General features: G+C 58.1%; 51 protein-coding genes and 1 tRNA gene (1 of these 52 running past the window's edge). 28 read left to right on the top strand and 24 right to left on the bottom strand.

Features of this window, described 5'->3' with window-relative positions; genetic code table 11:
- Window positions 1-58, top strand: the final stretch of a protein-coding gene (locus AUC61_RS20215; protein ID WP_243247926.1) for a SlyX family protein. Its footprint begins 149 nt before the window's first position; 58 of the gene's 207 nt are visible here — the last part of the coding sequence; its start codon lies beyond the left edge, outside the window; it ends in the stop codon at window positions 56-58.
- A gap of 69 nt (window positions 59-127) precedes the next feature.
- On the opposite strand, the gene AUC61_RS26445 is transcribed toward AUC61_RS20215, so the two are convergent.
- Window positions 128-730 (bottom strand): cold-shock protein, encoded by a 603-nt coding sequence (locus AUC61_RS26445; protein WP_279291102.1) that lies wholly within the window; start codon window positions 728-730, stop codon window positions 128-130.
- A 375-nt stretch (window positions 731-1,105) separates the two neighbouring features.
- Here AUC61_RS26445 and AUC61_RS20205 point away from each other — a divergent pair, with 375 nt between their 5' ends.
- From AUC61_RS20205 to AUC61_RS20115, 19 genes are all read left to right on the top strand, one after another.
- Complete coding sequence (locus tag AUC61_RS20205; protein WP_027898221.1) at window positions 1,106-1,579, top strand: Dps family protein; 474 nt, start codon at window positions 1,106-1,108, stop codon at window positions 1,577-1,579.
- Window positions 1,580-1,914: 335 nt separating this feature from the next.
- On the top strand, window positions 1,915-2,256 hold the full coding sequence (locus tag AUC61_RS20200; RefSeq protein WP_243247924.1) for a ribbon-helix-helix domain-containing protein: 342 nt from the start codon (window positions 1,915-1,917) through the stop codon (window positions 2,254-2,256).
- 315 nt (window positions 2,257-2,571) lie between these two features.
- Window positions 2,572-4,347 carry an aspartate--tRNA ligase gene (gene aspS / locus AUC61_RS20195; RefSeq protein WP_243247923.1) on the top strand — a complete coding sequence of 592 codons (1,776 nt, stop codon included), beginning with the start codon at window positions 2,572-2,574 and terminating at the stop codon, window positions 4,345-4,347.
- Between the two features lie 134 nt (window positions 4,348-4,481).
- Entirely contained in the window at window positions 4,482-5,228 is a 747-nt protein-coding gene (locus tag AUC61_RS20190; protein ID WP_122665121.1) for a YebC/PmpR family DNA-binding transcriptional regulator, read from the top strand.
- 125 nt (window positions 5,229-5,353) lie between these two features.
- Complete coding sequence (gene ruvC / locus AUC61_RS20185; RefSeq protein ID WP_027898225.1) at window positions 5,354-5,878, top strand: crossover junction endodeoxyribonuclease RuvC; 525 nt, start codon at window positions 5,354-5,356, stop codon at window positions 5,876-5,878.
- A gap of 144 nt (window positions 5,879-6,022) precedes the next feature.
- Window positions 6,023-6,631 carry a Holliday junction branch migration protein RuvA gene (ruvA, locus tag AUC61_RS20180; protein ID WP_243247922.1) on the top strand — a complete coding sequence of 203 codons (609 nt, stop codon included), beginning with the start codon at window positions 6,023-6,025 and terminating at the stop codon, window positions 6,629-6,631.
- On the top strand, window positions 6,632-7,690 hold the full coding sequence (gene ruvB / locus AUC61_RS20175) for a Holliday junction branch migration DNA helicase RuvB (RefSeq protein ID WP_122665119.1): 1,059 nt from the start codon (window positions 6,632-6,634) through the stop codon (window positions 7,688-7,690).
- Between the two features lie 138 nt (window positions 7,691-7,828).
- Window positions 7,829-8,296, top strand: coding sequence for a tol-pal system-associated acyl-CoA thioesterase (gene ybgC / locus AUC61_RS20170; RefSeq protein ID WP_243247921.1), 468 nt, complete (start codon window positions 7,829-7,831; stop codon window positions 8,294-8,296).
- Window positions 8,286-8,981: a protein TolQ gene (tolQ, locus tag AUC61_RS20165; protein ID WP_087274354.1), complete on the top strand. Its 696-nt coding sequence runs from the start codon at window positions 8,286-8,288 to the stop codon at window positions 8,979-8,981. Before ybgC ends, tolQ begins: the two co-directional genes overlap by 11 nt.
- Window positions 8,982-8,995: 14 nt before the next feature.
- Window positions 8,996-9,460: a protein TolR gene (gene tolR / locus AUC61_RS20160; RefSeq protein ID WP_032630699.1), complete on the top strand. Its 465-nt coding sequence runs from the start codon at window positions 8,996-8,998 to the stop codon at window positions 9,458-9,460.
- Entirely contained in the window at window positions 9,460-10,539 is a 1,080-nt protein-coding gene (gene tolA, locus AUC61_RS20155) for a cell envelope integrity protein TolA (protein ID WP_243247920.1), read from the top strand. Before tolR ends, tolA begins: the two co-directional genes overlap by 1 nt.
- A gap of 50 nt (window positions 10,540-10,589) precedes the next feature.
- Complete coding sequence (gene tolB, locus AUC61_RS20150) at window positions 10,590-11,840, top strand: Tol-Pal system beta propeller repeat protein TolB (RefSeq protein WP_240350591.1); 1,251 nt, start codon at window positions 10,590-10,592, stop codon at window positions 11,838-11,840.
- A gap of 57 nt (window positions 11,841-11,897) precedes the next feature.
- Window positions 11,898-12,395: a peptidoglycan-associated lipoprotein Pal gene (pal, locus tag AUC61_RS20145; protein ID WP_087274349.1), complete on the top strand. Its 498-nt coding sequence runs from the start codon at window positions 11,898-11,900 to the stop codon at window positions 12,393-12,395.
- Window positions 12,396-12,401: 6 nt separating this feature from the next.
- Window positions 12,402-13,220 carry a tol-pal system protein YbgF gene (gene ybgF / locus AUC61_RS20140; RefSeq protein ID WP_243247919.1) on the top strand — a complete coding sequence of 273 codons (819 nt, stop codon included), beginning with the start codon at window positions 12,402-12,404 and terminating at the stop codon, window positions 13,218-13,220.
- A 174-nt stretch (window positions 13,221-13,394) separates the two neighbouring features.
- On the top strand, window positions 13,395-14,042 hold the full coding sequence (queE, locus tag AUC61_RS20135; protein ID WP_027899121.1) for a 7-carboxy-7-deazaguanine synthase QueE: 648 nt from the start codon (window positions 13,395-13,397) through the stop codon (window positions 14,040-14,042).
- A gap of 16 nt (window positions 14,043-14,058) precedes the next feature.
- Window positions 14,059-14,733, top strand: coding sequence for a 7-cyano-7-deazaguanine synthase QueC (gene queC, locus AUC61_RS20130; protein WP_243247918.1), 675 nt, complete (start codon window positions 14,059-14,061; stop codon window positions 14,731-14,733).
- 63 nt (window positions 14,734-14,796) lie between these two features.
- A tRNA-Lys gene (locus tag AUC61_RS20125) sits at window positions 14,797-14,872 on the top strand.
- Between the two features lie 160 nt (window positions 14,873-15,032).
- Window positions 15,033-16,160 (top strand): saccharopine dehydrogenase family protein, encoded by a 1,128-nt coding sequence (locus AUC61_RS20120; protein WP_243247917.1) that lies wholly within the window; start codon window positions 15,033-15,035, stop codon window positions 16,158-16,160.
- A gap of 3 nt (window positions 16,161-16,163) precedes the next feature.
- Window positions 16,164-16,646: a DUF2269 family protein gene (locus tag AUC61_RS20115; RefSeq protein ID WP_243247916.1), complete on the top strand. Its 483-nt coding sequence runs from the start codon at window positions 16,164-16,166 to the stop codon at window positions 16,644-16,646.
- A gap of 162 nt (window positions 16,647-16,808) precedes the next feature.
- Here AUC61_RS20115 and AUC61_RS20110 read toward each other — a convergent pair whose 3' ends face one another.
- From AUC61_RS20110 to AUC61_RS20000, 23 genes are all read right to left on the bottom strand, one after another.
- Window positions 16,809-17,396, bottom strand: coding sequence for a biliverdin-producing heme oxygenase (locus tag AUC61_RS20110; protein ID WP_243247915.1), 588 nt, complete (start codon window positions 17,394-17,396; stop codon window positions 16,809-16,811).
- A gap of 95 nt (window positions 17,397-17,491) precedes the next feature.
- Window positions 17,492-19,636 carry an HlyD family efflux transporter periplasmic adaptor subunit gene (locus AUC61_RS20105; protein ID WP_243247914.1) on the bottom strand — a complete coding sequence of 715 codons (2,145 nt, stop codon included), beginning with the start codon at window positions 19,634-19,636 and terminating at the stop codon, window positions 17,492-17,494.
- Window positions 19,637-19,676: 40 nt separating this feature from the next.
- Window positions 19,677-21,020 carry an efflux RND transporter periplasmic adaptor subunit gene (locus tag AUC61_RS20100; protein WP_243247913.1) on the bottom strand — a complete coding sequence of 448 codons (1,344 nt, stop codon included), beginning with the start codon at window positions 21,018-21,020 and terminating at the stop codon, window positions 19,677-19,679.
- Window positions 21,017-21,811 carry an efflux RND transporter periplasmic adaptor subunit gene (locus tag AUC61_RS20095; protein ID WP_243247912.1) on the bottom strand — a complete coding sequence of 265 codons (795 nt, stop codon included), beginning with the start codon at window positions 21,809-21,811 and terminating at the stop codon, window positions 21,017-21,019. Before AUC61_RS20095 ends, AUC61_RS20100 begins: the two co-directional genes overlap by 4 nt.
- A 57-nt stretch (window positions 21,812-21,868) precedes the next feature.
- Window positions 21,869-23,551: a TolC family protein gene (locus AUC61_RS20090; protein WP_243247911.1), complete on the bottom strand. Its 1,683-nt coding sequence runs from the start codon at window positions 23,549-23,551 to the stop codon at window positions 21,869-21,871.
- 152 nt (window positions 23,552-23,703) lie between these two features.
- Window positions 23,704-33,210, bottom strand: a complete 9,507-nt coding sequence (locus AUC61_RS20085) for a beta-propeller fold lactonase family protein (protein ID WP_243247910.1) — start codon at window positions 33,208-33,210, stop codon at window positions 23,704-23,706.
- Between the two features lie 43 nt (window positions 33,211-33,253).
- Entirely contained in the window at window positions 33,254-34,840 is a 1,587-nt protein-coding gene (locus tag AUC61_RS20080) for a TadE/TadG family type IV pilus assembly protein (RefSeq protein WP_243247909.1), read from the bottom strand.
- A gap of 327 nt (window positions 34,841-35,167) precedes the next feature.
- Entirely contained in the window at window positions 35,168-35,581 is a 414-nt protein-coding gene (locus AUC61_RS20075; protein WP_243247971.1) for a YbaN family protein, read from the bottom strand.
- 219 nt (window positions 35,582-35,800) lie between these two features.
- Window positions 35,801-36,391 carry a TadE/TadG family type IV pilus assembly protein gene (locus AUC61_RS20070; RefSeq protein WP_243247908.1) on the bottom strand — a complete coding sequence of 197 codons (591 nt, stop codon included), beginning with the start codon at window positions 36,389-36,391 and terminating at the stop codon, window positions 35,801-35,803.
- Window positions 36,388-36,891: a TadE/TadG family type IV pilus assembly protein gene (locus tag AUC61_RS20065; RefSeq protein ID WP_243247907.1), complete on the bottom strand. Its 504-nt coding sequence runs from the start codon at window positions 36,889-36,891 to the stop codon at window positions 36,388-36,390. The genes AUC61_RS20070 and AUC61_RS20065 overlap by 4 nt, the downstream gene beginning before the upstream one ends.
- 8 nt (window positions 36,892-36,899) lie before the next feature.
- Window positions 36,900-37,748, bottom strand: coding sequence for a tetratricopeptide repeat protein (locus AUC61_RS20060; protein ID WP_243247906.1), 849 nt, complete (start codon window positions 37,746-37,748; stop codon window positions 36,900-36,902).
- Between the two features lie 28 nt (window positions 37,749-37,776).
- On the bottom strand, window positions 37,777-38,739 hold the full coding sequence (locus AUC61_RS20055) for a type II secretion system F family protein (RefSeq protein WP_243247905.1): 963 nt from the start codon (window positions 38,737-38,739) through the stop codon (window positions 37,777-37,779).
- Window positions 38,736-39,737, bottom strand: coding sequence for a type II secretion system F family protein (locus AUC61_RS20050; protein ID WP_243247904.1), 1,002 nt, complete (start codon window positions 39,735-39,737; stop codon window positions 38,736-38,738). The genes AUC61_RS20055 and AUC61_RS20050 overlap by 4 nt, the downstream gene beginning before the upstream one ends.
- Complete coding sequence (locus AUC61_RS20045; protein WP_243247903.1) at window positions 39,737-41,104, bottom strand: TadA family conjugal transfer-associated ATPase; 1,368 nt, start codon at window positions 41,102-41,104, stop codon at window positions 39,737-39,739. Before AUC61_RS20045 ends, AUC61_RS20050 begins: the two co-directional genes overlap by 1 nt.
- Window positions 41,105-41,135: 31 nt before the next feature.
- Window positions 41,136-42,374 carry a CpaE/TadZ family protein gene (locus tag AUC61_RS20040; protein ID WP_243247902.1) on the bottom strand — a complete coding sequence of 413 codons (1,239 nt, stop codon included), beginning with the start codon at window positions 42,372-42,374 and terminating at the stop codon, window positions 41,136-41,138.
- An 85-nt stretch (window positions 42,375-42,459) separates the two neighbouring features.
- Window positions 42,460-43,122, bottom strand: coding sequence for a CpaD family pilus assembly lipoprotein (locus tag AUC61_RS20035; protein ID WP_243247901.1), 663 nt, complete (start codon window positions 43,120-43,122; stop codon window positions 42,460-42,462).
- 15 nt (window positions 43,123-43,137) lie between these two features.
- Window positions 43,138-44,643, bottom strand: a complete 1,506-nt coding sequence (locus tag AUC61_RS20030; RefSeq protein ID WP_243247900.1) for a type II and III secretion system protein family protein — start codon at window positions 44,641-44,643, stop codon at window positions 43,138-43,140.
- Window positions 44,644-44,709: 66 nt separating this feature from the next.
- A complete protein-coding gene (gene cpaB, locus AUC61_RS20025; protein ID WP_243247899.1) occupies window positions 44,710-45,615 on the bottom strand; it encodes a Flp pilus assembly protein CpaB in 906 nt (301 codons plus the stop codon).
- A gap of 15 nt (window positions 45,616-45,630) precedes the next feature.
- Window positions 45,631-46,188 (bottom strand): A24 family peptidase, encoded by a 558-nt coding sequence (locus AUC61_RS20020; RefSeq protein ID WP_243247898.1) that lies wholly within the window; start codon window positions 46,186-46,188, stop codon window positions 45,631-45,633.
- Window positions 46,189-46,209: 21 nt separating this feature from the next.
- Window positions 46,210-46,410, bottom strand: coding sequence for a Flp family type IVb pilin (locus AUC61_RS20015; RefSeq protein ID WP_243247897.1), 201 nt, complete (start codon window positions 46,408-46,410; stop codon window positions 46,210-46,212).
- A gap of 136 nt (window positions 46,411-46,546) precedes the next feature.
- The gene (locus AUC61_RS20010) at window positions 46,547-47,938 is read right to left on the bottom strand and encodes a sensor histidine kinase (protein WP_243247896.1); all 1,392 of its coding nucleotides are present in this window, start codon (window positions 47,936-47,938) and stop codon (window positions 46,547-46,549) included.
- Window positions 47,931-48,596 carry a response regulator transcription factor gene (locus AUC61_RS20005; RefSeq protein WP_243247895.1) on the bottom strand — a complete coding sequence of 222 codons (666 nt, stop codon included), beginning with the start codon at window positions 48,594-48,596 and terminating at the stop codon, window positions 47,931-47,933. Before AUC61_RS20005 ends, AUC61_RS20010 begins: the two co-directional genes overlap by 8 nt.
- Window positions 48,597-48,979: 383 nt before the next feature.
- A complete protein-coding gene (locus AUC61_RS20000) occupies window positions 48,980-49,879 on the bottom strand; it encodes a LysR family transcriptional regulator (protein ID WP_243247894.1) in 900 nt (299 codons plus the stop codon).
- 132 nt (window positions 49,880-50,011) lie between these two features.
- Between AUC61_RS20000 and AUC61_RS19995 the strand changes: the two genes are divergently transcribed.
- The 8 genes from AUC61_RS19995 (at window position 50,012) to nadA (ending at window position 57,584) form a co-directional block, all read left to right on the top strand.
- On the top strand, window positions 50,012-51,217 hold the full coding sequence (locus AUC61_RS19995; RefSeq protein ID WP_243247893.1) for an aminotransferase class I/II-fold pyridoxal phosphate-dependent enzyme: 1,206 nt from the start codon (window positions 50,012-50,014) through the stop codon (window positions 51,215-51,217).
- A gap of 87 nt (window positions 51,218-51,304) precedes the next feature.
- Window positions 51,305-52,111 (top strand): ABC transporter substrate-binding protein, encoded by an 807-nt coding sequence (locus AUC61_RS19990; protein WP_243247892.1) that lies wholly within the window; start codon window positions 51,305-51,307, stop codon window positions 52,109-52,111.
- Window positions 52,112-52,151: 40 nt separating this feature from the next.
- Window positions 52,152-52,853, top strand: a complete 702-nt coding sequence (locus AUC61_RS19985; protein WP_243247891.1) for an amino acid ABC transporter permease — start codon at window positions 52,152-52,154, stop codon at window positions 52,851-52,853.
- 2 nt (window positions 52,854-52,855) lie between these two features.
- Entirely contained in the window at window positions 52,856-53,602 is a 747-nt protein-coding gene (locus tag AUC61_RS19980; protein WP_243247890.1) for an amino acid ABC transporter permease, read from the top strand.
- Window positions 53,599-54,327 carry an amino acid ABC transporter ATP-binding protein gene (locus AUC61_RS19975; protein ID WP_243247889.1) on the top strand — a complete coding sequence of 243 codons (729 nt, stop codon included), beginning with the start codon at window positions 53,599-53,601 and terminating at the stop codon, window positions 54,325-54,327. The genes AUC61_RS19980 and AUC61_RS19975 overlap by 4 nt, the downstream gene beginning before the upstream one ends.
- Window positions 54,327-55,364, top strand: a complete 1,038-nt coding sequence (locus tag AUC61_RS19970; protein ID WP_243247888.1) for an amidohydrolase family protein — start codon at window positions 54,327-54,329, stop codon at window positions 55,362-55,364. Before AUC61_RS19975 ends, AUC61_RS19970 begins: the two co-directional genes overlap by 1 nt.
- 199 nt (window positions 55,365-55,563) lie before the next feature.
- Complete coding sequence (locus AUC61_RS19965; protein WP_243247887.1) at window positions 55,564-56,241, top strand: RraA family protein; 678 nt, start codon at window positions 55,564-55,566, stop codon at window positions 56,239-56,241.
- Window positions 56,242-56,525: 284 nt separating this feature from the next.
- Window positions 56,526-57,584, top strand: a complete 1,059-nt coding sequence (gene nadA, locus AUC61_RS19960) for a quinolinate synthase NadA (RefSeq protein ID WP_243247886.1) — start codon at window positions 56,526-56,528, stop codon at window positions 57,582-57,584.
- Window positions 57,585-57,671 lie beyond the last annotated feature (87 nt).

Genomic DNA, 57,671 nt, shown 5'->3' with positions numbered 1-57,671 from the left:
AGAGATGGGCAGTCAATTCGAAATCTTCGGCGAGGACGCGCCGCCGCCACATTATTGAGTTCCATGTGGCATAAAAAAAACGGCCTTCTATTTATATAGAAGGCCGTTTTTTGTACTGCGGTAAAAATCAGCGGCGTGGCAAGGCGGCAATCACATCCTCAGCCTGAAGTCCCTTGTCGCGATTCATGACCGAGAATTCTACGCGTTGACCTTCGACCAACACTCGGTGGCCTTCGCCACGAATGGCCCGGAAATGCACGAATATATCGTCGCCGGAGTCACGCGAAATAAAGCCGAAGCCTTTGGACGTGTTAAACCACTTTACGGTACCTGTATCGCGGTTGGTCATGTCGTGGCTTTGCGCAACGGGTGAAGGAGAGGACCGGTAAAAACTGACGGCCAGGTGCAGGGCAACCGCTATGAGGGCGGCGCTGAGCGCTGCGATGATGGCTGGCTGACCAGCAATGGTTTCCAGCGGTACAAGCAAGGTCAGGATTTGAAGAACAACAGCAAGGATAAGTAGTGCGCTGACCAGATTTTGCAGGTGATGACGTGGTCCTCTGTTCCAGTAGGGGATCACGGGTGCCAGGACAAGATTCAGCAAGCCGAAGAATGCCAGATAAAGCGCATCGGGTTGCAATAGAGAAGACAATGCTTCGCTACGCAGGCTGGGGATAAAGGAAAGCAGCAGGGCTGCGGCTCCCGTTAGCAGGTGGACTATTTTCAACATTTCGATAACTCACATTAAGATGGATCACAAGGAAATAGCTGAAGGCACCCGGTACGCTTCTAGAAAAGTGAAGGCGTGAGGCACGAGTGATCTTTCAGCCTATGCACAGCAGCCCGATCAGTCAGATGCCGAGACACGCGGTGTATTTAACAGCAAAGCTCAGGGCTACTCAAATCAACAGCTTGCGTTACATCGCACACAGACAGCCCTGAGCGACACAAAGCGACGGGCGGTGTCAGTCGTTCTCATTTGGTGCCCCGGCCTTCCCGGCCGGAGCGCAGGTATTTGCACTACAGGGCTGCGTCTCGTCTCCTGTCTTGGTACAGTGGCTGCTGTACCTGCTGGATTTAAATCACCAATTGAAAGGGGAAATACATGGCAATCGATATCGGTATCAGCGAAGAGAATCGCAAGTCAATCGTCGATGGTCTTTCTCATTTGCTCGCAGATACCTACGTTCTTTATCTGAAGACTCATAACTTTCACTGGAACGTCAGTGGGCCGATGTTTCGTACGCTGCATCTGATGTTCGAAGAGCAGTACAACGAGTTGGCCCTGGCGGTTGATTCCATTGCCGAACGTATTCGTGCGCTGGGCTTCCCGGCTCCGGGCACTTATACAACATATGCCCGTCTTTCTTCGATCAAAGAAGAAGAGGGGGTGCCGGGTGCTGAAGATATGATCAGAAGCCTGGTGCAAGGACAAGAGGCCGTAGTACGCACTGCGCGTAGTCTTTTTCCTCTTCTGGATAAGGTTAGTGATGAGCCGACTGCAGATCTGCTGACTCAGAGAATGCAGGTTCATGAAAAAACGGCGTGGATGCTTCGCTCTATGCTTGAAACAAAGTAATAGATCAGGCGAGTGGCGCATGGCGCCGCTCGCCTGCCTCACCCTCGCAGGCTGATGTTCCCGTTTTTACTGCTCCGTTAACGGTTGTGATGCGTTTGTCATCCGAAATGCCTGAATTCTTGAAAGTGCCATAACTATTTATTGCCCTTGCGTAAAGTTAGTGTCTTCTCGTCGGAGTTATTCATTATTCCTCTGTGGTTTGTAGTGATGTCCTACATGCTTTAAGTATTAATGCGGCTGGTTATCAACACATAAATCGGGCCTGATAGGCAGGCATTTATTTATATTTAAATGTTTCTCAAGGGACCCGAATTTATTGTTTAGAAGAAGCCGTTATGGTTCGAGAGGTCGAATGCGACGTAAAAGACCTGAAGCGTCACGCGAAAATTTGTAATGATCCGTTTGTCGAAGATTTCAACATGTCTCTGGCTCAGCCGCACTCCAAGTCGGTACGGCTTAATGGCCTGGCAACCTGTTTGCGACTTGAAAATGTTTACTGGAATATCCTCTCAACCATAGCCAGATCCAACAACTGTTCTGTCAATGCGGTGCTTTCTTATATCGACAGAGAAGTGCATTTGCGCTACGGCGGGGTGAAAAACTTCAGCGGTCTCATCAGGGTCGTCTGTGTTGCCCATCTGCTAAAAGGTGACAGCATGGATCTGAAGCAGGCATAACGCCGTAGGTATCTCCAATTTTCTGCGGGCTCGCTTTTTTTTGGCGGGCCTGCCTTGAAGCTTGCTCTGGTGGTTGCGGTGCCCGGTGCTGCCAGTCGTAGCGAAGTTATCTTGATCTGTTCGGTTTACGCGGCTGCACGGTCGTGATTAACGCTATATAATCCTCGGCCTTGCTAAAAACGGGCACGTCTGCGCCTGCAGTGCGCAGCGACGGGCCGATGGCTTGAACGCGTGCCTGGGCTCTTGCACTATTGAGCGCAAGCCAAGAGCGAAAGCTCCACCGAATTTCGAATTACGAGAAGTGAACAGACCATCATGATGCGCAGCCATTATTGCGGCCAATTGAACGAGAGCCTGGAAGGTCAGGAAATTACACTTTGCGGATGGGTCCACCGCCGTCGCGACCACGGGGGTGTGATTTTCCTCGATATTCGTGATCGTGAAGGTATGGCTCAGGTGGTGTTTGACCCTGATCGTGCGGACCCCTTTGCTGCTGCAGACCGCGTTCGTAGCGAATACGTCGTCAAGCTCACCGGTAAGGTGCGTGCTCGTCCGGCGGGTGCCGTAAACACCAACATGGCATCCGGCGCCATCGAAGTGCTCGGTTATGAACTGGAAGTACTGAACGAGTCGGAAACTCCGCCGTTCCCGCTCAACGAATATTCCGATGTGGGCGAAGAAACCCGCCTGCGCTATCGCTTCATTGACCTGCGTCGTCCGGAAATGGCCGAGAAGCTGCGTCTGCGTTCGCGCATCACTACCAGTATTCGTCGCTATCTGGATGACAATGGCTTTCTCGACGTTGAGACGCCAATCCTGACGCGTGCTACCCCGGAAGGCGCTCGCGACTATCTGGTACCTAGCCGCACACACCCAGGCAGCTTCTTTGCCTTGCCGCAATCCCCGCAGTTGTTCAAGCAACTGCTGATGGTTGCCGGTTTTGACCGTTACTACCAGATCGCCAAATGCTTCCGCGACGAAGACCTGCGAGCCGACCGTCAGCCTGAATTCACCCAGATCGACATCGAAACCAGCTTCCTCAATGAAGAAGACATCATCGGCCTGACCGAGAAGATGATTCGTCAGTTGTTCAAGGAAGTACTGGACCTGGAGTTCGGTGATTTCCCGCACATGACTTTCGAGGAAGCCATGCGTCGCTACGGTTCAGACAAGCCAGACCTGCGTAACCCGCTGGAACTGGTTGACGTTGCCGACCAACTCAAAGAAGTTGATTTCAAGGTGTTCAGCGGTCCGGCCAACGATCCGAAATGCCGTATTGCCGCGTTGAGAGTTCCGGGCGGGGCGAGCATTCCGCGCAAGCAGATCGACGATTACACCAAGTTCGTCAGCATCTACGGTGCCAAAGGCCTGGCGTATATCAAGGTCAACGAGCGCGCTGCGGGTGTTGAAGGCTTGCAGTCGCCAATCGTGAAGAACATCCCGGAAGCCAACCTCAACGTGATCCTGGATCGTGTTGGCGCGGTGGATGGCGATATCGTGTTCTTCGGCGCAGACAAAGCCAAGATCGTCAGCGAGGCCCTGGGCGCGCTGCGCATCAAAGTCGGCAACGACTTCAAGCTGCACACCTGCGAGTGGGCGCCGATGTGGGTTGTTGACTTCCCGATGTTCGAAGAGAACGACGACGGCAGCTTCACTGCATTGCACCACCCGTTCACCGCGCCGAAGTGCACACCGGAAGAACTGGAGGCCAACCCGGCAACCGCTCTGTCCCGTGCCTACGACATGGTACTCAACGGCACCGAGCTGGGTGGCGGTTCGATCCGTATCCATCGCAAGGAAATGCAACAGGCGGTGTTCCGTCTGCTGGGTATCGCTGAGGACGAGCAGCAGGAGAAGTTCGGCTTCCTGCTCGACGCCCTGAAGTACGGCGCACCACCGCACGGTGGTCTGGCGTTCGGTCTGGATCGTCTGGTCATGCTGATGACCGGCGCCCAGTCTATTCGTGAAGTGATCGCGTTCCCGAAAACCCAGAGCGCTGCTGACGTCATGACCCAGGCACCTGGCGTTGTGGATGCCAAGGCCTTGCGTGAACTGCACATCCGCTTGCGTGAACAGCCAAAGGCTGAGTAACGCTAGCAGGGGCGCGTTCCTCCATCTGGTGGGAGCGCGTTCCGCATGGCTGTACCCCTGATCAAGTAAATCCTTTTGCCTCTTTATCGATGGGCGAAAGGCGAAGGTGTTTGAAAAAGAATCTGGAGCGAGATATGGCAGGTCATTCTAAGTGGGCGAACATCAAGCACCGCAAAGAGCGTCAGGATGCCAAGAAGGGCAAGATTTTTACCAAGTGGATCCGTGAACTGACTGTTGCGGCCCGTCAGGGCGGTGGCGATCCCGGCTCCAACCCACGTCTGCGTCTGGCGCTGGACAAGGCTCTTGGTGCAAACATGACCCGTGACACCATTGACCGCGCGGTGGCTCGAGGCACCGGTGCAGCAGATGGTGATGATGTCGAAGAGCTCGGCTACGAAGGCTACGGCCCGGGTGGCGTTGCGATTATGGTTGAAACCATGACTGACAACCGTAATCGCACTGCGGCAGCCGTGCGTCATGCGTTCACCAAGTGTGGCGGCAACCTGGGTACAGATGGTTCTGTCGCGTACCTGTTCGATCGTAAAGGTCAGATCTCGTTTGCGGCCGGTGTTGATGAAGACTCTCTGACCGAAGCTGCAATGGAAGCTGACGCCGATGATATCGTCACCAATGACGACGGTAGCATTGATGTCTTTACCTCGTTTTCCAGTTTTTACGCGGTTCGCAATGTTATTGAAGCTGCTGGCTTCAACGCTACGGACGCTGAAATCGTGATGTTGCCGACGACCAGCGCGGTACTTGATCTGGAAACAGCAGAAAAGGTGCTCAAGCTGATCGACATGCTCGAAGACCTGGATGACGTACAGAACGTCTATTCCAATGCTGAAATTCCGGACGAAGTCATGGAACAGTTGGGCTGACAGATTTCTGCAGGACAAAAAGGGGCCGGAGGCCGGTGGCGATGTGCTGACATCGCTATCGGCCTTCGGCTTCTGCCTTTATGCTGCGATCTTCGCTGAGTATCACTTCTCAAGCTGCAGGCTTTATGACTCTTATTCTTGGTATAGACCCCGGCTCCCGAATCACTGGTTATGGCGTGGTAAGAGATACCGGGCGTGGCTGTGTTTACGTGGCGTCGGGCTGTATTCGCACCGGCAGTGGCGAGCTGCATGAGCGCTTGCAGATTGTGTTTCGCGGGGTGAGGGAAGTCATTCAGACCTACGGTCCCGTGACCATGGGCATTGAAAAGGTTTTTATGGCGCGTAACGCTGACTCGGCCTTGAAGCTGGGCCAGGCACGAGGCGCTGCGATTGTTGCGGGGGCCGAAGAGGGGCTGGAGATTGCCGAATATTCGGCGACTCAGGTCAAGCAAGCTGTCGCTGGCACCGGGGGGGCGAATAAAGAGCAAGTGATGATGATGGTCATGCATTTGCTCAAGTTGACCCAGAAGCCGCAAATCGACGCTTCGGATGCCCTGGCGATCGCCCTGTGCCATGCGCACACGCGTTCAAGCCTGATTCCTCACGGCTTGAACACGGCTCGCAGTCGCGGTGGTCGCCTGCGTCTCTAATGCTTGCGATAGTGGGGCTGTGTCTCTGTTAGCATCATCTGCTTTAACATTTCTGCTTGCAGGCTGTGTCATGCCTGCAATGATTGCGAACACTGTTTCGCGTTGGTCACGTGGTCTGGCCGACAATACGAAAGGATTTGATACGTGATTGGACGCTTACGCGGCTTTTTGGCTGAGAAACAGCCGCCGCATCTGGTGCTTGATGTGAACGGTGTCGGTTATGAGATCGAGGTCCCCATGACCACGCTCTACCGCTTGCCGCATGTCGGCGAGCCGGTGACGCTGCATACTCACCTTGTGGTCCGCGAGGATGCACACCTGCTGTATGGTTTTTATGAAAAGCGTGAGCGCGAGCTGTTTCGGGAGTTGATACGCCTGAATGGTGTAGGTCCGAAACTGGCGCTGGCCTTGATGTCTGGTCTGGAAGTGGATGAGTTGGTACGTTGCGTTCAGGCTCAGGACACTTCTGCTTTGACCCGTATTCCAGGCGTAGGTAAAAAGACTGCCGAGCGCCTGCTCGTTGAGCTGAAGGACCGCTTCAAGGCCTGGGAAACCTTGCCTGGGACTTTTGCGCTGGTGTCCAGCGGGCCAAATGCGCCGGAGCCTGTCGCGACAGCTGAGAACGATGCGGTCAGCGCGCTTATTTCCCTGGGCTACAAGCCTCAGGAAGCGAGCAAAGCGGTTTCCGCTATCAAGGAAAAAGACTTGAGCAGCGCAGATTTGATTCGACGTGCCTTGAAGGGAATGGCTTAAGTGATTGATGCTGACCGCCTGATAACCGCCAGTGGCGGCCGTGATCGTGATGAACAGATTGATCGCGCGATTCGTCCACTAAGCCTTGCCGACTATATTGGTCAGCCGACGGTGCGCGAGCAGATGGAGTTGTTTATCCAGGCCGCGCGCGGACGTAACGAAGCGCTCGACCACACGCTGATCTTCGGCCCGCCCGGTTTGGGCAAGACCACATTGGCCAATATCATTGCCCAGGAAATGTCGGTTTCAATCAAGAGCACGTCCGGCCCTGTACTGGAGCGGCCGGGCGATCTTGCGGCGATTCTAACCAATCTTGAACCTAACGATGTTCTCTTTATCGACGAGATTCACCGGCTGTCGCCTATCGTTGAAGAAGTCCTTTACCCGGCGATGGAGGACTTCCAGCTAGACATCATGATCGGCGAAGGGCCTGCGGCTCGCTCGATCAAGCTTGATCTGCCGCCGTTTACCCTGGTTGGTGCAACCACCCGGGCAGGTATGCTGACGAATCCGTTGCGTGACCGTTTCGGTATTGTGCAGCGTCTGGAGTTCTACAGCATCGCGGATCTGGCAACTATCGTGTCCCGCTCCGCAGGTATTCTGGGGCTGCCCATTGAACCGGAGGGTGCATTTGAGATTGCTCGCCGGGCGCGTGGCACGCCGCGGATCGCCAATCGCCTGTTGCGCCGGGTGAGGGATTTTGCCGAAGTACGCGGTAAAGGCGAGATTACCAAGCCTATCGCTGATCTGGCGCTCAATCTGCTCGATGTCGACGAGCGCGGCTTCGATCATCAAGACCGGCGTTTGCTGTTGACCATGATCGAAAAGTTTGACGGCGGTCCTGTGGGTGTCGACAGTCTGGCTGCTGCGATCAGCGAAGAACGCCATACCATTGAAGACGTGCTGGAACCCTATTTGATCCAGCAAGGCTATATCATGCGCACACCACGTGGACGGGTCGTGACCCGGCATGCCTATTTGCACTTCGGTCTGAACATTCCTTCCCGAATGGGGGAGATGCCAGGTGCCGAACAATTTGTTGCAGATGAAGACATTTAAAAAAGCGCAAAACACTGATTTATTCGGAGTTTGCGCGGTCAGACTGGCAGCTGCGTCAGGTCGACACGAAATAACCGGTAAAACGTTGAAAAACAGTTGCCGTGGCGGATTGGCAACCTGAGGAGTAAGCACTAGAGTATGCGCGCGCAAAACGGGGTTCAGTCGTTCGCACATCGCTGTCGCGTTTATTACGAGGACACCGATGCAGGCGGCATCGTCTACTACGTCAATTATCTGAAATTCATGGAGCGGGCTCGTACCGAGCGGCTGCGGGATTTGGGGTTCGCCCAATCCTCAATGGCGAAGGAAGGTCTGTTGTTTGTTGTGCATTCCAGCGAGGCGCGTTATCACAAGCCGGCGCGACTGGATGACGAACTGCTGGTCAGCGCTGAAGTAATCGAATTGAACCGTGTCAGCCTGCGCTTCAAACAGGAAGTCAGGCGGGCTGCGGATGCAACGCTGCTCTGTGAGGGGCAGTTCTTGGTGGCGTGTGTAAACGCCGATAGTTTGAAACCCCGGGCCATTCCCGAAGCTTTGCGTACGGCCTTTGCCGACCAGAGCGGCGCGGGTACACATACAGAGCAGGAGAGCAAGCGTGGAAGCTAACGTCGTCGACCATTCCTCCATGTGGAGTTTGGTCAGTAATGCCAGCATTGTCGTTCAGTTGGTCATGCTGATCCTGGTGGCTGCTTCAGTCACTTCATGGATCATGATTTTTCAGCGCAGCAACATGCTGCGTGCTGGGCGCCGGGCATTGGACAGCTTCGAGGAGCGTTTCTGGTCCGGTATCGATCTGTCCAAACTGTACCGTCAGGCGGGCAGCAATCCAGACCCTGATTCGGGTGTGGAGCAGATCTTCCGTGCCGGCTTCAAAGAGTTCTCGCGTCTGCGTCAGCAGGCAGGTGTCGATCCAGAGGCCGTGATGGAAGGCGTGGCTCGTGCCATGCGTGTTGCCATCTCGCGTGAGGAAGAGAAACTCGAATCGGGTCTGCCTTATCTGGCCACCGTTGGCTCCGTCAGCCCGTACATCGGCTTGTTCGGTACCGTCTGGGGGATCATGAACTCCTTCCGCGGTCTGGCCACGGCGCAACAGGCGACACTCGCCACCGTTGCACCCGGCATTGCCGAAGCACTGATCGCAACAGCCATTGGCCTGTTCGCGGCGATCCCTGCAGTAATCGCCTACAACCGTTTTGCCGCTCGCAGCGAAACCTTGATTAGTCGTTACTACACCTTCGCCGAGGAATTCCAGGCCATCCTGCACCGTAAAGTGCACACCAGCGAAGAGTGAGCAGGTAATTCCCAATGGCTTTAATCGCTCGAGATCGCCGCAGAAAACGCAAGCCGGTCGCCGAAATGAACGTAGTGCCTTACATCGACGTGATGTTGGTGCTGCTGGTCATTTTTATGGTCACCGCTCCCATGATCAATCAGGGCGTGAAAGTGGATTTGCCCAAAGTCTCCAGCGAGGCTTTGCCGCAAGACAACAACAATCAGGTCCTGACTATTTCGATCAAGGCTGACAAGACCTACTACTGGAATCTTGGCAGCGAAGTCGACACCGACAAGCAGATGGACAAGGCAATGACCTTGCCGCAGTTGACCTCTGCCGTGACCAAAATCGTTGCCGCTGGCCGTGAAGCTGGCAAGCAGACGCAGGTTTTCATTCGTGGCGACAAAACCGTTGATTACGGTTCGGTCATGGGCACCATGGGTGGGCTGCAGAAAGCCGGGGTCGGGAATGTCGGCTTGATTACTGAGGCCCCCTGATGCAGCCAATTCGAGAGCCGTCCGCCTCGGAGAATTATTTCTGGCCTAGTGTCTGGGCCGTGGCGTTGCACGTCCTGATTTTTGGTTTGCTGTTTGTCAGCTTTGCCATGACTCCGGAATTGCCCGAATCCAAGCCTATCGTGCAGGCCACCCTGTACCAGCTCAAATCCAAGAGTCAGGCGACGACCCAGACCAACCAGAAAATTGCTGGCGAGGCGAAGAAGACCGCTGCTCGACAAACCGAAGTCGAGCAGTTGGAACAGAAGAAAGTCGAGCAGGAAAAGCAGGAAGCTGTAAAAGCTGCGGAACAAAAGAAAGAAGAGGCTGCTCAAAAAGCGGAAGAACAGAAGGCTGAAGAAGCAGCGCAGAAAGCGGCCGAGGCAAAAAAGGCCGACGAAGCGAAGAAAGCTGATGAAGCCAAGAAGGCTGATGCCAAAAAAGCTGAAGAAAAACAGCTGGCCGACATAGCCAAGAAAAAAGCTGAAGACGACGCCAAGAAAAAGGCCGAGGAAGACGCCAAGAAAGCTGCAGCCGAGGAAGCCAAGAAGCAGGCTGCCGACGATGCGAAGAAAAAAGCGGCTGAGGATGCCAAGAAAAAGGCTGCCGAAGACGCTAAAAAGAAAGCAGCTGACGACGCGAAGAAGAAAGCCACTGCCGATGCTGCCAAGAAGGCGCAGGAAGCAGCTCGCAAATCTGCTGAAGACAAAAAGGCTCAGGCCTTGGCTGACCTGCTTTCCGATAAACCGGAACGGCAACAGGCGTTGGCGGATGAGCAGGGTGATGAAGTCGCGGGTAGTTTCGACGATCTGATTCGTGTTCGTGCCTCCGAGGGCTGGAGTCGACCACCATCAGCACGTAACAACATGTCCGTTACGCTGCAGATTGGTATGTTGCCGGACGGCACTATTGCCTCGGTATCGGTTGCCAAATCCAGCGGAGACGGGCCGTTTGACAGTTCAGCAGTCGCAGCAGTCAAGAACATTGGCCGCTTGACAGAAATGCAGGGTATGAAGGCCGCGGACTTCGCTCCCTATCGTTCATTCAAGATGACATTTACACCTGGAGATCTAGCCTTGTGATCAAGCTTTTTCGAGGACTACTAGTAGTCGTTCTCTGTTGTGCGGCCGGCATGGTCAGTGCAGAAGAGAAGAACATTCTGGTCACCAGCGGCAGTGACCGTGCAACGCCTATTGCTGTTGTGCCTTTTGGCTGGCAGGGCGGCAACGTGTTGCCAGAGGACATGTCGGAAATCATCGGCAATGACCTGCGCAATTCGGGCTACTACGCCCCGATCGCGCGTCAGAACATGATCAGCCAGCCAAGCCAGGCCAGCGAAGTCATCTTCCGTGACTGGAAAGCACTGGGTGCGCAATACGTGATGGTCGGTAATATCGTTCCTGCAGGCGGTCGTCTGCAGGTGCAATATGCACTGTTCAACGTGGCGACCGAGCAGCAGGTACTGACCGGCAACGTGTCGGGTACTACTGATCAATTGCGCGACATGTCGCACTATATTGCGGATCAGTCGTTCGAGAAACTGACCGGCATCAAGGGCGCTTTCTCCACTCGTATGCTGTACGTGACTGCTGAGCGCTTCTCCGAGAACAACACCCGTTTCACGTTGCAGCGTTCGGACTACGACGGTGCTCGTGCAGTGACCCTGTTGCAATCTCGTGAGCCGATCCTGTCGCCGCGCTTCGCACCCGATGGCAAGCGTATTGCCTATGTATCGTTTGAGCAGAAGCGTCCGCGCATCTTCGTTCAGCACATCGATACCGGTCGCCGCGAGCAGATCACCAACTTTGAAGGCCTGAACGGCGCGCCTGCCTGGTCACCTGATGGCACCAAGCTGGCTTTCGTGTTGTCGAAGGACGGTAACCCGGAGGTTTATGTGATGAATCTGGCTTCGCGTCAGTTGAGTCGCGTAACCAACGATTCGTCTATTGATACCGAACCGTTCTTCGGTAAAGATGGCTCGACGCTGTACTTCACGTCGGACCGTGGCGGCAAACCGCAGATTTACAAAACAAATATCAATGGTGGTGGTGCTGAACGTGTAACTTTCGTCGGCAACTACAACGCCAACCCGAAATTGTCAGCCGATGAAAAGACGCTGGTAATGATTCACCGGCAGGACGGCTTCACTAATTTCAAGGTTGCTGTTCAGGATTTGGCGCGCGGAAGTGTAAAAATCCTCACAGATAGCAACCTTGATGAGTCGCCTACTGTTGCGCCCAACGGCACCATGGTAATCTACGCCACCCGCCAGCAGGGCCGGGGAGTCTTGATGCTCGTGTCCATTAATGGACGCGTAAGGCTCCCGCTTCCTACCGCTCAAGGCGAAGTCAGAGAACCGTCCTGGTCCCCTTACCTGAACTGACGCGGCGCTACACAAAAAGATTTGCTTAACACACTGGGGTTCATTAGGAGTTTCACGATGGAAATGCTGAAGTTTGGTAAATTTGCTGCGCTGGCTCTGGCCATGGCTGTAGCTGTAGGTTGCTCTTCCAAAGGCGGCGACAACGCTGGCGAAGGCGCTGTTGATCCTAACGCTGGTTACGGCGCAAACACTGGTGCCGTTGATGGCAGCCTGAGCGAAGAAGCTGCTCTGCGCGCAATCACCACCTTCTACTTCGAATACGACAGTTCGGACCTGAAACCAGAAGCCCTGCGCGCTCTGGACGTACACGCCAAGGACCTGAAAGCCAACGGCGCTCGCGTAGTTCTGGAAGGCAACACCGACGAACGTGGTACTCGTGAGTACAACATGGCACTGGGCGAGCGTCGTGCGAAAGCCGTTCAACGCTACCTGGTTCTGCAAGGTGTTTCCCCAGCTCAGCTGGAACTGGTTTCCTACGGCGAAGAGCGTCCAGTTGCTACCGGCAACGACGAGCAGTCCTGGGCTCAAAACCGTCGCGTCGAACTGCGTAAGTAATTTGACATGCGAACGTGCCGACGTGCTCTAACCGTTTTGGCCCTCACCCTTCCACTAGTTGCGTGGGGTGCGGTTCCTGTGGTCGATAACAATTCTGGCTCTGGCAGCAGCAGTTATCCGCCAGCTGGTTATGGCACGTCTGGCGCCTATGCCGGGGGAGGGGTTACGGCCCAACCCTCGGCACAAGGTCAGCTGTTCATGCAGTTGCAACAGATGCAGGACGAAATCGCGCGGTTGCGCGGTATGGTCGAGGTCCAGCAAAACGATATCCAGCGCATGAAGCAAGAAGCGCTTGAGCGATATCAGGATCTGGATTCACGCATAGGAGCAGGCGGCGCAGCCGCAGCGGCTTCCAATAATTCTCAACCGGCTGGCGGCGATATCAACGCCAGCGGGACACCAGCAGCACCGGCCGCGCAAGCGCCGTCTGCTGGTACTGAACCACCGGATCCTGCGAAGGAGAAGCTTTATTACGAAGCAGCCTTCGACCTGATCAAAGCCAAGGATTTCGACAAAGCCAGCCAGGCTTTCGGCGCTTTCCTTCGCAAATACCCAAACAGCACCTACGCGGGCAACGCCCAGTACTGGTTGGGTGAGGTGAACCTGGCCAAAGGTGATCTGCAAGGCGCGGGTCAGGCTTTTGCCAAGGTCAGCCAGCTTTATCCAAAGCACGCCAAAGTGCCTGATTCGCTTTACAAGCTTGCTGACGTCGAGCGCCGCCTCGGTAATACCGACAAGGTGAAAGGCATTTTGCAGCAGGTTGTAGCGCAATATCCGGGCACCTCAGCCGCTCAGCTGGCGCAACGGGATCTTCAGCGCCTTTAAGGTTCTGACCCGAAATTCAAGAAAGCCGCGCTTGTCGCGGCTTTTTTCGTTAGAATTCGGCACCCGATTTTTCGGTACTTTTAAATACGCTTCTCTGGATTCTGCGATTGCAGGGTGCTTTGAAGTGCCTGACGGAGGCGGACGGCCTGTTTAGCTGTTACGCCCGTGGCCCATATGCAAGAAACGTTACGCATCACCGAAGTCTTTTACTCGTTGCAGGGTGAGACTCGCACAGCGGGCTTGCCCACTGTTTTTGTCCGGTTGACGGGCTGTCCGCTTCGTTGCCAGTATTGCGACAGCGCCTACGCGTTCACTGGCGGCACGATTCAGACCCTGGACGACATCCTCGGCCAAGTGGCTGATTATCGCCCGCGCTACGTCTGTGTGACTGGCGGCGAGCCGCTGGCTCAGCCCAATGCCATCCCGTTGCTCAAGCGTCTCTGTGATGCGGGCTATGAGGTGTCGCTGGAGACCAGCGGTGCGCTGGATATTTCGGCGGTCGATCCGCGCGTCAGCCGCGTTGTGGACCTGAAAACGCCAGGTTCCATGGAAGTCACCCGCAACCGCTACGAGAATATCGAGCTGTTGACGCCTAACGATCAGGTCAAGTTTGTGCTTTGCTCCCGCGAAGACTACGACTGGGCGGTCTCCAAGCTCATTCAGTACGGTCTGGAGCGTCGTGCCGGTGAGGTGTTGTTTTCGCCTAGCCACCACCAACTGAATGCCCGAGACCTGGCGGACTGGATCGTCGCCGACAACCTGCCTGTACGCCTGCAAATGCAGCTGCATAAATTTCTCTGGAACGATGAGCCGGGGCGCTGAGATGAGTGAAGCAACCATGACTGAAAAAAGAGCGGTAATTCTCCTGTCCGGCGGCCTCGACTCGGCCACTGTCGTTGCGATGGCACGTGAGCAGGGCTACACCTGCTACGCCATGAGTTTCGATTACGGCCAGCGTCATCGCGCCGAGCTGGACGCAGCAGCGCGCGTTGCTCGCGATCTGGGTGTGGCCGAACACAAGGTCATTGGCCTGAATCTTAATGGTATCGGTGGCTCGGCGCTGACCGATGATTCCATCGCTGTTCCTGAAACTCCCGGTGAAGGCATTCCGGTCACTTATGTGCCGGCGCGCAACACTGTCTTTCTGTCCCTCGCGCTGGGCTGGGCAGAAGTGCTCGGCGCACGCGACATTTTCATCGGCGTCAACGCGGTGGATTACTCCGGCTATCCGGACTGCCGACCTGAGTTCATCGAATCATTCGAGCGCATGGCCAACCTCGCTACCAAAGCAGGTGTAGAAGGCCAGGGCTTCACTATTCAGGCGCCGCTGCAGAATCTGAGCAAGGCCGATATCGTCAAGGCCGGGGTGCGTTTGGGCGTTGATTACGGCCTGACGGTTTCCTGCTATCAAGCTGATGATCAAGGCCGTGCATGCCGCAAATGCGACAGCTGCCGCCTGCGCGCAGAAGGCTTCGCAGTCGCCGGAATCAGTGACCCAACACGATATTTTTAAAATAATTGAAATTAGGTGTTGAATTACTCATATAAATCAGTAATATACGCGCCACGCAACAGAGGGTCGTTAGCTCAGTTGGTAGAGCAGTTGGCTTTTAACCAATTGGTCGTAGGTTCGAATCCCACACGACCCACCATTTTTTGCAGTTTTAAAAATCCGAAAGGCCCACGAAAGTGAGGATTTTCGGGTTTTTTTTTGCCTGTAAGAAAGCTCTGATCCTGACACGATGGACCTGTCAGATATCAGTCGAGCAAAATCGTACTGGCCTATGCAGCATTGAAAACAGGGAAGCTCAAATGTCGCTCAGAGTCATGGTTGTCGGCGGATACGGGAATTTTGGCAGCATTGTCTGCCGTCACTTGATCTCCATGTCAGGCGTGGACCTCGTCGTCGCCGGCCGCAATGCCGATAAGCTGGCCAACAAAGTTGACGAACTTCAGTGTGAATCGGCCATTGTTTGCGAGAGTTGGTGCGGTGATGCCATGGGAGCCACTTTCGGTTCGGTGTTGCGCACGCTGGATATTCAGTGGGTGATCCATACCGGTGGGCCTTTTCAGGGCCAGTCCTATGCGGTTGCTCAAGCGTGCATAGAGGCCGGAGTGCACTACTGCGATCTGGCCGACTGCCGCACCTTCGTCAACGGCATTGGCATTCTCGACGCTGCTGCGAGGCAAGCGAACGTTACGATTTTGAGCGGATGCAGTTCGGTTCCCACGCTTTCGTCAGCCATTATTGACCAGTACCGTCATCGCTTCAGTCGCATTGATGCTATCGAGCATGGCATATCCTCCTCCGCAAAAATGCCAGGTTTGTCGACTGTCGAAGGAGTGCTTGCCTACGCTGGCAAGCCGATCAAGCAGCTCAGGAATGGCCAGGTCCATGAGGTCTCCGGTTGGCAGGACCTGACGCTACGCAACATGCCGCACCTGGGGCGTCGGGTTCTGGCTAATGTCGACGTTCCGGATATCGACATATTTGGCAGTCGTTATGGTGCGCACACGCTCAGTTTCAAAGCAGGGTCAGGGCTCAAGCTTGGGGGCGTGGCCAATTATCTTCTGGCGGCCACACTGCGCGCCGGAGTGGTTAAGGACCGTCTTGGCTGGGCCGCACGGCTGCATCGCTGGGGCACTTTGTTCGAGCGCTTCGGTGACGGCCGCAGCGCGATGTACATCGATGTCCAGGGCATCGGTGTGGAGGGTAAGCCGCTAACGATGAACGTTCAGCTCACCGCCTACCGCGACAAAGGTCCGGAAATTCCCAGTTGCGCTGCTGTCGCACTGATTGCGAAGGCCGCACAGGATTACCGTCCCGAGCCTGGCGCACGGCCGTGTGTAGGGGAAGTTAGCGTTGATGAGTATCTGACCGCCATTGGTGATCCGCAGAATGTTCGGCTGTCGGTGTGCTTCTCCGGTGAGCAGGGCTGACTGATGCTCTATTTGGGGCTGAAGTATTTGCATGTTATCGCCGCGATTTTCCTGTTCGGATTCGGCATGGGTTCTTTCCTTTATCTGATTGCCGCCAACCGCACGCGAAATCCGCAGGTCATTGCGCCCGTCTGCGCAATGGTTGTACGTTTCGATACCTGGATCACGACCCCGGCAGGTTTTCTGCAAGTCGCCACAGGCTATGCGCTGGTCAGGCTTGCCGGGCTGCCTTTGACGTCGCCATGGCTGCTGACCTCGTTGCTGATCTTCTTCACGGTGGGCGCGCTCTGGCTGCCTGTGCTGGTGCTGCAAAAGCGCTTGCACAGGTTGGCGTTCAGCGCTGCTGAGCAAGGTTTGTCGCTGGATGAGCGATATCACAGCGCCTATCGCAAATGGTTCTGGATGGGGATCTGCGGTTTCGCGGGGATGTTTGTCATCGTGCTGATGATGGTGACAAAGATGACGCCATGGCAGTGGTTAAATTGACCCTGGTCCGTCGGAGGCCATCGAGCTGAAGAGGCCAGTGATAGCGGTATGTCAGACAAACCGCCATCGCTGGCCTCGTAACCTCGGTGAGCTCCTACAGAGTCCGGTGCTTGCCAGCGACAGCGCGTTATCAAAGAGGGCGGGGGCCGGGCGAGCGCTCACTCAGTGAAAGCACTCACGCAGGGCACTGCGATAGAAATCGAAAGCGTCAATGGCGCCCTGAATCGCTTCGGCTTTTTGCGCTTCGTCCAGGTTCAAACCATCCAGCAATGTCACGAACTGACGCCAGTGCAGCGCACGGCCGTCGGGGTGGGCGGCAAGGTGGCGCGCACCGTGTTCAGCGTTGAAACCCATCTGCTGGGTTTCCTTGAAGAGAAACGCTGCACCCAGATTCGAGCCCTCCGCACAGTACAGCCAGCCGATTGCAGCGTGCATGGAATGCGGTTTCACTGTGGTCGGGGCTGCAGGAACCGACAGGCCGAGGTCTTTCATATCGGCGCACACGGCGTCAAAACGAGGCAGATCCCTAAGACCGGGCAGCAACTGATTCAGATCTGCATCGCCGTACAGGTCATGAATGGCACCATGAAAGCGATGCTGAAGGCGCAAGAAGCAACCGTAGCGTTGATTGTCTTCGAACGGGCGTGATTGCATGACCAGCGTGTCGACGCTGTCATGGTCGCGGGTGCTTCCTGCTTTCAGGCGTTTGCTCAGCGGAAGTTCTGGTGTCTGTTGGGCGTTGGCGAGCATTGGCGAGGGTCCTGTGTGTGCTGCGACAAGTTACCAAATGATGGCCATGACATGTAAGCGGGGCAACGAGCGGAGCATTAAGAATGCTTAACCGTTCAGAACGAGGATTCGCGAATTAACACGGTCATCGCGCTGCGCCAGACACGCATGGCCAGGCTCTGCGCCTGAGCCTCAATGACCACTGTTCCGCGCAGTCCCATTCTTGGTGTGGCTGAAGCTTGAGAGGGCGTGAGCAAGGCTCGATAGATGGCCTGCTCGGGCTGCGGAATGCGTTCGCTGTCCAGGGTTGCCGCCAGACCACCTGCATAAGTAGACGCCAGCTCTGGCGTTGATGAGAGGCGACGCACGGCGGTGTGCTCGACATTGTCCAGCTTCAGTTCCACGGGTGATCTGGAGAATACCTCGGGGTAGAAGCGAGCGCTGCTGCCTGGTTCCAGGCGCGCTAGGTCATGCTCTTCCACAAATGCTTCCACGACCCCTGAGTCGCTTCCGGTCAGGGTACCAAGCCATTCTCCTGCGGGTAGCCATTCACCTTGTTCCAAGGGATCGGCAATATCGGCCATGACCCCGTTGAAGGGCGCGCGAACCGTCAAATAGCTCGATTGTTGGCGCAGTACAACCTGACGCTCAAGGGCGGCGAGTAGCTCCTGGCGGATCACCATCAGGTTGGCTGCCGCTTGCGGATTGAACTGCTGAAAGCTGCTCTGCCATTGCAACGTGACGATCTGCCGGTCCAGGATTGCCAGCTCCTGCTTCAGGTGGGGGGCGTCCAGCTCGAACAACGGCTGACCCGCCTCAACCTTTGCGCCGGGCTTTATCAGGATACGTTGCAATTGTGCCCCGACCGGAACGTAAAGCCCCGCCTGTTGCTGTGTACGCAGCAATGCCGGAGCGTGAATACTTCCGCGCCAGGGTACGCAGGCCAGCAATAGCAGGGACAGGCAGACCAGCAATGTGGTCAGTGAGTTGCGGTTCATGCGGTAGTCCTTGCGTCGAGAGAACCACTCGCGCAGTTCACTGAAGATGGGGCGCAGCAGGAAATAGACGATTTCAACGACGAACAGAAGGATGCCCAACAGCTTGAAAGCGAAGTGGTAGACCAGTAGTGCGATCCCCAGAAACAGAAAGAAGCGATAGATCCAGGTACCCAGTGAATAACCAATAAGAGTGCGTTCCAGCCAGGGCTCGAAATGCTCGGGGCGTTCTTCGCCGAAACGGAACAGCCATTCGCGCAAACGCCAGCGGGTCAGACGGAATGCGCGGGTTTGCAGGTTGGGTACGTCGAGTAGATCGGAAAGCAGAAAATAGCCGTCGAAACGCATGAACGGACTCAGGTTGACTGTCAGGGTCAGAATCCAGGTGGTGGCGGCCAGCATGAATGCGGCGCTGCGCAGCATCCCGTCAGGCAAAAAGCTCCACAGCAATGTTGCCCATGCGGCGAGTGCCAGTTCCACCAGCATTCCTGCCGCGCCAATAGCCATGCGTTGGCGACGCTGTTTGAGACGCCAGGCGCCGGATGTATCGGTATAGAGCACTGGCCACAGCACGAGCAGCGCGACACCCATAGTGGCGACCTTGCCGCCATAGCGCTTGCAGGTATAGGCATGACCGAGTTCATGCAGCACCTTGGAAAAAATCAGCGTCGCGCCCGCCAGTGCAGCACCTTCAAGGGTGAAGAAGTGCAGGAAGGTATGAATGAAGGTTTCCCATTGCCGCGCCGCCAGAAACAGACCAAGTCCTGCTGCAATCAGTGTCAGGTAAAGAAACGTGCGGCTGTAGAACGGCTCCACCCAGTGGCCGGTTCTGCCGAGGAAACGGTCTGGGCGCAGCATCGGGATGCGCACAAACAGATAGTTCTTCAGCAGCCAACTGGCCCAGCCGACGCTTTGGGCATCGGCGATACGTAGCAGGCGAGCGTTGTCTTCGGCGCCGCAGGCCTGGAGCAACTGGTTGGTCTGCAGGAAGTTCTTGAACGCTGAAAGATCGTCGTTATCCAGCTCCAGCGTGCTGTCCTGACTGATCGAGCTAACAATGGCTGCTGAATCGCCCAGATGCCAACGCGAGAGAATTTCCACCTCCGCCCAGCCCAGTCGAAAAAACTGGCCTCGTGCCGGATCTTCAAGCGTCCAGGTGGGCGAACCATCACGATTGCGCGGGCCTTCGTGCAGCAACAGTTCATCACGCAGCCTGGGCAACGATGCTGGTGGATTGGCCATGCCTGGCAACGTGGCGCTGTTCATCGGCGCTGTGCCAATAGGTGACCACGTGACTGTACAGTGCTCACCATGCCAGCCAGATACGCAGTGCAGACAGCGGGCGACGCAGCAAGTAATACAGCACGCTGGTGCTTTCGCCGTAGAGCTTCGCCGTGCCTTTGAGACCGACCCGAATGCGTGGATCTGCATCGGCGAACTCAGCCTTCAAGCGATAAGCCATGTTGCCGTCTGCTGTCGGGCTGGCACGGTAAGCCAGACGCTGCAGGCTTGCGGTCAGCGGTGACGTCGGGTCGGTATTCAGGAACATCAGGATTTGCGCGCCCGGCTGCAAGTCGATGGCATCGGCGATGGGTAACTGGATGTCCAGTTGTGCCTCACTCGGTTCTGCTACCAGCATAATGCGTTCACCCAATGACACTGGGCGGCCCACCCAGTCACTTGGGTCATCGAATACCGCCACGCCAGCTCGCGGGGATTGAATGTTCATGCGCTTGAGGCTTTCCTGCAGGTAGTAAACCTCGGTCTGCGCCTGTTCACGGCGGCCCTGCAATACGGCGAGAGTCGCTTTGCTGCGCTCATCATTGAGGGCTTGCTGTTGGGCCTGACGAAATTCGGCGTCGGCGATAGCCATGGCCTGGCGTGAAGACTCAAGCCTGCTTTGCAGTTCTCTGGCGTCGAGTTGCACCAATGCTTGTCCGACCTGTACCAGCTCGTTGGGTTGCACCAGGATTTTTTCCACCACACCTTGCAGCGGGGCACGCATCACACTCGGGTGGCGGGCGACAATTTCGGCAGGCGCCAACACCGATTGTCGCACCGGCAGACTCAGTAATACCGCGCTGGCAAACAGCGCGGCCAGCCACCAGCGTTTGCGCGACTGGCCGGGTTTACGTCGGGCGGCCTTGCCCAGCAGCGCCGACCACGCGTGGCCGTAGGCGTTGAGCAGCAAGGTGGCCAGCGGTTCTTGACCGTCAGGCAGAGGCGTTTCTCTGGCCAGCAGCAGTGCGCCGAGGAGCTTGCCGTCGGCATGCAGCAATGGCATCCAGATCAACTGCGAAGGAAAATGCTCGGCCCAAAGTGGCAGGTCATCGGTAGCCAGTTCAGCTGTATTGATGGCATGAAGGTGACGGGCGTGGGGCTGTTGTTGCCAGCGCTTGCACAAGCCGCTCAGCCACAGGATGAAGGGTGCATCCTGCTCGACCACTGCCAGGCCCGAAATTGCATCGAGCCGGCCACGGTCGTGGTTCCACAGCAGCGCCTGGCGATAGTCGAGCAGCAGTCGGCTGTCGTTGACCATGACAAATGCCAACTCTTGAGCGGTCAGCGCGCTGCGCGCCTGTTGTTCGAGTTGCAGCAGTTGGCTGAGGCTTTGCAGTGCTTGCTGGTCGCTCGTTTCGGCCATCTTCATTTGGCGCTGACGGTGGGCGGAGTCAGTTGTGCGGTACCGCTCATGCCGGGTAACAAACTCCCGTCGCCAGTGGCGATTCGACCGAATACCTTGACTGATTGACTGAGAGGATCAATGACAGACCCCATACGCACGACTTCGGCAGGATAGCTTTTGCCCGTCTCATCCAGGCTCACTTCAAAACGACTGCCGGGTTTGAGCCATGTCAGCCAGCGCGAAGGGGCGATCAGCTCCACATCGAAAGCACTGTTGTCGTAGATCGCCAGCAGTTCCTTGCCTTCAGCGACGTATTCACCCGGCTGGACCTTGCGCTCGGCAACCCGACCGGAGAACGGCGCGTTGATGTTGCAACGCTGCAGCATGACCCGACCTACGCCACTTTCTGCGCGTGCCATGGTCAACGCCGCCTCAGCCTGGGCGACATCCGAGACACTGATGGACTGCAACTGGTCCAGGCGTTTGGCAATGCTCAGCTTCTTGCTGGCGGCGGACTCGGCAGCCGCAGAATGGTTGAGTCTGGCCTGGTGAATGGCGCAGTCGAACGCCACCAGACGCTCACCTTTCTTAAAGCTTTCGCCTTCTTTGATATCCAGGCTGATGATTTTGCCCGCGAGCTCACTGGACAGCACCGTACGCTGGCTGGCGCTCAGCTGCACACGGATATCGGTGCTTGAAGACCCGGGTGTCGAGTTGGCCGAAGGCGGCTGCAGCGGCGGGGGCTCGCTGGCATTGACGCTGGCGCAAGCCATTGCCAGCAACAGAGAACAGGGCAGAGGGAACGAAGTACGCATGATGGCTTGGGAGTCTCGGCAGGTAAGCGCCACCCCGTGCGGAGTGGCGTTAATGGATCAGCGCAGGGTCGGAGTGTTCACCGGAACCAGCTCGGCATCTTGCAGAGAGCCGAGGCTGCTCCAGGTATTGATTCGCGCTGGAGCAGGCGGGGCTTTCGGCGCTGGCAGCGGCTGGGCTACGGTACTGGCCATCAGCGACGGAGCGGCATGCAGGCGTGGCACCGGCGTTTCACCTTTGGCCAGAGCAATCGCGTTGTGGGCGATGGCCTGGCTCAGGGTGGCGACGCTTTTGTCGGCCAGTTGTTCGGGCAGCGGATCAAGCCCGGCAGACTGGTAAACCGCGCCATAAGCGTTCTGCAACTCGGCATAACTGCGATCGCGAGTACGCGTTGCCAGGACCGTTTCGGTGCTGGTGCGTACACGCTCGACCAGCGTTTGCGCATCGCTTTGGACGGCGCTTTCGGTCTGGGTGAGAATGCCGCGCTGAATACGCTGCAGTTCGTTGGAGCGCTCGAACAGGCGTGATGCGCGTTGGTATTGTTGCCAGGCCACGTTGACCTGAGTCAGAACGGCCATACGCAGTGCCTGGCGGCGAACATCGGCGACGGCTTCGCGCGCTTCGCCAGCCCGGCTGATCGCAGGGTAGGAGAGCACGCTGAGCAGGTTCCAGCTGACTTGCACACCGGCATCGGCCCAGTTGTTATTGGCCATGTAACTGGTGCTGTCGTAATTACCACCTATGAACAGCGAAGCGCCTGGCAGCAGGCGCAACATGGCGCTGCGGGTTTCCAGCACCGCATTGCGCGCCAGATAGCCCTCTTCGCGGACTTCCGGACGCTTGACCATGGCCATGATTTCCAGGTCTTCGAGGCTGTAAGCCAGCGGCGGGCGGGTCAATTGTTGCTCGCTGGGAATGACCAGGCTGTATTGGGTGGCCGGTGGCAGGTTCATCAACGCCGCCAGGCGAGACTTGGCAGTGGCCAGTTCGCTGTCTACCGATTCCAGCTGGCGGACCATTTCCAGCAGCCCTTTCTGGAAGCGCAGGGCATCCAGCGGCGCGAGCAGACGTTGTTTCTCGGTCTGTTGCGCGCGCTCCAGCGCACTGCGGGCTTCCACCAGTGTGCGTTGCACCTCAGGTTTCAGGCGCTCGGCCGTGGCGGCTTCCCAGTAGGCGGCACGTACCTGCTGAATGATGTCGGCCACCACTCGCCTGCGGCGTTCCTCGGCCCCCAGGGTTTTGTTGGCCTGAGCTTTGGCGCTGAAGTAACCGAGGCCGAAATCAAGGGTGTTCCACGACATTTGTAGGTCGGCGTTACGGTTGGAGCGGTCCTGACTGGTGGACGGCTCCAGGGACTGGCTGCCGGTGCGAATAGATTCGCTGGACGACGCCGACACGTTGTCACGTCCACGCCAACCCGCCCGCGCCGCCAGTTTGGGCAGCATGTCGAGGTTCTGTGCGTCCAGCAGGTTGTCTTCCAGCGCTCGCTCCATCAGCGTCAGACGTTGCTGCAGGTTATATTTCACGGCCCGGGCCATGGCTTCATCCAGGCTGATTGGCCGGGTGACGGGCTCTTGGGCGTCGAACATCTTGACCCGGTCGGAGCTCGCCTCAGCGATTTGCTGGTCGAGGGTGATCGCTTCGGGTTTCACGGCGCAGGCAGACAGGCTGAGCGTGGCCAGGCCGATGGCCAGACGCAGCGACAGGCGACCAGTGAGGCTTGGAAGTTTGGTGTTGATCACGAGTGTTCCTCTGAAAAGTGCTGTCCGTACCGCGATCGGGTGAGGCCGGGGTGCGGGCCAGTTTGGGGCGGCGACAAGATAAGAATTATTCTTGATAGCAGGCAATTGCGGGTTCATTAAGAATGCTTAATGAACCCGCGTCGTTGTTGCGATCAGGCCGCGTCGCGGTCGGATTTTTCCTCGGGCGTGGCGTCTTTTGGCAGCAGTGCGGCGAGCAGTGCCTGAGCCCGGGCCAGCAGTCCGCCCTGGCTGGCGGCCTGCAGTTGCTCGCTGACGCCTCTCTGTGCCGACGCCTGTGAGCGAGGCTCTGCGGTTTGAAGCGCGGGCGTCTGTTCAGGCGTTACGCTGAGCGTCCGGTTGCCATCGGTTTGAAGCTCTACGGGAATGCGCGCCTCTTTACCGCTCGCGTCCTGGGCAATCAGCACCAGCCGCAACCGTTCTGCCTGCTTCATACGATCGCGGTCAACCACGATCTTGCCGGTACGACTGTCGAAGCTGACCCAGTCCGGTAGCGGTAGCCCGTTACTCAGGCGCAGACTGACGGTCAACTGGCTATCGCGGCTGCTGAAAATCCCGTCCGGTAGCTGGAAGTCGATCCGTGACGATGTCCCGCTCATGTCCAGCAAGGCACCGATCCGCTCGCGGTTGGTTGATAACGTCGTGCCATCGGGGGATGTCTGGCTAACCCACAGGGCGCTCTGCCCATTGGCTGTCCGCAACGGTGTGTCGAACACCGTAAAGCCGGAATCAGGCTGGGTGAAATCCAGAGGTTGGCCGAAGCTGTCGAGTCCGATGTTGTCGGTGAAACGTAAGGGCCTGTTGCCCGCGACCTCACCGATAAGGCTCGGCGATGACGCGCTTTCCGGTCGTCCTGAAAAGTCAAAAACAGGGTCGCGGGAAGCCGGCGGCGCTGCATGCCAGGCGACCGGATCGACGGGAATCACCGGGCTTACGCTGTCGATCACCGGCGTCGGATTGCCTGCACCGGGTTCGCTTGCGACCTGTACTGTGAAGTTGATCGTGCGCGTGGCGGTCAGTCCGGAAGTGTCGCTGACCACCAGCGTCAACACTCCGCTGCTGGTCGGGATGCCGGACAGAATGCGAGTAGTGGGGTCGAAACTCATACCGTCAGGCAAGACGTCGGCTTGCCATGTCAGGGTGTCACCGTCGGGGTCGTTGAACAGGTTGGCGGGGAGGGTGACGCTGTAGTTCTGGCCGACGCTGCCTGGTGTCAGGTTGTACGGCGCAGTGCCCGCGATGGGCGACTGGTTGGCCCCCGGGTCGCGCAAGGTGATCTGCACCACGCGGGTCTGGCTGGTCAGTGCGGCATCACTGAAACTCATATTGAGATTCACTGAACTGTTACTGACGCCGGTAGCGTCTGTGGCGTAGGTCAGCTTGCTTAGGATGGCATTGGCGTCAGCGCTGCTGACCGCTGTTGTAAACGTCAGGGTCAGGGTGCCGTTGAGGTCGGCCAGGGTCGCAATGGTCGTGCCGCCCTTGAGTATCTGGCCGTTCAACAGACTCAGGCCATCACCGTCGGCAAAACCGAAGTGGTCGCGGCTGTCGGCCGACGGAGCGCGGGAAATACTCACGCTTGCGCCTTGGTAGTTGCCCGCTCCACCGTTGGCGGCATCCAGCTCTGCGTCGCTGAGGCTCAGCCCCGGCGCGAGTGGTACCGGGTCTGCACCAATCACGTAGATCGGCGCAGGTGTGGCGATGACGGTTAACGAGGTCAGGCCCTGACCCACGACAATCGCTTTGCCGTTACCGTCCAGCACGATCTGTTTCGCGCCGCCCAGCGTGCTGCTGTCGCTGCTTTGCAGGGTGTCGGCGAGGATCAGTGTCTGGCCGACCACTGCATAACGACTCAAGGTGCCGTTTGCCGCCGAGACGAACAGTGCAGCGCCGTCGTCGGAAAGCGCCAGATCGCTAATATCACTCAGGCCACTGGCGACAACGCCGATGAAGGTAAAGCTGCCACTACTGGTGTCGAAATTCAGCAGGCGCACGCTGTCGCCGCCAGCGATGTAAACGTATCGGCCGTCGTTTGACACGGCGACGTGTTGCAGGCTGCCCAGATCGACCGGGTTGTCGATTACAGACTCTTGTGGGGTATTTCGGATAAATCCCAACAAGGTGATTTGCCCGTCGCTGCCCTGACGGTAGGCGATCAGACTGTTGCTGTGGTCAGTGCTGACGAATACCAGATCGCCTGCCACATCAATGGCAGAGGGTTGCCACAGGTACGGATCACTTTGCGAGTTCGCCAAAGCCTGGGTCTGAGTCAGTTGCCCCGTGGTTGCATCGCGGCTGTACACCAACAGGCTCGTGCTGCCAAGGATGTACAACGAGCGGCCGTCAGGCGATTGGACGATATCCTTGATCTCATAGAATTCGAAGTCGCTGTTGGAGCTGAGAGTTTGCACAAGGCGCAGCACGCCAGAGTTGTCGCGGCTATAAACCGCCAGGCCGTTGCCGTCACCGCCAGTGGCATACAGCGCTTGGCCATCGGCACTGATCAGTAGACGGTTGATCGAGGTGAGTTCGCTGCCTCCCGGCAGGGTGCTGAGGTAGGTCAGTTCGCCCGTCGTCGCGTTGCGGCTGAACAGGGCGATGACGCCTCTGTTATCAGCGGCATACAGCGTCGTACCATCCAGAGAGAGGCTGATTGCGGTCACACTCGACAGCCCGCTGAGCGTACTGATACTTCTTGTGACCTGAATATCACCCAGCGCGATGACCGGATCCTTGACGATCACCGGCGTGTCATTGACCGCCGTGATGTCGATGCTCAGCGCCATTGCGCTGGACGTCAGGAAACGGTCAGACAGGGTCGCACTGATCGCGATGCTGTTGGCGGGGGCATGATCAGCACTGACGTAGGTGATCTGGCGCAGGGTGTTCTGAACATCAGCGCTGGTCGGAATGCTGCCTGCGTCGCCATTGAAACGAATGGTCAGCACGCCATCCCGGTTGGTCACCTGGCCGATCGCTACGCCATCCTTGAGCAAAATGGTGCCGCTCAGGCTCAGGCCGTTAGCGGCATTGAAGCCCAGCGTGTCGAGGCTGGTTGCTCCGTTGCCCAACGTCAGGGTCAGTGTGGCACCGCTGTAGTTACCGGCGCCGCCGTTCAGCGCGTCCATTTGCGCATCGGCAACCGTCGCGCCCGGGGCAACCACAATTGCACTGTCGCCTTCGGTGTAGGGTTGCGCTGGCACCGGGCCGCCCAGCCCGGGGGCTGTGTTGGTTGTGGTGGCGGGTTTGAGGGTAACAGTGACTTTGTCTGCCAGCACTGTGGTCGGGGAACTGCCGTTTGCAAAGTTTTCGGTAATGCTAAGTCCGATGCTGCGGGTGCCGCTCAAACCGCTGCCGGTGTTGTTGTAGGTAATGCCGTCGATAAGCGCGGCGGTGCTGGCCGGGTCACGAACCAGAAAAAGCGTCAGCGTCGCGACACCATTCTCGACGAGAACGCTGTACTGAATGCCGCTGGCAGTCTTGGGTGTACCGTCGCTCGTCTGCAGCACGATGTTGCTGCCATCGACCCTCAGCACCTCGTCAGGGCCACTGGCACTGACCGTGATGATGACTTTCCAGATGGCCTGATCGGCTTCGATGGTGTCGATTTGCGTGCCGTCGAACAGCTTCACTCCTTCGCCGTTTTCGGCAAGATCGGGGTTGAGCGGGGTGCTGATCAGCACGGACGGGTCGTTCACGCCATGCAGATCGACGCCTACATCAAGCACCGTGCTGTTACCCGCGCCGTCGTCAAAGGTGACACTGAAGTCAGGCTCTGATCCGGCCAGTTCCGGGTCATTACTGGTGTTGGCGTAAGCAATCTGGCGCAATACGTTCTGCGCGTCCGCCTGGCTGCTGCCCGCCAGGAAGGTCACCGTCAGTTCGCCATTGACCTGCACGAACGTGGCGATCGCCACGCCGCCTTTCATGATCTGGTTGCCATCCAGGGTCAGGCCATTGCCATCCAGGAACGTGAACAGATCGTCGGCCAGTGCGCCGCCATTGCGGACGATGCTGATGCTGGCGTCCTGATAGTTGCCCGTCACATCCAGTGTCGGGCTGGACAGATGAGCACCGGGCAACAGCGCGCCAGCGGAACCGCCTTCGGTGTAATCAAGGCGTGGCAGGTCGACGTTCATGATGAAGAGTGTTGAGGTGAAGTCGACGGTGCCGCTGATGTATAGCTGTTTACCGTCGTTACTCAGGCTGATGCTGGTCAGATTTTTGAACGAAACGCCGAATTCGACCCCGTCATCCTTCACGTCCGCATAGTGGGTGAGGGTGCCGTCGGCAGCGCGAGTGAATACTTTGATGGTGTTTTCACCGACCAGAAACACTGCCGAACCATCGGCGGAAACCACCAGATCGCTGCCGGCCAGATTCACTGCGCTGCTGCCAATCAGCGTCAGGCGGCCATCGCTGCCGATGCTGATGGCTTCGAGGCTGCCAGGTGTGCCGTTGTTGATGGCGTAAAGGGTTTTGCCATCGGCGGAGACGGTCAGCCCGCCAATGTAGTTTTCTCCGGTGCCGACGCTGTTGAGGTAGGTCAACGCACCGTCGGCGCCGATGCGCAGTGCGCTGGCAACGACGGTGCTACCCGTACCGCCGACGAACAGGAACTGGCCGTCAACCGAGAGCTGCAGGCGGTTGATGCTCGCCAGACCCTGCATGCCATCGGCACCGTCGCTGTAGGTGTTGTCCAGGGTCAGCGAGCCATTGGCTTGCTGGCTGAACACCGACAGGCTGTCACCGGCGGCGATGTACACATGGCCGCCAACGCTGACGATATCGCGGATGGCGTCGACACCACCGGCAATGGCACTGCCGTTCAATGTCCCGGCCAGGGTCAGTTCGCCGCTGCTGGTGTCGCGGCTGAAAACCACTACCGCGTTGTCAGTGCTGCCAATCACATACAGCGACTGCTGATCGGCCGACAGCACCACTTTGATTGCGCCGCCCAACCCGGCGATGCCATCGGCCAGGCTGGCGTCGAACAGGCTTCGTACCAGTGTCAGGCTGCCGTCTGCAGCGCGGCTGAACTGGCTCAGGTACGACGTGCCGCTTTCCGAGATGCTGACCACATACAGGTACTTGCCGTCGCTGGACAGAACAGTGTCCTGGGCACCTGTGAGCACATCGGCAGATACATCGGAGTTCCAGCCATCGGTCTGGCCCGCGTACTTCGTATCGGTGGTATCGCCGCTCAGCACCGGTGCCAGGGCAGGGTCGGCAGCGACGGTCAGGGTCACCTGCAGATCACGACTATTGCCGAGGGTATCGTTCACGGTGAGGGTAATGGTGTAGCTGCCTTTGCTGTCAGGCGTACCGGAAACGGTTCGGGTGGCCGGGTCGAAGCTGAGGGTGGAAGGCAGGCCAGCAACTTGCCACGTCAGCACATCGCCCTCGGTATCTTTGAACAGATCCTCAGGCAATACGACGCTGTACGAATGATTAACCGTTGCGGTGACGGGCACATAGCTGTCGTTGCTGACCACGGGCGCATGGTTGACCAGCAAGACGACCACGGTGCTGTCGGATTTGCCGCCATCGCCGATGCTGACGCTCAGGTTGATTCTGGCTGGCGCGGTGCTGTCGCCGTTCTGATAGGTGACTTGCTTGAGCACCTGATTGGCCAGGGTTTTGTCCACGCTGTCGGTGAATGTCACGGTCAGCTTGCCTGCATCGATCACGAAGTTGGCGATGGCCTGGTCTTGATAGAGAATCTTGCCGTTTTCCAGGCGCAGGTCGTTACCGTCGGCGAATGCGAACAGATCACTGGCAGATGCCGTGCCGGAGCGGACGATGGTCAGCACCGTGCCCTTGTAGTCGCTCAAGGTGTCGAAGTCGGCGTCAGCGAAGCTCACGCCGTCGGCAAAGGTGGTGGGGTGCTGATCGCTGTAAACGGTATTGGCGCGGGCCGACAGAATGGCGACGCCCGTGCTGACCTGCGAGGAGCCTGTGTAGATATTCAGGCCGTCCGCGCTGACGGCCAGGTGGTTGATGCTCTTGCCAACGTTGACGCTTTCGGAAAAGGTCAGTTTGCCTGTCGTGGCATCCCGGGCGAATACCAGTACTGACTGGCCACCGAACGTGGTGACGTACAGCGCTGAGCCGTCCGCCGACAAGGCCATCTCGCGCATGGTCAACGCAGTGGTGTACTTGCTGTTGTAGGTATCGACGGTGCCGACGTAGGTCAGCCCGCCATCGACGTCGCGCTGGAAGATGCTGATGGTGCCGATGGCATTAGAGCCGACATACAGGAACTGATCGTCCGGTGAAATGACGATGTCCTGCAGGTTTTGCAGGAAGCGGTTGTCAGTCGGTTGCACACCACTGTCCGGGTCGGCGCTGATACTGGCCTGATTGACGGCCGCCACATAGGTCAGGATGCCGGTGCTGATGTCACGCTTGAGGATCGTGATCATCGCGTTGCCGTTGTTACTGACGTACACCGACGTGCCGTCGGCAGACACGACCAGCCCGGTAGGCTGATTCAACCCCTTGTCGGCGGTACCTCCCAGATAGGAACCGATAAACGTCAGGTCGCCGGTGGCTGGGTCGCGGGAGAAAAAGGCGATTTCGCTTTTGTTTGTGGAGCCGTCGTTCGCGCGCACACCGTTGATGGTGTACAGCGACTTGCCGTCAGCCGAGAGCACGATTTCGCTGACCACAGTATCCAGGCCCGAGGCGGTCAGGCTGCCATTCACTTCGCCCTGGGTGGCAACGATGCCGCTGTAGGTCAGCGCGCCGTTGGCTGCGTCGCGGGTGAACAACACCAACGAATAGGCAGTGGCGCTGCCCGTGCTGGAGTACCCGGCCACATACACTGAAGTGCCGTCCGGGGAGACGGTCAGGGTGTTAGCGCCATTGAGACCGTTGACTTCGATGGCGGTGGTGTTCGGGTCGTCGCCGGTGCCTTGGGTGAAGGTCTGCAACAGGGTCAGTTCGCCGCTGGCAGCGTCCCGTGCGTAAACCCGGACATACGCGATGCCCGTTAGGCTCGCGCCGCTGCTGCCGGTGACGTACAGGGTTTTGCCGTCCGTGGACAGCGTGACGCTGGTGACGTAATCGGTGTTGCCGGTCAGCGTGCCATCGGAATAGAACAGCGTCGGGTCGGGATCGACGTCCACTTGCAGCACGGGCGCATTGTTGACTGCCAACACAATGTTCGCGACCAGCCCCGGTGCGCCGATGTCCTTGCCATCGTTGGCCGTACCGCCGTTATCGCGCAGGGTGACCAGCGTCACGTTGCGGTTGCCGGTGACGGCCTGGTTGCTGTCATTGACGTATGCAATGCCGTTGACCAGCGCTTGCGCGGCGAAGGTGCTGATTCCGCTGGCGCTGCTGATGGTCAGGCTGCCGACGCCATTGGCCAGGCTGTAAACGTAGCTGTAGCCGTTAGCGCTGGTCCCGGTGCTGGCGGTGGACAGATCGATGCGCGTGCCATCAATGATGATGAATTCGTTGGCGACTGAGCCAAGGCCATCGATGCTCAGCTTCATCTCGATGATGCTCTGACCGACTTCGCCGGTGTTGACCGAGGCGTCCTTGAACAGCGTGGCCGAAGTGCCTTTGGTTTCATAAACAGGCTGCACCGGAACCGTGGCGCTGAGAGTCGGTGCGCTGTTGTCAGTCAGCAGCAGGGCAACCGTTGCGGCCACGCTGCTCAATGTGCCATCACTGGCGCTGATGTTGAGGCTGACCCGCGTGCCGTCAGCATTGCTGCCCGTGTTGCTGTAGGTGATCTGTTGCAAAACGGTGTTGGCGTCCGCACTGCTGGCGGCGGCAGTAAACGTGATGGTCAGTCTGCCCCCGCTCTGGGTGAAGGTGGCGATTTCCACGCCGTTCCTCAGTACCTTGCCGTTCTCCAGCGTCAGCCCCGACGCGGTAGCGAAGCCGAACTGATCGTCACTCGCCGCGCCGCCAGTGCGTTCGATGGTGATGCTCGCACCCTGATAACTACCGGCGTTGTTGGCCAGACGATCAAGGTTGCTATCGGACAGCGACAGGCCGTCCGTGATTCTGATTTCGCTGCCGTTGATGTAGCTGAGGGTGGTGCTGAAGCGGCTCAGGCTACTGCCTGCCACGACCAGCGATTGGCCGTCCGGTGCGAGGCTTACTGCTCCCGCGCCACTCACGTCGTTGAGAGTGCGGGTCAGGCTCAGAGCCCCGTTGGCGCCAATGCTGTAAACGCTCAATGTGCCTGCGCTGCTGGAAGTGGCATATAGTTTGGTGCCGTCGCCGGAAACGCTCAGTGCGCTGACCCCGGCCAGGCTGGTACCGCCCAGCGATACCAGGGTTTTTCCGCTGCCGTCGCCTTGCAAGGCATAAATGCGAATGGTCGAACCGTCACCGATGTAGATCAGGCTGCCGTCTGCCGAGGCGGTCAGTGAAGGGGTGATGCTGGTGGGGATCCCGGTGGAAAGGGTGCCTGCCGACAGCTTGATCAGCGTGCCATCTGCGTCACGCTGCAGGGTTACCAGGCTGGTGCCAGACGCAACGAAGACATAGTCCCCGGAACTGACGATGGTCCGTGTGCGACCACCACCCAAGGCGCCCTCCTGAAGGGTCGGCAAGCCAGTACCGCTCAGCTCGCCGGTCGCGGTATCACGAGTGAACACGGTTATGCCGCCGACCCGGGTGGAGACGTAGACCTGCTTGCCGTCGCTGGACAGCGCCACACTTTGCAGCTCGCCACCACCACTGGTGCTATTGAGATAACTGAGGGTGCCGTTATCCGAGACGTCGAGGGTGATGATGTTGCTGCCGGAAATGGCATACATCGACTTGCCATCGCTGCTCAAAGCCAGGTCGGTGATGCTGCTCAGGTTGGTGCTGTCTTTGAAGACCAGCTCACTGGTCAACACCCCGTTTGCATCCACCGCGAATTTGACGATGGTGCCCGACGCATTGGCCGCGTAGAGGTATTTGCCGTCGCTGGAGTAGACCACTTCCTTGCTGGTGCCCAGGTCTGCGAGGGTGACGGATTGCGCCAGATCGGGAATGCCCGCATCACCGATGACCGGGGCGCGGTTGATCTGGTTATCGAGGTTGATCGTGGAGGTGATGTTCAGCGTGGCAGTGTTGCCGTCGTCACTCAGGCTTTTGAGCGTGACGGTGGTCGCGCCGCTCTCGACACTGCTGTCTTTCACCTGATAAGCGATGCTGTCGATCAGGCGACCGACAGCATCAGGAGTGTTTTCGGAAGAGTTAAGGGCAATGGATACGGTAGTGAGGTCGCCGCTGACATCTACGGTATAGGCGTAATTATTGCTGCCTGTTGTGCCTATGCCTGTCACTAGGTCGATGGTTTGGCCGTCAATCATCAGTGCTTGATTGGCACCGCTGCTGTTGACGGTGATGACCAGCGTGCTCAGTTCCTGCTGACTTGTGTCTTGGCTGACTTTGACACCGCTGAACAGATCCACTCCCGGGAAGCTGTCGGTGCTGTCGGTAATGGTCACCGTCGCTTTCACAGATGCAGCCTCGACACCGGGCGCGACGTCGGTGGCCGCGACCTGCACGGCAACCTCCGTCGCCGTCGCCACCGCTGCCGCGTCGAACATCATGCGTGGCTCCAGGGCCAATGCCAGGCTGGAGTGCTTGAGGCGTTTGCGTGTGTTCGAGGCGGGCAATGTCATGGCGGTGTCCTTTCTGCAAATGGCTGACGAAGTGGCCTGGGGATTACTCGACCAGACGGGCGTAGTGTTCATGTTTGATCTTGTTGGCGATCTTGCTCAGCAACGTCTGGATCTGGTCTTCGCCTTCAACGAACGTACTGGCGTCGGCGAACACCATGTCGCCGCCACCCTGGGCGCAGATCTGCAGGCCAGGGCCGGCAATCTTGTCGAACAGCACCCGTTGGGAGTCGGCCGGATCGCCCGGGCGTACGCCGATGAAATAGAACTTCAACTTGCGCTCCCTGAAGCTGTTGCACAGGCTTTGAAAGCGGCGCATGGCGTAGTCAATACCGTTGTTTTCGCCGCTGACTGACTGCCCGACTTTTGCCGCGTTGTAGGAATCAGTGTCGAACCAGTCGCCCACGGTGTTGGCCAGCATGACGATGATCTTGACGTTCTCGCTGCCGTCACCTTCGTTGAAATCCAGCGGCAACTCAGGGTCCAGCCAGCCGTTGCTGCCGCGCATTTCCGGTGACAGGGCCATGCCTGCCCAGCCCATGGCGATGGAGTAATTAACGTTGAAACCGGTGCGCATGGCGTCCAGGCGTTTTTCGAGTTCATCCTTGTCGTTGGTCAGTGGCAGCAGCGCGGCTTTGGGGCAGCCTTTGTCGGCGACGATGAAACGGGTATCACTGATACCGTTGGCCAGGCCGAAGTCCGGGTTGGGACCGACCCACGAAACCCATCTGGCACTCGGGTCGTTTTCGATCAGGTCGTGACGGTAATACACCCGGGTGAACTGGCCGGTGGGTGGCTGATCCCAGAAGTAGTTTTCACCCAGAACCAGACCTCGGTTCATACACGTCAGGCCGGACGCGAGGTCGGGCGTGCGCCGGTCAGCGAGGCTGCTGATCTTGCCGGTGCGGAACAGCGATTGCAGTTCAACCGCGTTGATCGCTTGAGAGGTTGCCCAGCGTCGGATGCGCTGTGCGTCGGCGGGGTCATAGACATTGACCGCCTGGCTGTAGGGCACCAGGGAAATCCATAACCGTTTATTGTCGTTACTGTTGTTGTCTTCGCCCAGCAGGCTGGTAATGAAGTTCTTCCCCAATCGGCGCAGGGCGGCGAGTTGGGCGTCATTTTCGCTACCGGTATTGGGCAGCATCAAGGCGATCTCGGTGGCCCGGGAGATCACTTCCACCGTTGAATGTACGTTCAACTCTTGGCGTTCGCCCCCGAGCAACTCCGGGTCGGCATGGAAGCTCACCTCGGCCCGGTAACGTACCCGGCTCTCGTCGTCGACGGTTTTGCTTAGTTCGAAGTTGCTGTAGTCGATCTGCTCTGCCAATTGGCTGTCCATGCCCAGATTGTTCTTCACATAGTCGTAGGCCAGTGCACTCAATTTCGGCATGGAGTTTTCGCCATTCATCAGGCGTTCGTTGCCCACTGCCATCGCGGCAGCGTCGGTGGCCCGCTTGACCTGAGCGGCGTTGCTGACCATGCGGTTGGTATCCAGTACATAGGCCGTAGCCAGCAGTACTCCGCCCATGGCCAGGACCATGAACGCCGCGACGCTACCGCGCTGGCTGGCTGCACTGGGCAGTCGTGCGCGGCGCGCTGGCGCGTGCATCGGTGTGAAGGGGCGGTTCATGTGGGCTGTGTTCCTGCACGATAAAGCGCTGACGGCGCTCCATGAGGGGAGTGTCAGCAAGTGCGGCAAAGATAAGAATAATTCCTAATAGCGGGCAACCGCGGGTTCATTAAGAATGCTTAATGAGTGGGGAAGGGCAGGCGGATTGGATCGATATCGTGGGACCGGCTTTAGCCGGGAAGGCGGTATTCAGACGATGAAAATGTAGTGAATGTATCGACCTCTTCCCGGCTAAAGCCGGTCCCACGACGAAGTTACAGCTGCCAAGACATAGCGGGCAGGCATAAATCTCCCACACGAATTATCTATAGCACCAGGATAAAAACCTCACTCGCTCAGCGGTACAGTGTGGATCTGCTCAGGCCGCGACCAGATCCACAGCGCGCCGCTGCCCATGCCCAGCCCGGCGCTGACCAAAAGCCAGAGCGGCGGCTGATGCCAGATCAGGATCGCCAGGCATAGACTCATGCTCAGGCTGGCGACCAGCTTGCTCCTGCGGTTGATCACTCCACCGTTTCGCCAGTTATGCAGTAAGGGGCCAAGCACGCGGTGTTGCTCCAGCCAGCGACTCAGACGCGGTGAACTCTTGGCTGAAGCCCAGGCACAGAGCAGAACGAATTCAGTCGTTGGCAAGCCGGGAATGATCAACCCGAGAAAGGCACAGCCCAGGCTGCCATAAGCCAGGGCGAGAAAGCCCAGGCGCTTTAAACCCGTGGCGGGAGTTGCATGAGAGGGCGTCATCATCAGGTGTGCAAAGTCCGCGAGCGGGTGGGCTTCCAGTAGAAGGCTCTGACGATGGGAGGACAAGTTAAGAAGGGTTAATTTTGGACCGCGATGGACAGTTCGCTCTTGATGTCGTGGGACCGGCTTTAGCCGGGAAAGCTTCATTTCTAACGACGCATAAGCTCTGAATGTACCGGCCTCTTTCCGGCTAAAGCCGGTCCCACGATTATGGCGGGTTCAGTCGTCTTGCTCTTGCCCCACTTCCTGAGCCAGGCGGTCATCCAGTTCCAGTTCGGTGTAGACCATCCGGCTGAAGGCCACCGCCTGCAAGGTCTTGTCCACCAGCAGGTTGCTGCTCAACGCCAGGGTATTGCTGTTGCGGCACAGCTGCACGACCAGCAAGGTGGTTTTGCTCTGGGTGTCGTCTTCGTCTGCCTTGTTTTCACTGGAACGCTCCTCGGGCAGGTCACCGGTGTAACGCGTCGAAGCGCTGTAACTTGGGCAGATATCTTCACCGCTACCCCGGTAAATCGGGCGCCAGGGCATTTTTCGATCCAGCGCGACCCGGCTGATGATCATCTGATAATCACCGAGCACGCCAGGCGCTGCTGCCTGCTCAATCAGAGCGTCGAGCCCGTCACTGTCCAGCCGGTTCTGCATGGCCAGCACCGAGGCAATGTTATGCGCGCTCTGTTCCAGATAACTTCGCGCCTGACTGACGTTGTAGAGGTCGGCGCTGATCAGTGCGGTGCCAATCAGCAACGGCATGATCAAGGCTGCCTCTACCAGCGCGTTACCCCGTTGGCGAGCAGGCGATCGGTATTTCATTCGTCGTCCTCCTCGCTGATGAGGTTGCCCAGCAGGTGCCGGTACTGATATTGGAACGCGTTGCCCAGGCCGAACAAAGCGGGCAACGGCGTCATGAACTCCTGGCTCATGTCGACACTGATGCTGAGGATTGGCGGGGAGTTGTCCACGCTGTCTTCCTCAGGATCAGGCTTGGCACCGCCGAATTGGCGCAGGTTGTCGAAGGCCAGTACGTCCACCGTGAAGTTTTCTTCGGTGAGGAAACCGTATGAGGAATCGATCATGCGTCGCGTGATATCGCCCTGCAGGTCCGCTTGCGCGTAATAGCGGGTATCCGTGCGAAAATCCTGCACCGCTCGCTCCAGTGACAGGCTGCCCACACCGATCATCAGTGCGATGCGAGCCAGCTCGAAGAGCATCATGATGCCGAACAGCAGCACCGGCAGAATCAGCGCGGTCTCTACCGCTGTGACGCCACTCTGGTCGCGCAGCAGTTCACGGCAATCGGGTGTCTCGGCCATGTAAGTGTTCAGTCCTGATCATTGAGCGTGAAGGGGTGTTGGCTGGCTGCCAGCAACTCACTGGCCAGCGGTGCACCTTTACTCACACGGTCGCGCGCTGCCTGGAACTCAGCCAGGATCTTGCCTGCGCGTTCCGGTTGGAGTTTTTCCTGAAGGACCCGCTGTGCGGTGTCGTCATGGCCAGCGAGTACGTAAGCCAGGGCCAGATTGAGCTGGAGGGCGACGTTGCCGTTGTTGCGCGACTGATTGAGCAAGCCGATCGCACGGGTGGTGTCGCCGCCAGCCAGCCAGGCGAGGGCGAGATTGTTGACCGCCGCGTTGTAGCCGGGATCGATTTCCAGTGCTTTCTCAAACTGCTTGCGGGCCTCGGCATCCTGATGTTGCAGGTTCAAGGCGACCCCAAGACCGTTGAATGCCTGCGCGTTGTTCGGCGCTGCATCCAGCGCGCAGCGAAAATCCTGCTCGGCTTGTTTGGCCATGCCCAGCGCCAGATAAGCGCGACCACTGCCGCTGCATACGGTCAGGCGCTGCACTGGGCTGAGGTCGTTACCCAGTTGCTGTTTGGCGCGACGATAAAGCGTAAGGACTTCCTGAGGCGGGCGAACGGTTGCCGCGACGCTGGCGTATTCGAGCAGGTAAGGGCCGCTGAGTTGCTGGCGCTGATCCATGCGTTCGTAGATTTCGTAAGACGCTTCAAGGCGACCGTTGTCGCGCAGGACATGCGCCAGGCGTAGCGCCTCTTTGGCTTCTTTGCCCAGTGACGGCGCCGATGAGCTGGTGTTTAGCGAGGGCAGGTGGGTGCAGCCGCCGATGGCCAGCAGGCCGATCAGCATCAATTGAGAACGCAGGCGTGACATGGACGGTAGGCTCCGGGGCGGCATGGGGTCAGTTACCGAGCAGACGAATGATGCGCACCATGGCGGGTGCGCCCATCATCGCCACAATCGGCGGCAGGATCAGGGTCATCAGCGGAACGCTGAGTTGGGCGGGCAATTTGCCGGCCCGTTCTTCGAGGTCGAGGATCAGGGTTTTACGGCTTTCATCGGAAATCGTGCGCAGCGCCTGAGACAGTGGCGTCCCGTAGCGTTCGGCCTGGATCAAGGTTGCAACCATGCTTTCAATACCGCTGACGCCAGTACGCTCGGCGAGGTTGACCAGTGCCCGTGAGCGGTCACTGAGGATCTGCAATTCGGCGAAGGTGTAGCGCAATTCTTCAGCCATTTCCGGCGCGGACAACGCCAGCTCTTTGGATACCACCTGCAGCACGCGACCCAGCGGCAAGCCGGCCTCGGCGCAGATCACCATCAGGTCCAGTGCATCCGGCAGACTGCGGGCGAGTTTGCCGCCACGTTTGGCGCTGAGCCACTTTAGCCACAGCTCGGGCAACGCCGTGCCAGCAAACAGGGCGGTCAGGCCGCAGGCGAGGCCGTTAAGTCCGAAGCGCGATTTGGCGTCCAGCACGCCGAACAGCACAATGCTGGCGAGCACCAGGCTCAGGGTGTATTTGCCCACCATCAACAGACCGAGTGCCTCATGGCTACGCATACCCGCCATGGACAACAACCGGCGAAGATGTCGACGGTCATTGGCGGTGCCCGCCATGCCTTCACCGATACGCGCCATCGGTAGCAAAATCGCTTGAAGTCGGGGCGGCAGTCGCAAGCTCTGCTGGCGCAGAATGTTGGCCTGCTGCACGTTCGGTTGTTCTGTTGCCTGACGCTTGCCGAGGCGTTGCAGCAGGGGGGCAACGAGTTTGCTCTGGTGCAGGCCAATCAGTGCCAGACCCAGCCCGGCAAGCAGAATGGCCAGTGCGCCTTGCGCCATCGGGTCTTCAAACAGCGTGCTCATACCACCCTCCTGACCATCTGCTGGGTGATCAACAGGCCCAGCGTGACGCTGCCGAACGCATAAAACAGCACGCTGTTACCCGTGGGGTCATTGAGCAGAAAACGGAAATCGTTCGGTGAGTTCAGGTACATGTAACCCAGCGCCATGGGTACCAGCGAGGCAACGATCTTGGCCGAGGCCCGTGCTTCCGATGTTTTGGCCTGGATCTTCAATTGCAGCTCCTGACGTTCGCGCAGGGTCGAGGCGAGCCGGTCGAGCGTTTCACCCAGTCTGCCGCCAGCCTCCTGGTTGATGATCAGGATCACCGCGAAGAATCGGTACTCGTTCAACGGGATGCGTTTGGCCGAATCCTGCATGGCCTGGCGCAACGGCAGGCCCAGGCGCATCCAGTTGTCGATCAGGGAAAACTCCACCGCCAATGGTCCGGGAATGTTCTCGGCCACCAACGCGAAAGCGTTGGTGATCGGAACGCCCGCCCGAGCGGTGCGGGTGATTGCGTCAATCGCCTCGGGCAGGCTTTGCTTGAGTTGTTTGAGGTGTTTGGCCAAGGCGTTGCGGTAGCTGATGTTAGCCAGCAGAGCAAAGCAGAGCACTGCCAAGACACTCACGGACACCCAGGGCATGGGCATCTCGCGGCCCAACAGGGTGGCCGGTAACAGGCTGGCCAGGGTCAGCATAGTCAGGCGAGTGCGCAAAGTCTTTTGCCAGCCGAGTACGCTCAGGTTGAACCAGATCTTGCCCAGCGACTTGCCAAACACCGGCAAGCGCGCGAAAGGTACGCGCTCCATCTCGCGGAGGATGTCCTGCGCCTTGGTTGAAGTCAGTGCAGCTGCGGCCTTGTCGCTTTCACCGGCGTTGAGTCGGGTTTTCAACAAGGCCAGGTGCAGCGCGGCGTCTTTGTCTTTCTGGCGGCGGCCATTGAGGCTGCGTGCAGCGAAATACGCCAGCAGCACCGCAAGAAATACCAGCAGGGTGAGCAGATCCAGAGTGGCGTCCATCAAGCCTGACCTTCGAACAGGTGCGCGTGACTAGTGTAGAACTGCGGGCGCTGGCCACTGGAAACGAACTGCCCGCTCAGACGGCCTTTGGCATCGACACTGGTGGTCTTGAAACTGAACAGTTCCTGGCTCTGGATGACTTCGTTTTCCATGCCGCAGACTTCAGTAATGGAGACGATGCGCCGTGCGCCATCGCGCATGCGTTCCACTTGCACGATCAAATTGACGGCACTGGCGATCTGTCGGCGAATAGCTTCCAGCGGCAGTTGCATGCTGGCCATCATCACCATGTTTTCCAGACGCATGATCGCGTCGCGCGGGGTGTTGGCGTGGACCGTACACAGCGAGCCATCGTGACCGGTGTTCATCGCCTGGAGCATGTCGAAGCTTTCGCCGCCGCGCACTTCACCGAGAATGATCCGGTCAGGGCGCATCCGCAGGGCGTTACGCACCAGGTCCCGCTGATCAACTTTGCCAGTGCCTTCGGCGCTGACCGGGCGGGTTTCAAGGCGCACCACATGAATTTGCTGCAACTGCAGCTCGGCGGCGTCTTCGATGGTGATGATGCGATCTTCATCACTGATCTTTTGCGACAGGGCGTTGAGCAAGGTGGTCTTGCCTGCACCGGTCCCGCCGGAAACAATAATATTGAGTTTGGCGACCATGGCCCGGCGCAACACCTCGACCATTTCCATGGAGATAGCACCGCGCTCGGACAGGCTTTCCAGGGACATGTTGCGGCGCATGAACTTACGAATGGAAATCGTCGTGCCATCGATCGCCAGCGGATAGGTGATCACGTTGACCCGGCTGCCGTCGGCCAGACGCGCGTCGACCATTGGATGAGTCTCGTCGATGCGTCGGCCGACTGCGGCGGCAATACGCTGCGCCGTGTTAAACACATGGGCTTCGTCGACGAAGGTAATGGGTGACAACTCCAGCTTGCCGTAGCGCTCGACGAAGACTTGCCCGGCGCCGTTGACCAGAATGTCGTTCACCGAGTCGTCTGCCAGCAACGGCTGGATCGGACCAATGCCAACCATCTCGTTGAGCATTTCTTCGGCAATGGTTTCCTCTTCCTGACGGGAGAGCTGCAAGCGGTTTTCGTCACAGATGCGGCGGATCAGTGACTCGATCTGCCCGCGCAATTTATCGCGGCCCATCGCGGCGGCTTTCAGCGGGTCGATCTGGTCATACAGGTGGCCGCGAATCAGCCGCCGGTTATGCGCACCTGCACTGTCCAGCGATTTGCCCGGCATGTTCCGGGCAACCGTGGTGGCGCGAACTTCCTGCACCGCCGCCGGGGCGGATGTTTCCGGTGCTTGCTTTCGTGCGGGTTGCGGTTTTTGCGGCTGACGGATGAGCATGTTTGAATTCCTCGTTCCTGGTCGGTCGTTTTCAGGCGGCCGAACGGCTTCGGCCCAGAACGTTCTTCAGGCGGCTGATGATGTTGCCGCTTTGCAGGCTGGTTTTACGTGGCGTATGCCCGCACGCCAGGTCGGCCAGTTCCAGTAAAGTGCTTTGGAACGCTGGCGCGCTGGACAGGCGCAGAGGGCCGGTCAGCAGGCTGTTGCTCAAGGATTGAGCGACATACGGCAGGACCAGGTCGATGCGCCGTTCGACGAACTCTTCGAATTGCTGACGCTCGACACCCGACGCCAGATTGCCTCGCGACGGGTTGATCACCAGCAGCAGATGCTGACCCTCGCTCTCATCGCCAATTTCGCGCAGCAACCGGTGGGTATTACGTGCGTCCTGGACGTTCATGTCGGCGAGGACAATACGTGTTTGCGCGTGGGCCAATACCTCCATGGAGCCGCTTGGGCGGCCAGCGGGCAGGTCCCAGATCACCTGATTGAACATGCGGCACAGGTTGCCGCCGAGACTGAGCAGATGGTCGACCGCCAGATGCGGATCGATCTGGTAGCTAGGCTCCTGAGCGAGCAAGTGCAGGCGATCATTGATCTTGCCCATCGAGCGTTGCAGGAAACGGCTGTCGATCTCGTTGCTGTTCAATGCGCCAGCCAGCCCGGCATCGCCGTCGTAGCCCAGCAGCAAGGCGAGGTCGCCATTGTGACGGTCGAAGTCCACCACAGCCGTCGCCGTGTGACGTTGCTCTGAAAGCAATTGCGCCAACCCGGCAGCCACGGTGCTGCTGCCACAACCGCCGCTGGCACCGGTAATGGCAATGGTGCGGCCGTTACGCACGCCATGGGCTTCGTGCTGATCGGCCCCCTGTGCTCTGGCCAGCGTTGCTGCCAGCAAGTCAAAAGGCACCGGCTTGACCAGGTAATCGCAGACTCCGTTGCGCAGCAGGGTACGGTAGAGATCCACATCCTGACGGCTGCCAGTGGTAACGATCTGGCACGTAGGGTCACAGTTTTCAAACAGCTCACTGAGCGATTGCAAAGGCAGTGGGTCGCCATCGATGTCCACCAGCATCACGGCGGGCGACGGGTTGACCTGGCTCCAGTTGATGGCTGCGCCGATACCGCCTGCCAGAACGTGGCTGGCGTCATGACCCAGACGCACGATCTGCTCGACGAAACGCTGTGCTTCCTGGGCGGAGGAGGGGAATAGCATGACGCCGCTGTTTAACGGTTGGTTGTCGCTGCTGTGAAGGGTGTTGTCATTCATGTTGATGTCCTCTCGGCGCCTGGCAGCACTGATTGCTGGAGTATGCAGAACGCCGTGCTCAGGCCCGGCGTGCTGGTCCAGAAGATCAGTCTTCGTTGAAGTCGATATCGAGCAACTCGCGGGTCTCGCCGTCCTGGTAGCGACTCACTGCATTCACCGCCGCTGTTCCGTCACCGGCGTCGAGGGTTTGCGCCCTGACCAGATCACGCGGGTCGGCGACCATGCGGGCCACGTTGGCGCGATTGGCACAACCGAGCGTCCCGACTGCCATGTAGGGTTTGACGGTCCAGGTTTTATCGTCAGCGATGGCGCATTCCGGGGTTTTGACCACCAGGGCTTCGGAGATGACCTGCAGGTCCCAGTCCTGAGTGTTGCCAGCTTGCAGTTGTACTGGCGCGACCCGCAGTTGCTGAAGATTCGCACCTTGCTCGCGCAAGACGCTGGCCAGACGTTCAGCGAGTTTTTCGCCAACCGGTGTCAGGGGTTGCAGCGTCAGGGTCTGGTTACGCAGACGCCCCTGGGCCTTGAGCAAGGTGTTGAGGTTGGCCAGGGACTCTGGAGTAAAACCGCCATTGGGTGTGGCCTGCAAAGAGGTGACCATGGCCGAAGGCGCAACAGTAATGCCTTGTGCCTGAGCCTGGTCATGGGGCGCGAAACGGCTTTCACGCATCTGGTTCAGCGGGCGGTCGCAGCCACCGAGCAGCAGGGCCACGACGACGAGAGAAAGCAGTGATTTGACAACGGGCATGATGTTCTCCGGGTCTCAGTACAGGTAGCCAGCGGACGCCTGGCTTGGCATTTGGGCGTCCAGCGCGCGAATGCCTCGGCCCGGTGTCTGCAGATCGCTTGGCACTGTTGGTTCCACGACGTAGGCGGTGGCGATGATGACCAGCTCGGTGTCTTCCTGTGAGCTGGTTTCGGTCTCGAACAGGCGGCCAATGCCAGGGATGCTTTTCAGGCCTGGCACGCCGGTGACCTGTTGGGCGACGTTGCTGCGCAGCATGCCTGCCAGGGCAAAACTCTGGCCGCTGGCAAGCTCTACGGTGGTGTCGGCGCGGCGGACTTTGAACGCCGGGATGACGTTGCCCTGCAGGATGACCGCGCCCTCGTCCGACAGATCGCTGACTTCCGGGGCCACATGCAGGCTGATGCGGTTGGGCGACAGCAGGGTTGGCGTCATGCGCATGATCACGCCGTACTGCTTGTACTCGATGGTCACGTTGTTGTTGGTGATGATCACGATTGGCACTTCGCCGCCTGCTGCGAAACCCGCTGTCTCGCCGGACATCGCTGTAAGGTTTGGTTCGGCCAGCACTGTGGCCAGCCCGTCCTCGGACAGTGCTGTCAGCAGGCCTGATACCGTGGTCGAGCCTCGAGTACGCGTGCCCTGACCAACAGTATTGGTGCCGGTCGGCTGCAGGATTGCCCCTGTGGTTGCATCGAACAGGCTGCTGGCGTTGCTGAAGAAGAAGTTACCGTCCTTGAGCGCCACGCCCCAGTTCATGCCCAGCGATGTGGTCATGCTGCGCGACACTTCGACGATCCGTACGCTGATGTTGACCTGAGCGGACAGTTCGACTTTCAGTTGGTTGATGACTTTGGGCGCAGGAGCGCCGCCACCGCCAGCGCCCCCCGCTGCGCCGCCGCCACCAGCGCCACCCTGGGAACTGCTGTCTGCTGCACCCAGATAAGCCTCGACGCTTTTGATGACCTGCTTGGCTTGCTGAGGTGTGCGCACGCTGCCGCGTACTATCAGGCCGCTGCCCGAAGACGGTCCGAATTCGATTTTGGAGCCAGGCACTTCTTCGGCGATCTGCTTGCTCAGCGCTGACAGGTCGTGTGTAGCGACCAGACGCAGCGCCGCGATAACCTCGTCATTTTCATCCATGGCGTACAGGGTCGTGATACCCGCGTTCTGCGCAAACACAAAGACACTTCCGGGCGAGGGCACTTGAAAGCTGGCCACTGACGGGTCTGCGACCAGGACAGTGGTCGCGGCTCTCGGGAGCTGCAGCAAGCGTCCTTGCTTGACCAGCAGTTGCACGTCTTCTGTCTCTTTGACTTGAGTCAGCTTGCGCGGCAGGTTCAGCCTTTTCGGTGCAGGTTGCTCCTGGACGACGTATTGGCCCTGATCAGCTTCATCCTGGCCTTGATCGGCTTCATCCGGGGCGGCCGGGGCATCCTGTGCGCAGGCCATGCTGGACCAGATCAGGCTTGCAGCGAGGGCGCAGGCCAGCGAGGCGGCGGGAGCTTTCGAAACGAACTTCATTGTCTGTGATTCCGAGTGGGCTGTTCCGGCCGGTTCTGTCCGGCGGTGTGCTATGGCAATGGGTGGTTACCGGGTGAAGTCGAGAACTTCGGCCTGAGCACCACGGTACATCTGGACCTTGGGCGCTTTGGGGGCCTGGCCGCTAAAGCTGTCGTAGATGCTGGTGCTTTGGGTCAGTGAGGTGACCCGGTCTGGATTTACCACCGTGGTTTGCGCAACCGGCTCGCTGGCACTGAGCAGGACCAGTTGCAGGGTGCCGATCTCTCTGGCTACGGCCAGGCGTTCGGCTTGCGCCGGGCTGACTTCCAGCGTCGCGGTGTCATAGAACTCACGCTTGGTTTTCTTTGGCTCGGCTTCCTCACTGCGCGGCGTCAACTCGCCACGGGTGACGTTGTTCAAGGCCAGCACTCGTACACCGCGCAGCAACGTCTGCGATGCAAGACGCGGGACGATCTGGCCCGGCTGCAGCGTGGATTCTTCTTTATCCCGGTCCAGACTGAGGATCACATCGACACGGTCGCCCGTGGAGATCAGGCCGGAGTTACTGGCTACGGCACTGGTCGGCACGGAAATCGCTCGCAGGCCCGGTTTGATTACCGCGGCGATGAATCCCGGTTGGCCCGGGTGGACCAGCAAGTTGCTGGCCAGCGCCTCGTTTTTGCCGATGGGTTGGCGCACGGTCGCACCCAGGACCATGCCGACGTTGTCCTTGCTCTTGAGGAAGTAGAGCAGCGGTGAATGCTCCTGCTCGGTTTCTTCCCAGCGCACCGCAGCGGTGTCGATGAACTCGCCAGGTTTGAGGTCACGGCTGGCAACCAGAATGGCTTGCAGGTTCACCGGTTCGACCTTTTTAGGCGCTTGCTGCTGTACGACGGTGGCAGGGGCGGGTTTCAACATGACTCGGACCAGCAATGCTGCACTGCCAGCCACCAGCAAGGTGCCTGCCAGAAGAAGAATGGAGGGGGCTTTCATGAGTGAACCGTGCTGTCAGGAGTGAATGGGGACGAACAGGGTGTAGAGCGCTCCGGTCGCAATGGCCAGACCATAAGGAATGCCAAGCGGGCGGTTTTCGGTCAGCACTGTCGGTGTTTCGATATTCAGCTTCAGGTGTTGTGTCGCCAACTGTTGCCAGCCCTTGGCGAGACTGTTTTCGACGACGCTCAACATCGGTAGAAGCAGTGCCAGTACGCCGCCTGCCAAGGCTGTAACGATGAGGAAAACCATCTGCCCGTCACCTGCCCAGAGGCACAGCACAGCCATCAGTTTTACGTCACCGGCACCCACCCGGCCCAAGCAGAACAAGCTGTAGCCCACCAGCAAGACCATCGTTGCAGTTGCCCCGCAGCGAGCCAGCAGGCTCAACAGCTGATCACCGCTCATCGCGCCCCATGGGCCGAGACCGAACGCGGCGGACATCGGCAGAAACAGCCAGACAGCGAAGAGCAACACCACCAGCAAGTTGTGAATACGGCGGTAGAGCAGATCCGAACAGATCACCCAGGCCAGCGCTGGAAGCAGAACCAGCATGATGAAAGTGTCGCCCATGACTGGCTCCGATTCGCTTGCTTACTTAGAGGTGCCAGGGTTATTGGTGTTGGTGATCTGGTCCGCGATGGACGAGAAACGATCCTTGAGAGCTGTCACGAATACGCCATCGGAGCCGAAGATCACACCAATCGCAGCGGCCATGGCGGCCGCGAGAATGCCGTATTCGATGGCTGTCACACCGCTTTCATCAGCGAGGAATTTTTTCAGGGACGGGGACATTGAGAGGCTCCTTTTATCGGCTCGGTAATCAAATCTGATCTGGGGAGATATGCCCCGGAATGGCCGATATTAAGATTCATTCTCAATTGGTTAACAAGTACGCGATCATTAAGAATGCTTAAGGAACGCAGTCGTTTCAGCGCAGTTCCTGACGTGCCTTGATCTTGATGGTGGCGCGTAACCCGGGGTTGTTGTCGAGCAGCTTCAGCGAGCCGCCGTGCAGGTCGCAGATCGCCTTGCTGAGCGTGAGTCCCAAACCATTACCGGGCACGTTGCCGCTGGTGTCCAGGCGTTGAAAGCGCTCCATGGCCTTGTCGTTCATCTGCGCCGGAATACCGGGGCCGCAATCGGCGACGCCCAAGTGGCTCCAATCCTGATGGTGGGAGGCGAAGAGGGTAATGGGCAGGCCGCGTGGTGCGTATTTCAGTGCGTTATCCACCAGATTGGCCATGGCTTGAAACAGCAAGGCCCTGTCGCCGTACAGCCAGCAACGGCTGTCGGTGTCGATGAGCAACGGACAGCCTAGTTCTTCAGCCAATGGCAGGTAGTAATCACGCACGTCGATCAGCAGTTCGTGAGCCTGAATATTTTCGAAGTCATGAGCGCAGCGGCCGGTTTCAACTTCACCCACGCGCATCACGGCGCGGAACAGATTCTGAATTCGCTCGCTCTCTTTGACGGCCTGCAACAGCTCGGCACGGATGTCGCCGTCCACGCCTTCTGTGGCGTTTTGCAGGCGGCTCTGCAGGCGGGTCAGTGGCGTGCGCAACTCATGCGCAATATGGCTGGTGACGTTACGCACCTCGTCCATCAACCGGTTGATGCGTTGCAGGCATAAATTGACGTCACTGCCCAACTGATCGAACTCGTCGCCGTATTCGTCGTGCGGCACCGTCACGCTGTGATCGCCCTTGGCGTACAGCGCAAGCGCATGGCGGATGCGATTGATGCGGTACATGTTGCGCATACTGAACGGCAAGCTGGTGAGCAGGATGAACAACAAAATCAGCAGCAGGCCTGCGCCAGTCAGCAACGGAATGATGCGGGTGCGTTCCAGCATCGGGTGCAGATCGTACGCACTGAAGTAATGACCGCCATCGGCGAGTGGCACCAGCAAACCGAGTATTTCGCTTTCGTTGCCGTGTGCATCAATCACTTGGGTATGACGCCAGTTATTGTTGCAGAGCTCTTTACAGTGCCTTTGCAGAAGCAGGCTGGCGTCGCCGAAAACCACATTGTCATTGCTGTCGAACAACAGAGCGTGGCGGTCCTTGCGCGTTTCGAAAGGGTCGCGATACGCCAGTGCTGCCAGCACCTGCTCGGTTTTCTGCAGGCGGCCATTGAGTTGCTGCGAGCGCACGTCGGCCAGGATCATCTCGCGCACATGACTTCGCATGACGATCTCCAGCAGGTGGTTACACAAAATGATCGAAGCCAGCGCTACCAGTAAACAGATAAAGGCGATCGTGGTGGCCTGACGAAAGTTACTGGTATTCAGCAGCAGCTTGAGGTTGTCGGTGTTAACCAAGGGCGTATCCAATGGCACGAATCGTACGGATCATTGAGCGCTGGAAACCTTTGTCGATCTTGGTGCGCAGTTTCGACAGGTGGACGTCGATCAGGTTGGTCTGCGGATCGAAGTGATAACCCCAGACTTTTTCCAGGAGCATGCCGCGGGTGACGGTCTGGCCATTGTTTTTAGCCAGTACCAGCAGCAGTTTGTACTCCTTGTCGGTGAGGTCGATGCGCTGGCCGCCGCGTGTGACTTCGCGCCGACCCAGATCAATGTGCAAGTCTTCGATCTGGATGCTTTCCTCGTGGGTTGACTGGCTGCGCCGACGGGCCAGGAGTTCTAGGCGCAGCAGCAACTCGGTGAAATCAAAAGGCTTGCCCAGGTAGTCATCGGCCCCGGCCCGCAGGCCTTCGACTCGATCAGCAGACTGGTCGTTGGCCGAGAGAATCAGGACCGGAGGATGAGGCTTGCCGTGCAGACGTGTCAGTACTTCTATACCGTCCATTTTCGGCAGGATGCGGTCCAGGATCACAACGTCGAAAGCTTCACGCTCAAGCATTTCCAGCGCGCCTTCGCCGTTATCGGTCATCCGACAGTTGTGCCCGCTTGCATGCAGTTTGCTGCCGAGCCAGTGGCTCACGGCCACATCGTCCTCTACCACCAGTACTCGCATGTCGATCTTCCTTCTGGCTTTGCTCTAAGCGGGCTCTCTTTTAACAACAGTGCGCTTGGAATAGGGTTAAGAATTGTTAAATGTAATGATAATGATTCTCACTATTGTTACATGATAGTCAAATGCCATGCAATTGGGATATGAACGCTTTTGATGAATGCATTGAAAGAGGGGAGAAGGAGGCGCGCAGGATGGGTGTGCCGGGTGGCACGTTGTGTCGTCTGGTCGGGGCCTGCTGGAGCGAGGCTTGCCCGCGAATCAGTCGCCCTAGTGGATCCGATGTACCGAGTTATCGTTCTTCGCGGGCAAGCCTCGCTCCAACAGTCAACATGGAGTCTGTCGTATGGACCGCATTCCAGTTCAGTAGCCCGAAGCCCCGCACCTCAATGAATAATGAACTTGGTGAAGTCACACGCCTTGCGCGTAATGCCCAGAATGTCAGCCATGAACCGGTCATCCTCAGTGCTGCGATGCATCGCCTTGTACGAAATCTGCGGCAGGGCTGGAGTGACATCCAGACGCTGCAACAACTTGCGATCCAGCACATGACTCAGGCAGTGCAACGGCAGGCATGCCGTCGCGAGCCCGGACACCGCCAGGCCGATCTGTGCCAGCAAGTTGTTACAGGTAATCGACTTGGCGATGTCGATGCCTTTCATCTTGAACCACTGCCCATAGGCCATGCCCATGCCTGACAGCGCGCCCTGAATAATCAGCGTGCGCGATGCCAGCTCCTCCAGCGTCATACGCGTCTGATCACCCGCGAGAGCGGGCGTACACATCCAGGCGTTCTCCACCGAATCGAGAATCTCGGCAGAGAAGCGATTGTCCTGAAAGATATCCGGAACAATGATCAAGTCGATGGAGTTGCTCGCCAGACGCTCGTACAGCACCGGACTCAGGTCCACCTCCGGAATGATCTCCACCAGCGGATAAGCGCTGCGAATCCCGCTGACCAGATCAGGCAACCAGGTCAAGGCAGTCAGCTCCGTGACGCCCAGACGTAACTTGCGTTGCAGGTTCTCCGGGCTTTCAAGACGCTGCAACATGGCGTCCCGCTGGTTCAACAGGCTTGAGGCCAGTGCGACCAGTTCCTCACCCATGGGCGTGAGTTGCGCGCTGCGCCGTGAGCGGTCGAACAGCGGTTGACCGTAGCGTGTTTCGAGATCCTGAATACGCTTGGAAATGGCCGACTGCGTGGTGTTCAGGTGGTCGGCTGCCGAGTCGAAACTGCCCAGCCGGGCGACCCAGAAAATCGCTTCTATCTGCTTGATCGTAATCATTGCGCAATCCTCGTTCGCTCACTGAAAGATTCCCTCAGGAGATGAGTAAACACAACAAAAAATCGCTTTTTGTTGGTTTTGGCAATCAGTAGTCTTCAAGGCAACCGAGCCTAAACCTACAGGTCATCCACAATGTCGTACCCGCTTTCGAACAGACTGAATCGTTTTGCATCGTCCGCCAGTGTTGCCGCGAAAGCGCGAGTCATGGAGCTTGAAGCCGCTGGCAAGAAGATCCTCGACTTCTGCGTCGGCGAGCCGGACTTCGTCACCCCGACTTCGATTATCGAGGCGGCGCGCACTGCCGCACTGGCAGGGCAGACTCGCTACACCGCGACCACCGGCACCAAACAGCTGAAGACCGCCGTGCAGCGCAAGTTCAAGCAGGACAACGGTCTGGATTACTCATTGGCGGAGATCGTGGTCGGTTCGGGTGCTAAGCAACTGATCTACACCGCGTTCACCTGCACCGTGGATGATGGCGATGAAGTGATCATCCCCGCGCCTTACTGGGTCAGCTATCCGGACATCGTCAAGCTCAATGGCGGTGTACCGGTTATCGTCGAGTGCCCGGACTCCCAGGGCTTCAAGCTCAAGCCTGAGCAACTCGAAGCCGCGATCACGCCGAAGACCAAGTGGCTGGTGCTCAACTCACCGAACAATCCAAGCGGCGCGATTTACAGCGAAGCGGAAATGCAGGCCATCGTCGATGTGCTGGTGCGTCATCCACAGGTGTGGCTGATGACTGACGAGATTTACGAACACTTCAACTACGCCGGTGCCGCATTGCCCGCGCCTGCCGTGCAAGCCCCGGAGCTCAAGGAACGCACCCTGGTAATCAACGGTGTATCCAAGGCTTACGCCATGACTGGCTGGCGCATTGGTTATGCTGGCGGCCCGCTGCCGCTGATCAAGGCGATGGACAAATTAATGTCGCAAAGCATCGGCGGCGCATCGGCGGTGAGTCAGGCTGCCGCAGTGGCAGCGCTCGAAGAGGGTGGTAGTTTCGTCGAAGAAGCAGCACGGGTATTTGCTGAGCGCCGCAATCTGATCATCGAATTGTTGAATGACGTACCGGGCCTCAAGTGCCTGGCCATTGAAGGGGCGTTTTATGCGTACCCTAACTGCGGCGGTCTGATTGGCAAGCGCACGCCGCAAGGTTTAGTGCTGCAGTCGGATCTGGATGTACGCAACTATTTGCTCGAGAGCGCGAACGTCGCGGTGCTCGATGGTGCGGCTTACGGCCTGTCACCTTATCTGCGTCTCTCGTTTGCCACGTCGACCGAGATCATTACCGAAGGGTGCCGGAGAATGAAGGAGGCATGCCAGGCATTGAGTTGAGGTGAGTCGTGGCCAAAAACTACTTTCAAAAAAACTAAAAAAAGATCCGCTTTTATTTCTGCCCTCATTCTTGAAGAGATACCGACCATGATGAAAAAGGTTTTGCTTACTTTGATGGGGTTGATGGCAGCAACCACGGTAATGGCTGACGGCCTACAGGACGTCAAGGATCGCGGAACCCTGCGTTGCGCGACGTTGACTGACAGCGTGCCCCTGGGATATCAGGATCCGACCACCCGGGAAATCGTTGGGCTGGATGTCGATTTGTGTAAATCCCTGGCCAAGCATCTGGGGGTCAAGGCCGAGCTGCAGGGCGTCGCCGTCAGTGCGCGGATCCCGACGCTGATTTCCGGCCGCGCCGATGTAGTAGCCGCCGCGTTGGGTTACACCAAGGAGCGTGCCGAGCAGATCGATTTTTCCTCGGCTTACTATCAGGTACCGATCAAGGTGCTGGTCAAAGGCGACAGCGGTATCAAAACCTTCGCTGACCTGGCCGACAAGCGCGTCAGCGCTATCAAGAGTTCTACGCCTGAACTGTATGCACGCCAGCAGATTACCGATGCCAAAGTCGTAGGTTTTGAAGACGCGCCCTCTGCGTTTCTTGCCCTGCAGCAAGGCAAGGTCCAAGGCATGGCAATGACTGAGCCGGCGTCGATTCGCTTCCATACCCGCAGCCAGAACATGCGCTTTCTCGATCAGGCACTGCACTTCGAGCCTAACTGCGTAGGCGTGAAAAAAGGCGAAACCGCGCTGACCAATGCCATCAATCAGGCACTGGTAGACATGGAAGCCAGCGGCGAACTACAAGCACTTTGGGATCACTGGTACGGCGACCAGACGGAATACAAGCTGGTGCGTGAAAAGAAACTCACACCGCTATCTGATTTCCAGTGATTGAAAGCGGGCCGCTTCACGCGGCCCGATCGAGGTGCTTGTGTCAATTTTCAATGGCTTCGGTTCCCTGCTTCAGGGGGACTACCTGCACGCGTTTCTGGGCGGGGCAGGGGTAACACTGCAACTGTTCTTCATCTCGGCGGTGCTGGCGTTCATTCTGGCTTGCCTGTTGATGGGGATCCGCTTGATCCCCGGACGGATCGGCGATTTCGTGGTGGCGGTCTTTGTTGAATATCACCGCAACGTGCCCAGTCTTGTGCAGCTGTTTGTTTGGTATTTCGGCATCCCGCAACTGCTGCCGCTGGCTGCACAGGACTGGATCAACGGCCACGGCGGCGAAGTGATTTTCGCCATTATCGCGCTGACGTTGAACAGCGCGGCTTACGTCTCCGAAGACTTGCGCAGCGGCTTCCGTTCGTTGCCCAACGGCCAGACCGAAGCGGCCCGTGCGCTGGGGATCAATTACGTGCAAACCCTGCGCAAGATTCTGATTCCGCAGGCCATGCGCGCATCGGCTCCATCGCTGGTCAATCAGGCGCTTTCTCTGTTCAAGACCACCGCACTGGCCATGGCCATCGGCACCGCGGAAATGATGTACATCACGCGACAGATCGAAGGTGAAACCTACATGACCTTCCAGACCTTTGCCGTGGCAAGTCTGTTCTACCTGATCGGCTCCTGGACGATCATGATTCTGGGTGCCGTCTGGCAGCGACGCATCGATCTGCGGATGGCGAGGTAACCATGCTCGAGATTCTTCACGATTACGGGATTCTGCTGCTGATCGGGCAGTACCCCCAAGGACCGCTGGGCGGTCTGGCACTGACCATCATCATCGCGTTGCTGGCGCTGATTATTTCGTTCCCGCTGGCGGTCTTGATGGGCCTGGCGCGCACTTCATCCATAGCACCGATTCGCAACGTGGCCATGGGTTACACCTATGTGGTGCGGGCCATCCCGCTACTGTTGCTGATCTTCTGGTGCTACTTCGCGGTGCCGCTGATTACCGGTATCAACATCTCCGGCTTCGTCACCATGCTGGTGGCGCTGGTGGTGTACGAAGGGGCTTATCTGGGTGAGGTAGTACGTGCCGGGATCAACGCGGTGCCCAAAGGCCAGGTTGAAGCGGCGCGGGCAATTGGCATGAGCTACGGCCAGTGCATGCGCAAGATCGTGCTGCCGCAGGCGCTGTTCAACATGCTGCCGAGCATCCTCAACCAATTCATCATGATCACCAAAAACACCTCGCTGGCTTACCTGATTGGTACGCAGGAAGTCACCTTTGCGGCCTATCAGATCAACAACCAGCTGTTGACCCAGCCGTTCGAGGTTTACGCGCTGCTGGCCGGTTTCTATTTCGTGTTGTGCTTCTCGCTGAGTCGTCTCGCCAAATGGCTGGAAGACACCATCAACCGCAAGCGCCTGGGTTCTGCCCGCGTAGTAGATGAAAGCGTCGAAGAAAATCCAGTTCTGGTGGGGCAACCTAAATGATCGAATTCAAGAACGTGAACAAGTGGTATGGCGAATATCGCGCACTGAGCGATATCACTGAGCAGGTATCGGCCGGTGAAGTGGTTGTAGTGTGCGGGCCTTCGGGGTCGGGGAAATCCACTTTGATTCGTACCGTGAACCGTCTGGAAGAGATTCAGGACGGCAGCATTCTGATTTCCGGCGAAGACGTTCACGCCTCGAAAAAGAACCTCAATGCCTTGCGTAGCAGGGTGGGTTTCGTGTTCCAGAACTTCAACCTGTTCCCGCACATGAGCGTGCTGGATAACGTCATGATCGGGCCGATTACGGTGCTCAACCGTAACAAGACCGACGCCGCTAAAACCGCTCGTGATCTGCTTGCGAAGGTCGGGCTGGCGCACAAGGCCGACGCCATGCCATTGCAGTTGTCCGGTGGACAGCAACAGCGAGTGGCGATTGCCCGGGCGTTGGCCATGGAGCCACCGGTGATGTTGTTCGATGAACCCACCAGCGCCCTTGACCCGGAAATGGTCGGCGAGGTGTTGCAGGTGATGAAGGACCTGGCCGCCGAAGGCATGACGATGATTTGCGTAACGCACGAGATGGGCTTTGCTCGCGAAGTGGCTGACCGCATCTGGTTCATGGACGCAGGGCAGGTACTGGAGCGTGCCGCGCCGGAAGACTTCTTTACGGCGCCAAAACACCCGCGTGCGGCCAAGTTTATCTCTGATATTCGGGCCCACTGATGAAACCGTCAGGCTCGCCGCACCTGCCGGTTCGCAAGGACTGGCTGGCGCGGGTGGATGAACCGGCGATCGATCCGCAATTAGCGATTGTCGATGCTCATCACCATCTGTGGGATCGCCCGGAAAACCATTACCTGCTGGACGATTATCTGGACGATCTCGACAGCGGCCATCGGGTGCTGGCATCGGTGTATGTGCAATGCCGCTCGATGTACAACATGGATCGGCCCGAGTCGTTTCAATGTGTGGGCGAAGTGGAGTTCGCCAACGGTATAGCAGCGCTCAGTGCCAGCGGTCTTTACGGCCCGGCGCGCATTTGCAGCGCCATTGTGGCCGGTGCCGATTTGCGTCTGGGGCAGGCGGTGGTGCCAGTACTGGAAGAGATGCTTGAACGGGCGGGGTCACGCTTGCAGGGCATTCGTAACGTCACAGCCTGGCACGTCGATCCGCAGGTGGTTTCAAACCCCAGGCCGCCGCCGTCCGGCATCCTTCGGGACACGCACTTTCGCAAGGGGGTGAGTCTTCTCAACGATTACGGGCTGGCGCTGGATGTCTGGGGCTATCACACCCAGCTCGAGGAAATCCTGGATCTGGCCAGGTCCTTTCCGGATCAGGTGATCGTGCTGGACCACGTGGGCGGGCCCGTAGGCATCGGCCCGTATGCCGGTCGTCGGGAAGAGGTCTTCGCTCAGTGGTCGCGGCTGATCTGCCAATTGGCCAATTGCCCTAACGTACTGGTCAAGCTGGGTGGGTTGGGCATGGACGTCGGTGGCTTTGCGTTGCATACCCGTGAACTTCCGCCTGACTCAGACACGCTCGCCGAGTTATGGCGTCCTTATATCCTGCACTGCATCGAAGCGTTCGGTGTGGAGCGTTGCATGTTTGAAAGTAACTTTCCGGTGGATAAGGGTATGTATTCCTATGGCGTGATGTGGAATGCCTTCAAGAAAATAACCGCCGACTTTACTGCAGGGGAGAAGCGCTTTCTGTTCAGTCAGACGGCGGCGTACACCTACAACTTGAATCTTGCTGATTAATGCAGGAGGCGCTTTAACCGCATCGTTCTTTATTCAGGCTTCATTCGTTATTTCGATTCCGATATCCGGGGCGCGGCTTCGTTCGCCCTGAAGAAAGTTATCCGCAGGTTTTTTAGTGTTCGGTTTTTGACTATTTATCTAACTCAAGATGGAGCGCCGTTGTTGGCGTTGGTCCGTCAGTACACAGTGAGGCGACAGCATGTCCAGTGGATTCAGAGTATTGAAACGCACCCGTCAGGTGAGTGTGGAGCAAGTCGAAAGTTACCGTAAGGTGCCCGTGGCCAATGTCAGTGATTCTATGAATCGCATGACGGCTGGTGGCGCTGCGTTGCGGCCCATGCACCGTTCCGGCGTGCTGGCGGGTCCCGCGCTGACGGTGAAGTGCCGGCCCGGCGATAACCTGATGGTGCATTACGCCCTCGATATCGCCCAACCTGGCGATGTGATTGTGGTGGATGCCGGAGGGGATCTGACCAACGCAATCATTGGTGAATTGATGGTCGCCTACGCCATCAAGAAGCGCTTGGGCGGTATAGTCATCAATGGTGCTATTCGAGATGCAGCCAGCATTGCCGCTGATGACTTTCCTGTGTTTGCCGCTGGTATCACTCATCGCGGTCCTTATAAAGATGGTCCCGGTGAAATCAATGTTCCGATTGCAATCAACGGCATGGTCATCGAGCCGGGCGATATGATTGTTGGCGATGACGACGGCTTGTTAAGCATTCCTTTTAATGAAGTCGACAGTGTTCTGAACAAAGCCAGTGCCAAACATGCGGCTGAAACACAGCAACTTCTGGATATCGCTGAGGGCAATAACGACCGCCGTTGGGTTATCGACAGTCTCAGGAATAAAGGCTGCGTATTTCCGGAATAAAGCATCAACGCATTTGCTGTTTTATCGACGGAAAATGACCCTGCATCGCAGACCGCTGAAACCGATGGTAAATCTGTAAGGGGCTGGCTAAAATCCGCCCGCCTTCAGCGGCTTGAGCCATCGGACGTGAACGACGGGCTCCAAGACCGAACCACGACCCCAGGTCGACATACTTATAAAGCTGGAAGGCCCGTGAAAATGAGGTATTCCAGCTTTTTTTGTGTCTGCTTTTCGGGTGTAAACTCGCCTTGTGCGCTATCAGAGCGCTTGCAGGTCCAGCGAACATGACACAAATTTCCGAACGCCTGTTGGTCCAGGCCCATCTTGATGCCAAGCAGCCTAAAGAGCTAAGCGTCGAAGAACAGGCCCATTACCGCGCAGCCATTGCGGCCGAACTCAAGGCTCAGGATGCTGTGCTCGTGGCGCATTATTATTGCGATCCTGTGATTCAGGCGTTGGCGGAAGAGACCGGTGGCTGTGTTTCCGACTCACTGGAAATGGCCCGTTTCAGCAATAACCATTCGGCGAAAACCGTCCTGGTGGCTGGCGTTCGCTTCATGGGCGAGACCGCCAAAATCCTCAATCCTGAGAAACGCGTGCTGATGCCGACGCTTGAGGCGACCTGCTCGCTGGATCTGGGTTGCCCGGTGGACGAGTTCACCGCGTTCTGCGATCAGCATCCGGAGCGTACGGTGGTGGTTTATGCCAATACTTCCGCGGCTGTCAAAGCCCGTGCCGACTGGGTGGTGACGTCCGGTTGTGCGCTGGAAGTCGTTGAAAGCCTGATGGACAACGGCGAGAAAATCATCTGGGCACCGGACAAGCATCTGGGGCGTTACATCCAGCGTGAAACCGGTGCTGACATGTTGCTCTGGGACGGCGCCTGTATCGTCCATGAGGAGTTCAAGTCCAAGCAGCTTGAAGACATGAAGGCACTCTATCCAGAGGCGGCGATTCTGGTTCACCCCGAATCACCCGAGTCGGTGATTGATCTGGCCGATGCAGTGGGTTCGACCAGCCAGATGATCAAGGCCGCACAGACCCTGCCGAACAAGATGTTTATCGTGGCTACGGATCGCGGCATTTTTTACAAGATGCAGCAGTTGTGCCCGGACAAGATTTTCATCGAAGCGCCCACTGCCGGTAACGGCGCGGCCTGCCGTAGTTGCGCGCATTGCCCATGGATGGCGATGAACACCCTTGAACGTACCTTGCAGTGTCTGCGAGAGGGCACCAACGAAATCTTCGTAGATCCAGCAGTGATCCCCCATGCGGTCAGGCCGTTGCAGCGGATGCTGGACTTCACCCAGGCGGCGCGGATGAGGCAGATGGGAAATGCCTGACGGCTAACGGAGCAGATCCTGTAGGAGCGCACGAGCACCGCGAGGCCGCGATAGCGGTCTGCCTGATAAACCGCTATCGCGGCCTCG

The sequence above is a fragment of the Pseudomonas maioricensis genome, from assembly GCF_022790535.1.
GTDB lineage: Bacteria > Pseudomonadota > Gammaproteobacteria > Pseudomonadales > Pseudomonadaceae > Aquipseudomonas > Aquipseudomonas maioricensis.
The sequence above is the reverse complement of the archived record's forward strand: the minus strand, read 5'-3'. Positions and strand labels throughout refer to the sequence as shown.

Coding starts and splice junctions, on each gene's coding strand:
- cpaB (WP_243247899.1), bottom strand. CDS start 45,615: ATGAAAGCCCCCTCCATTCTTCTTCTGGCAGGCACCTTGCTGGTGGCT.
- AUC61_RS19980 (WP_243247890.1), top strand. CDS start 52,856: ATGCTCGAGATTCTTCACGATTACGGGATTCTGCTGCTGATCGGGCAG.
- ybgC (WP_243247921.1), top strand. CDS start 7,829: ATGCGCGCGCAAAACGGGGTTCAGTCGTTCGCACATCGCTGTCGCGTT.
- AUC61_RS20000 (WP_243247894.1), bottom strand. CDS start 49,879: ATGATTACGATCAAGCAGATAGAAGCGATTTTCTGGGTCGCCCGGCTG.
- AUC61_RS20050 (WP_243247904.1), bottom strand. CDS start 39,737: ATGGACGCCACTCTGGATCTGCTCACCCTGCTGGTATTTCTTGCGGTG.
- AUC61_RS20075 (WP_243247971.1), bottom strand. CDS start 35,581: ATGACGCCCTCTCATGCAACTCCCGCCACGGGTTTAAAGCGCCTGGGC.
- aspS (WP_243247923.1), top strand. CDS start 2,572: ATGATGCGCAGCCATTATTGCGGCCAATTGAACGAGAGCCTGGAAGGT.
- AUC61_RS20100 (WP_243247913.1), bottom strand. CDS start 21,020: ATGAAGATGGCCGAAACGAGCGACCAGCAAGCACTGCAAAGCCTCAGC.
- AUC61_RS19965 (WP_243247887.1), top strand. CDS start 55,564: ATGTCCAGTGGATTCAGAGTATTGAAACGCACCCGTCAGGTGAGTGTG.
- ybgF (WP_243247919.1), top strand. CDS start 12,402: ATGCGAACGTGCCGACGTGCTCTAACCGTTTTGGCCCTCACCCTTCCA.
- AUC61_RS20020 (WP_243247898.1), bottom strand. CDS start 46,188: ATGGGCGACACTTTCATCATGCTGGTTCTGCTTCCAGCGCTGGCCTGG.
- AUC61_RS20035 (WP_243247901.1), bottom strand. CDS start 43,122: ATGCCCGTTGTCAAATCACTGCTTTCTCTCGTCGTCGTGGCCCTGCTG.
- AUC61_RS20190 (WP_122665121.1), top strand. CDS start 4,482: ATGGCAGGTCATTCTAAGTGGGCGAACATCAAGCACCGCAAAGAGCGT.
- queE (WP_027899121.1), top strand. CDS start 13,395: ATGCAAGAAACGTTACGCATCACCGAAGTCTTTTACTCGTTGCAGGGT.
- AUC61_RS20045 (WP_243247903.1), bottom strand. CDS start 41,104: ATGCTCATCCGTCAGCCGCAAAAACCGCAACCCGCACGAAAGCAAGCA.
- AUC61_RS20015 (WP_243247897.1), bottom strand. CDS start 46,410: ATGTCCCCGTCCCTGAAAAAATTCCTCGCTGATGAAAGCGGTGTGACA.
- pal (WP_087274349.1), top strand. CDS start 11,898: ATGGAAATGCTGAAGTTTGGTAAATTTGCTGCGCTGGCTCTGGCCATG.
- AUC61_RS20105 (WP_243247914.1), bottom strand. CDS start 19,636: ATGAACAGCGCCACGTTGCCAGGCATGGCCAATCCACCAGCATCGTTG.
- AUC61_RS19995 (WP_243247893.1), top strand. CDS start 50,012: ATGTCGTACCCGCTTTCGAACAGACTGAATCGTTTTGCATCGTCCGCC.
- AUC61_RS20070 (WP_243247908.1), bottom strand. CDS start 36,391: ATGAAATACCGATCGCCTGCTCGCCAACGGGGTAACGCGCTGGTAGAG.
- AUC61_RS20060 (WP_243247906.1), bottom strand. CDS start 37,748: ATGTCACGCCTGCGTTCTCAATTGATGCTGATCGGCCTGCTGGCCATC.
- tolR (WP_032630699.1), top strand. CDS start 8,996: ATGGCTTTAATCGCTCGAGATCGCCGCAGAAAACGCAAGCCGGTCGCC.
- AUC61_RS20200 (WP_243247924.1), top strand. CDS start 1,915: ATGGTTCGAGAGGTCGAATGCGACGTAAAAGACCTGAAGCGTCACGCG.
- tolA (WP_243247920.1), top strand. CDS start 9,460: ATGCAGCCAATTCGAGAGCCGTCCGCCTCGGAGAATTATTTCTGGCCT.
- nadA (WP_243247886.1), top strand. CDS start 56,526: ATGACACAAATTTCCGAACGCCTGTTGGTCCAGGCCCATCTTGATGCC.
- AUC61_RS20005 (WP_243247895.1), bottom strand. CDS start 48,596: ATGCGAGTACTGGTGGTAGAGGACGATGTGGCCGTGAGCCACTGGCTC.
- ruvC (WP_027898225.1), top strand. CDS start 5,354: ATGACTCTTATTCTTGGTATAGACCCCGGCTCCCGAATCACTGGTTAT.
- AUC61_RS20110 (WP_243247915.1), bottom strand. CDS start 17,396: ATGCTCGCCAACGCCCAACAGACACCAGAACTTCCGCTGAGCAAACGC.
- AUC61_RS20080 (WP_243247909.1), bottom strand. CDS start 34,840: ATGAACCGCCCCTTCACACCGATGCACGCGCCAGCGCGCCGCGCACGA.
- AUC61_RS20040 (WP_243247902.1), bottom strand. CDS start 42,374: ATGAATGACAACACCCTTCACAGCAGCGACAACCAACCGTTAAACAGC.
- AUC61_RS19970 (WP_243247888.1), top strand. CDS start 54,327: ATGAAACCGTCAGGCTCGCCGCACCTGCCGGTTCGCAAGGACTGGCTG.
- AUC61_RS20065 (WP_243247907.1), bottom strand. CDS start 36,891: ATGGCCGAGACACCCGATTGCCGTGAACTGCTGCGCGACCAGAGTGGC.
- AUC61_RS19990 (WP_243247892.1), top strand. CDS start 51,305: ATGATGAAAAAGGTTTTGCTTACTTTGATGGGGTTGATGGCAGCAACC.
- AUC61_RS26445 (WP_279291102.1), bottom strand. CDS start 730: ATGTTGAAAATAGTCCACCTGCTAACGGGAGCCGCAGCCCTGCTGCTT.
- AUC61_RS20055 (WP_243247905.1), bottom strand. CDS start 38,739: ATGAGCACGCTGTTTGAAGACCCGATGGCGCAAGGCGCACTGGCCATT.
- AUC61_RS20120 (WP_243247917.1), top strand. CDS start 15,033: ATGTCGCTCAGAGTCATGGTTGTCGGCGGATACGGGAATTTTGGCAGC.
- AUC61_RS20115 (WP_243247916.1), top strand. CDS start 16,164: ATGCTCTATTTGGGGCTGAAGTATTTGCATGTTATCGCCGCGATTTTC.
- AUC61_RS20095 (WP_243247912.1), bottom strand. CDS start 21,811: ATGCGTACTTCGTTCCCTCTGCCCTGTTCTCTGTTGCTGGCAATGGCT.
- tolB (WP_240350591.1), top strand. CDS start 10,590: ATGGTCAGTGCAGAAGAGAAGAACATTCTGGTCACCAGCGGCAGTGAC.
- AUC61_RS19975 (WP_243247889.1), top strand. CDS start 53,599: ATGATCGAATTCAAGAACGTGAACAAGTGGTATGGCGAATATCGCGCA.
- AUC61_RS20085 (WP_243247910.1), bottom strand. CDS start 33,210: ATGACATTGCCCGCCTCGAACACACGCAAACGCCTCAAGCACTCCAGC.
- AUC61_RS20030 (WP_243247900.1), bottom strand. CDS start 44,643: ATGAAGTTCGTTTCGAAAGCTCCCGCCGCCTCGCTGGCCTGCGCCCTC.
- queC (WP_243247918.1), top strand. CDS start 14,059: ATGACTGAAAAAAGAGCGGTAATTCTCCTGTCCGGCGGCCTCGACTCG.
- AUC61_RS20205 (WP_027898221.1), top strand. CDS start 1,106: ATGGCAATCGATATCGGTATCAGCGAAGAGAATCGCAAGTCAATCGTC.